The 57,671-nt window shown below is 46.5% G+C and carries 52 protein-coding genes, 1 other RNA gene and 3 pseudogenes (2 of these 56 only partly in view); 29 read left to right on the top strand and 27 right to left on the bottom strand.

Translation table 11 applies throughout. The features are described 5' to 3' along the window. The 5 genes in view from fliF to KO518_RS15015 are tightly spaced (at most 3 nt apart) and all read left to right on the top strand, a layout consistent with a single transcriptional unit that may run on beyond the window. A protein-coding gene (gene fliF, locus KO518_RS15035; RefSeq protein ID WP_216026605.1) for a flagellar basal-body MS-ring/collar protein FliF crosses the window boundary here: on the top strand, nucleotides 1-313 show its end. Its footprint begins 1,439 nt before the window's first position; the window shows 313 of its 1,752 coding nt (coding positions 1,440-1,752); its start codon lies beyond the left edge, outside the window; its stop codon occupies nucleotides 311-313. Next, the gene (locus KO518_RS15030) at nucleotides 294-1,313 is read left to right on the top strand and encodes a FliG C-terminal domain-containing protein (protein ID WP_216026604.1); all 1,020 of its coding nucleotides are present in this window, start codon (nucleotides 294-296) and stop codon (nucleotides 1,311-1,313) included. The genes fliF and KO518_RS15030 overlap by 20 nt, the downstream gene beginning before the upstream one ends. Nucleotides 1,314-1,316: 3 nt before the next feature. Continuing rightward, entirely contained in the window at nucleotides 1,317-1,949 is a 633-nt protein-coding gene (locus KO518_RS15025; protein ID WP_216026603.1) for a FliH/SctL family protein, read from the top strand. After that, on the top strand, nucleotides 1,939-3,273 hold the full coding sequence (locus KO518_RS15020; RefSeq protein WP_216026602.1) for a FliI/YscN family ATPase: 1,335 nt from the start codon (nucleotides 1,939-1,941) through the stop codon (nucleotides 3,271-3,273). Before KO518_RS15025 ends, KO518_RS15020 begins: the two co-directional genes overlap by 11 nt. After that, nucleotides 3,260-3,688, top strand: a complete 429-nt coding sequence (locus tag KO518_RS15015; RefSeq protein ID WP_216026601.1) for a flagellar FliJ family protein — start codon at nucleotides 3,260-3,262, stop codon at nucleotides 3,686-3,688. The genes KO518_RS15020 and KO518_RS15015 overlap by 14 nt, the downstream gene beginning before the upstream one ends. 93 nt (nucleotides 3,689-3,781) lie before the next feature. Here KO518_RS15015 and KO518_RS15010 read toward each other — a convergent pair whose 3' ends face one another. Further along, complete coding sequence (locus KO518_RS15010) at nucleotides 3,782-4,003, bottom strand: topoisomerase DNA-binding C4 zinc finger domain-containing protein (RefSeq protein ID WP_252736138.1); 222 nt, start codon at nucleotides 4,001-4,003, stop codon at nucleotides 3,782-3,784. A 128-nt stretch (nucleotides 4,004-4,131) separates the two neighbouring features. Between KO518_RS15010 and KO518_RS15005 the strand changes: the two are divergent. The 3 genes and pseudogenes from KO518_RS15005 to KO518_RS14995 form a co-directional block, all read left to right on the top strand. Then, nucleotides 4,132-4,431: pseudogene (locus KO518_RS15005) on the top strand (TraI domain-containing protein); the annotation flags it as partial. A 29-nt stretch (nucleotides 4,432-4,460) separates the two neighbouring features. After that, nucleotides 4,461-4,565 (top strand): annotated as a pseudogene (locus KO518_RS15000) (conjugal transfer protein); the annotation flags it as partial. Between the two features lie 152 nt (nucleotides 4,566-4,717). Then, complete coding sequence (locus KO518_RS14995) at nucleotides 4,718-5,839, top strand: Fic family protein (RefSeq protein ID WP_216026600.1); 1,122 nt, start codon at nucleotides 4,718-4,720, stop codon at nucleotides 5,837-5,839. A gap of 114 nt (nucleotides 5,840-5,953) precedes the next feature. On the opposite strand, the gene KO518_RS14990 is transcribed toward KO518_RS14995, so the two are convergent. The 5 genes and pseudogenes from KO518_RS14990 to ssrA form a co-directional block, all read right to left on the bottom strand. After that, nucleotides 5,954-7,474 carry an ISNCY family transposase gene (locus KO518_RS14990; RefSeq protein WP_216026599.1) on the bottom strand — a complete coding sequence of 507 codons (1,521 nt, stop codon included), beginning with the start codon at nucleotides 7,472-7,474 and terminating at the stop codon, nucleotides 5,954-5,956. Nucleotides 7,475-8,054: 580 nt separating this feature from the next. Beyond that, entirely contained in the window at nucleotides 8,055-8,654 is a 600-nt protein-coding gene (locus tag KO518_RS14985; RefSeq protein ID WP_216026598.1) for a hypothetical protein, read from the bottom strand. A 13-nt stretch (nucleotides 8,655-8,667) separates the two neighbouring features. Beyond that, nucleotides 8,668-9,636, bottom strand: coding sequence for a tyrosine-type recombinase/integrase (locus tag KO518_RS14980; protein ID WP_216026597.1), 969 nt, complete (start codon nucleotides 9,634-9,636; stop codon nucleotides 8,668-8,670). 171 nt (nucleotides 9,637-9,807) lie between these two features. Next, nucleotides 9,808-9,957 (bottom strand): annotated as a pseudogene (locus KO518_RS20270) (DUF6538 domain-containing protein); the annotation flags it as partial. Nucleotides 9,958-10,159: 202 nt separating this feature from the next. Beyond that, nucleotides 10,160-10,518: a transfer-messenger RNA gene (ssrA, locus tag KO518_RS14975) on the bottom strand. Between the two features lie 245 nt (nucleotides 10,519-10,763). Between ssrA and KO518_RS14970 the strand changes: the two genes are divergently transcribed. Further along, nucleotides 10,764-12,092: an NADH:flavin oxidoreductase/NADH oxidase family protein gene (locus tag KO518_RS14970; protein ID WP_216026596.1), complete on the top strand. Its 1,329-nt coding sequence runs from the start codon at nucleotides 10,764-10,766 to the stop codon at nucleotides 12,090-12,092. Here KO518_RS14970 and smpB read toward each other — a convergent pair. Next, nucleotides 12,037-12,516: an SsrA-binding protein SmpB gene (gene smpB / locus KO518_RS14965; protein WP_216026595.1), complete on the bottom strand. Its 480-nt coding sequence runs from the start codon at nucleotides 12,514-12,516 to the stop codon at nucleotides 12,037-12,039. The two genes, KO518_RS14970 and smpB, sit on opposite strands and share 56 nt — an antisense overlap. 179 nt (nucleotides 12,517-12,695) lie before the next feature. Here smpB and KO518_RS14960 point away from each other — a divergent pair, with 179 nt between their 5' ends. After that, nucleotides 12,696-13,124: a type II toxin-antitoxin system RatA family toxin gene (locus tag KO518_RS14960; RefSeq protein WP_216026594.1), complete on the top strand. Its 429-nt coding sequence runs from the start codon at nucleotides 12,696-12,698 to the stop codon at nucleotides 13,122-13,124. Further along, entirely contained in the window at nucleotides 13,124-13,474 is a 351-nt protein-coding gene (locus KO518_RS14955; protein ID WP_216026593.1) for an RnfH family protein, read from the top strand. Before KO518_RS14960 ends, KO518_RS14955 begins: the two co-directional genes overlap by 1 nt. Here the strand turns inward: KO518_RS14955 and KO518_RS14950 are convergent. Both KO518_RS14950 and KO518_RS14945 read right to left on the bottom strand, forming a co-directional pair. Further along, the gene (locus KO518_RS14950; protein WP_216026592.1) at nucleotides 13,471-13,944 is read right to left on the bottom strand and encodes a MarR family winged helix-turn-helix transcriptional regulator; all 474 of its coding nucleotides are present in this window, start codon (nucleotides 13,942-13,944) and stop codon (nucleotides 13,471-13,473) included. The two genes, KO518_RS14955 and KO518_RS14950, sit on opposite strands and share 4 nt — an antisense overlap. A gap of 24 nt (nucleotides 13,945-13,968) precedes the next feature. After that, entirely contained in the window at nucleotides 13,969-15,930 is a 1,962-nt protein-coding gene (locus tag KO518_RS14945; RefSeq protein ID WP_216026591.1) for a choline BCCT transporter BetT, read from the bottom strand. 295 nt (nucleotides 15,931-16,225) lie between these two features. Here KO518_RS14945 and KO518_RS14940 point away from each other — a divergent pair, with 295 nt between their 5' ends. Both KO518_RS14940 and KO518_RS14935 read left to right on the top strand, forming a co-directional pair. Further along, complete coding sequence (locus KO518_RS14940; protein ID WP_216026590.1) at nucleotides 16,226-18,913, top strand: TonB-dependent receptor; 2,688 nt, start codon at nucleotides 16,226-16,228, stop codon at nucleotides 18,911-18,913. Between the two features lie 87 nt (nucleotides 18,914-19,000). After that, complete coding sequence (locus KO518_RS14935; protein WP_216026589.1) at nucleotides 19,001-20,962, top strand: tetratricopeptide repeat-containing sulfotransferase family protein; 1,962 nt, start codon at nucleotides 19,001-19,003, stop codon at nucleotides 20,960-20,962. Here KO518_RS14935 and KO518_RS14930 read toward each other — a convergent pair. After that, nucleotides 20,959-21,771 carry a pyruvate, water dikinase regulatory protein gene (locus KO518_RS14930; protein ID WP_216026588.1) on the bottom strand — a complete coding sequence of 271 codons (813 nt, stop codon included), beginning with the start codon at nucleotides 21,769-21,771 and terminating at the stop codon, nucleotides 20,959-20,961. The genes KO518_RS14935 and KO518_RS14930 overlap by 4 nt on opposite strands. 190 nt (nucleotides 21,772-21,961) lie before the next feature. Here KO518_RS14930 and ppsA point away from each other — a divergent pair, with 190 nt between their 5' ends. Beyond that, nucleotides 21,962-24,334, top strand: coding sequence for a phosphoenolpyruvate synthase (gene ppsA / locus KO518_RS14925; protein ID WP_216026587.1), 2,373 nt, complete (start codon nucleotides 21,962-21,964; stop codon nucleotides 24,332-24,334). 89 nt (nucleotides 24,335-24,423) lie between these two features. On the opposite strand, the gene KO518_RS14920 is transcribed toward ppsA, so the two are convergent. Beyond that, nucleotides 24,424-24,642 carry a PGPGW domain-containing protein gene (locus KO518_RS14920; protein ID WP_216026586.1) on the bottom strand — a complete coding sequence of 73 codons (219 nt, stop codon included), beginning with the start codon at nucleotides 24,640-24,642 and terminating at the stop codon, nucleotides 24,424-24,426. 190 nt (nucleotides 24,643-24,832) lie between these two features. Here KO518_RS14920 and KO518_RS14915 point away from each other — a divergent pair, with 190 nt between their 5' ends. After that, a complete protein-coding gene (locus tag KO518_RS14915; RefSeq protein WP_216026585.1) occupies nucleotides 24,833-25,249 on the top strand; it encodes a DUF4826 family protein in 417 nt (138 codons plus the stop codon). A 19-nt stretch (nucleotides 25,250-25,268) separates the two neighbouring features. Here KO518_RS14915 and KO518_RS14910 read toward each other — a convergent pair whose 3' ends face one another. The 7 genes from KO518_RS14910 to KO518_RS14880 form a co-directional block, all read right to left on the bottom strand. After that, the gene (locus KO518_RS14910) at nucleotides 25,269-25,727 is read right to left on the bottom strand and encodes a GNAT family N-acetyltransferase (protein ID WP_216026584.1); all 459 of its coding nucleotides are present in this window, start codon (nucleotides 25,725-25,727) and stop codon (nucleotides 25,269-25,271) included. 74 nt (nucleotides 25,728-25,801) lie between these two features. Further along, on the bottom strand, nucleotides 25,802-26,950 hold the full coding sequence (locus KO518_RS14905) for a cupin domain-containing protein (protein WP_216026583.1): 1,149 nt from the start codon (nucleotides 26,948-26,950) through the stop codon (nucleotides 25,802-25,804). 11 nt (nucleotides 26,951-26,961) lie between these two features. Beyond that, a complete protein-coding gene (locus KO518_RS20265; protein WP_216026582.1) occupies nucleotides 26,962-28,161 on the bottom strand; it encodes an adenylate/guanylate cyclase domain-containing protein in 1,200 nt (399 codons plus the stop codon). A gap of 81 nt (nucleotides 28,162-28,242) precedes the next feature. Continuing rightward, a complete protein-coding gene (gene purB, locus KO518_RS14895) occupies nucleotides 28,243-29,616 on the bottom strand; it encodes an adenylosuccinate lyase (RefSeq protein ID WP_216026581.1) in 1,374 nt (457 codons plus the stop codon). Between the two features lie 14 nt (nucleotides 29,617-29,630). Next, complete coding sequence (gene hflD / locus KO518_RS14890) at nucleotides 29,631-30,257, bottom strand: high frequency lysogenization protein HflD (protein ID WP_216026580.1); 627 nt, start codon at nucleotides 30,255-30,257, stop codon at nucleotides 29,631-29,633. Beyond that, a complete protein-coding gene (gene mnmA, locus KO518_RS14885; protein WP_216026579.1) occupies nucleotides 30,257-31,372 on the bottom strand; it encodes a tRNA 2-thiouridine(34) synthase MnmA in 1,116 nt (371 codons plus the stop codon). Before mnmA ends, hflD begins: the two co-directional genes overlap by 1 nt. 167 nt (nucleotides 31,373-31,539) lie before the next feature. Then, on the bottom strand, nucleotides 31,540-32,082 hold the full coding sequence (locus KO518_RS14880) for a pseudouridine synthase (protein ID WP_216026578.1): 543 nt from the start codon (nucleotides 32,080-32,082) through the stop codon (nucleotides 31,540-31,542). 431 nt (nucleotides 32,083-32,513) lie between these two features. On the opposite strand from KO518_RS14880, the gene KO518_RS14875 reads away from it, so the two are divergent. Beyond that, the gene (locus KO518_RS14875; RefSeq protein WP_216026577.1) at nucleotides 32,514-34,739 is read left to right on the top strand and encodes an NADP-dependent isocitrate dehydrogenase; all 2,226 of its coding nucleotides are present in this window, start codon (nucleotides 32,514-32,516) and stop codon (nucleotides 34,737-34,739) included. 151 nt (nucleotides 34,740-34,890) lie between these two features. Here KO518_RS14875 and cspD read toward each other — a convergent pair whose 3' ends face one another. After that, on the bottom strand, nucleotides 34,891-35,109 hold the full coding sequence (cspD, locus tag KO518_RS14870; protein ID WP_216026576.1) for a cold shock domain-containing protein CspD: 219 nt from the start codon (nucleotides 35,107-35,109) through the stop codon (nucleotides 34,891-34,893). Nucleotides 35,110-35,311: 202 nt separating this feature from the next. Between cspD and clpS the strand changes: the two genes are divergently transcribed. Both clpS and clpA read left to right on the top strand, forming a co-directional pair. After that, complete coding sequence (gene clpS, locus KO518_RS14865) at nucleotides 35,312-35,632, top strand: ATP-dependent Clp protease adapter ClpS (protein ID WP_216026575.1); 321 nt, start codon at nucleotides 35,312-35,314, stop codon at nucleotides 35,630-35,632. A gap of 24 nt (nucleotides 35,633-35,656) precedes the next feature. Beyond that, nucleotides 35,657-37,933, top strand: coding sequence for an ATP-dependent Clp protease ATP-binding subunit ClpA (clpA, locus tag KO518_RS14860; protein ID WP_216026574.1), 2,277 nt, complete (start codon nucleotides 35,657-35,659; stop codon nucleotides 37,931-37,933). 80 nt (nucleotides 37,934-38,013) lie between these two features. Here clpA and infA read toward each other — a convergent pair whose 3' ends face one another. From infA to trxB, 4 genes are all read right to left on the bottom strand, one after another. After that, complete coding sequence (infA, locus tag KO518_RS14855) at nucleotides 38,014-38,232, bottom strand: translation initiation factor IF-1 (RefSeq protein WP_070124261.1); 219 nt, start codon at nucleotides 38,230-38,232, stop codon at nucleotides 38,014-38,016. An 80-nt stretch (nucleotides 38,233-38,312) separates the two neighbouring features. Next, on the bottom strand, nucleotides 38,313-39,020 hold the full coding sequence (locus KO518_RS14850) for an arginyltransferase (RefSeq protein WP_216026573.1): 708 nt from the start codon (nucleotides 39,018-39,020) through the stop codon (nucleotides 38,313-38,315). Further along, the gene (gene aat / locus KO518_RS14845) at nucleotides 39,017-39,766 is read right to left on the bottom strand and encodes a leucyl/phenylalanyl-tRNA--protein transferase (protein ID WP_216026926.1); all 750 of its coding nucleotides are present in this window, start codon (nucleotides 39,764-39,766) and stop codon (nucleotides 39,017-39,019) included. The genes KO518_RS14850 and aat overlap by 4 nt, the downstream gene beginning before the upstream one ends. 41 nt (nucleotides 39,767-39,807) lie before the next feature. After that, nucleotides 39,808-40,773, bottom strand: coding sequence for a thioredoxin-disulfide reductase (gene trxB / locus KO518_RS14840; RefSeq protein WP_216026572.1), 966 nt, complete (start codon nucleotides 40,771-40,773; stop codon nucleotides 39,808-39,810). Nucleotides 40,774-41,021: 248 nt separating this feature from the next. On the opposite strand from trxB, the gene yfbV reads away from it, so the two are divergent. After that, on the top strand, nucleotides 41,022-41,471 hold the full coding sequence (yfbV, locus tag KO518_RS14835; RefSeq protein ID WP_216026571.1) for a terminus macrodomain insulation protein YfbV: 450 nt from the start codon (nucleotides 41,022-41,024) through the stop codon (nucleotides 41,469-41,471). A gap of 82 nt (nucleotides 41,472-41,553) precedes the next feature. Here yfbV and KO518_RS14830 read toward each other — a convergent pair whose 3' ends face one another. Next, nucleotides 41,554-41,967 carry a hypothetical protein gene (locus KO518_RS14830; RefSeq protein WP_216026570.1) on the bottom strand — a complete coding sequence of 138 codons (414 nt, stop codon included), beginning with the start codon at nucleotides 41,965-41,967 and terminating at the stop codon, nucleotides 41,554-41,556. A 176-nt stretch (nucleotides 41,968-42,143) separates the two neighbouring features. Here KO518_RS14830 and KO518_RS14825 point away from each other — a divergent pair, with 176 nt between their 5' ends. From KO518_RS14825 to KO518_RS14790, 8 genes are all read left to right on the top strand, one after another. Then, nucleotides 42,144-44,483 carry a TonB-dependent siderophore receptor gene (locus KO518_RS14825; protein ID WP_216026569.1) on the top strand — a complete coding sequence of 780 codons (2,340 nt, stop codon included), beginning with the start codon at nucleotides 42,144-42,146 and terminating at the stop codon, nucleotides 44,481-44,483. Between the two features lie 15 nt (nucleotides 44,484-44,498). Beyond that, a complete protein-coding gene (locus KO518_RS14820; RefSeq protein ID WP_216026568.1) occupies nucleotides 44,499-46,652 on the top strand; it encodes an FAD-dependent oxidoreductase in 2,154 nt (717 codons plus the stop codon). Between the two features lie 122 nt (nucleotides 46,653-46,774). After that, the gene (locus KO518_RS14815; protein WP_252736222.1) at nucleotides 46,775-47,581 is read left to right on the top strand and encodes a DUF547 domain-containing protein; all 807 of its coding nucleotides are present in this window, start codon (nucleotides 46,775-46,777) and stop codon (nucleotides 47,579-47,581) included. Then, a complete protein-coding gene (locus KO518_RS14810) occupies nucleotides 47,568-48,896 on the top strand; it encodes an ABC transporter substrate-binding protein (protein ID WP_252736136.1) in 1,329 nt (442 codons plus the stop codon). The genes KO518_RS14815 and KO518_RS14810 overlap by 14 nt, the downstream gene beginning before the upstream one ends. Then, nucleotides 48,896-50,647, top strand: a complete 1,752-nt coding sequence (locus KO518_RS14805) for an ABC transporter permease (RefSeq protein ID WP_216026567.1) — start codon at nucleotides 48,896-48,898, stop codon at nucleotides 50,645-50,647. The genes KO518_RS14810 and KO518_RS14805 overlap by 1 nt, the downstream gene beginning before the upstream one ends. Beyond that, entirely contained in the window at nucleotides 50,637-51,275 is a 639-nt protein-coding gene (locus tag KO518_RS14800; protein ID WP_216026566.1) for an ATP-binding cassette domain-containing protein, read from the top strand. The genes KO518_RS14805 and KO518_RS14800 overlap by 11 nt, the downstream gene beginning before the upstream one ends. Beyond that, on the top strand, nucleotides 51,269-51,994 hold the full coding sequence (locus KO518_RS14795; RefSeq protein WP_216026565.1) for a CDP-alcohol phosphatidyltransferase family protein: 726 nt from the start codon (nucleotides 51,269-51,271) through the stop codon (nucleotides 51,992-51,994). Before KO518_RS14800 ends, KO518_RS14795 begins: the two co-directional genes overlap by 7 nt. Then, nucleotides 51,994-52,824 (top strand): sterol desaturase family protein, encoded by an 831-nt coding sequence (locus KO518_RS14790; RefSeq protein ID WP_216026564.1) that lies wholly within the window; start codon nucleotides 51,994-51,996, stop codon nucleotides 52,822-52,824. Before KO518_RS14795 ends, KO518_RS14790 begins: the two co-directional genes overlap by 1 nt. 52 nt (nucleotides 52,825-52,876) lie before the next feature. Here the strand turns inward: KO518_RS14790 and KO518_RS14785 are convergent, their stop codons facing one another. Together KO518_RS14785 and sppA are read right to left on the bottom strand one after the other, a co-directional pair. Next, nucleotides 52,877-53,356, bottom strand: a complete 480-nt coding sequence (locus tag KO518_RS14785) for a SprT family zinc-dependent metalloprotease (RefSeq protein ID WP_216026563.1) — start codon at nucleotides 53,354-53,356, stop codon at nucleotides 52,877-52,879. An 8-nt stretch (nucleotides 53,357-53,364) separates the two neighbouring features. Next, entirely contained in the window at nucleotides 53,365-55,224 is a 1,860-nt protein-coding gene (gene sppA, locus KO518_RS14780) for a signal peptide peptidase SppA (protein WP_216026562.1), read from the bottom strand. Nucleotides 55,225-55,409: 185 nt separating this feature from the next. Between sppA and KO518_RS14775 the strand changes: the two genes are divergently transcribed. Both KO518_RS14775 and KO518_RS14770 read left to right on the top strand, forming a co-directional pair. After that, nucleotides 55,410-56,018 carry a DoxX family protein gene (locus KO518_RS14775; RefSeq protein ID WP_216026561.1) on the top strand — a complete coding sequence of 203 codons (609 nt, stop codon included), beginning with the start codon at nucleotides 55,410-55,412 and terminating at the stop codon, nucleotides 56,016-56,018. A gap of 106 nt (nucleotides 56,019-56,124) precedes the next feature. After that, nucleotides 56,125-56,676, top strand: a complete 552-nt coding sequence (locus KO518_RS14770; RefSeq protein WP_216026560.1) for an NAD(P)H nitroreductase — start codon at nucleotides 56,125-56,127, stop codon at nucleotides 56,674-56,676. Between the two features lie 110 nt (nucleotides 56,677-56,786). Here the strand turns inward: KO518_RS14770 and pyk are convergent, their stop codons facing one another. Further along, nucleotides 56,787-57,671 carry the 3' portion of a pyruvate kinase gene (gene pyk, locus KO518_RS14765; RefSeq protein WP_216026559.1) on the bottom strand. Its footprint extends 552 nt past the window's final position, so 885 of the gene's 1,437 nt are visible here — the last part of the coding sequence; the start codon falls outside the window, past its right edge; its stop codon occupies nucleotides 56,787-56,789.

The raw sequence follows: 57,671 nt of genomic DNA, 5'->3' as shown, positions 1-57,671 counted from the left end.
AAAGCGCCCGCACTCACCTGCAGAGGAGAGCAGTAATGTTGAGAACAGTGCGTCACAAGGTATGGTCAGAGAGCTGTTGAAAACGGAGCACGTCTCTGCAGAAGAAAATAAAGGCACTTTGTTATCGGGAAGTGACACCCCTGAAGAGGGACACAATAAATCATCTGACATGGCATTGCCCAGTGCTGGAAGCCAGTTTGAGGAACAAATTGCACATATGCAATATTTGGCAGAACGAGAGTCGGGACGAGTGACGACGGTTATTAAACAGTGGGTTCAACAGGGGGTGCAATTTGAATCAAGTAAACCTTGAAACAGGAACACAACTTTCAGATTTGGATCGCGCTGCAATCTTGTTGTTGAGTATGGGGGAAGACAATGCAGCTAATGTTATTCGCCAACTGAACATCAATGAAGTTCGAGCCTTATCCCAAAGAATGGCCAAGATATCTAATATTAGTCAAGAAGACATGAGTCATACCCTAGTAAATTTTTTTGACTGCTATCGACAAGAAAGTGGCGTAAGTGGGGCGTCTCGACGTTATTTGGAAAAAGCCTTGGACAAGGCTGTAGGTCGCAAACTGGCACGTAATATGTTGGATGAAATCTACGGTGGCAGTATGGCGGATGAGTTGCGACGCCTGGAATGGATACCGCCTGAGCTTATCGCGCGTTTTCTGGAACAGGAACATGCTCAAATGCAAGCGCTATTGCTTGCATTACTGCCAGCCGATCAGGCCTCGAGCATTATTGCGCTGCTGCCCAAAGAAAAACACGAAGATTTGTTGTACCGCATCGCAAATTTAAGAGAAGTGAGTGAGCATGTCATCGACGATTTACGTTACACCCTTGAAGCCTGTATCGAATATGTAAGTGAACAGGTCGGCGCCAAATTGAATGGTGTTGAAAAGGTGGCAGAAATAGTGAATCGCTATAACGGTAATAAAGGTGAAATCATCGGCATGCTTAAACAGCACAGCCAAGAAACTGCTGCAGCGGTTGAAGCACGTATGTTTGATTTTGTCACACTCAAAAATCAAACTGATGAGGTGTTGGCTTTCCTTGTTAACGAAATACCGGATGAACTTTGGATTGTGGCGCTTAAAGGGACAGATCAGAGCTTGATCGATAGCATTATGGGGGCGTTACCTAAACGACTTTCACAGGTGTACCAACAGCAAATTGATAATTTAGGGCCACAGCCTGTTAGCAAAGTTGAAGCCGCTCGTGCTGATATTATGAGTATGATTAAAGAAATGATGGATCAAAACACCGTTGAGTATCGACTCTATCAGGAAGAAGTACTGGAGTGATGTATGTCTGAACTTTTTCGCTTCCCCGAATTAAGCCGTGATGATCCCCACAGCACGCTGGCACAGCGTTTGAGTAATAGCTATGAAAAAGGGGTTGCGCAAGGGTATGAGCAGGGATTGGCAGAGGGGAAACAGCACGCTAAAGAAGAAGTAGAAAAGCAGCTGCGCGAAGAGTTTGAAGGACGCGCCCAGCAGCACTCACAACAAGTTCAGCAACAAACTCAGCAGCATTTAGATGCGTTAATAATCAGATTTCAACAACGTTTACAGTTGGAAGAAAAACGTCTGAGTAGCGAAATTGCTGAGTTAGTTAACGCGATCAGTAAAGCGGTATTAGATGCGGAATTAAGCTTAAATCCACAACATTATCTGCGTGCGGTTGAACAGGTATTGGAAAATTTGCATGGCCGAGACCAAATTGAGTGTATTCAGGTATCAGAGGCCGATGGTCAATGGTTGCAGACTCAAAATATCAGTCAGATAGGTGGGGTGGAAATTTCTATTGATGAATCTTTACCTGCCGGTCAGGTGCAGTTTTCAGGTCAATCGAAGCTGCACTTATGGTCTTTTAGTCAGCGACTAGAAGATGTGTTGACTCAAATAAAACCTATTTTGACAGGCGAACATGCAGACTGAAATTAGCCAGCGTCTAAAGGCGGCCGCCAAAGCCATTCATCCGCCCGCGTATTTTAAAAGTTACGGGCGTTTATCCCGAGTCAGTGGCATGACACTGACCGTTACGGGTGGGCGTTATCACATTGGTCAGCGTTGCCAGGTAGAAGCCAGAAATGGTCGATGGATAGATGCAGAAGTGGTGGGCTTCGATAACCAACAGGCTTATTTAATGCCTTTGATGCCGGCGACCGAATTGTATGCTGGTGGTCGAGTGAGAAGTTGTTCGCAACCCGATCAGTTGATCATAGGTAATGGTTTATTAGGCAGAGTTGTCGATGGTTTATTACGGCCAATTGACGGTTTGCCAATGAGTAGAGACAAGCAGTCTAACTTGGTTGCTCAAAATATTCTCAGCCCCATGCAACGCAAAGGCGTAGAAGAGCCTCTTGATGTAGGAATACGAACGCTGAACAGTTTATTCACTGTTGGGAAAGGACAGCGAATGGGATTGTTTGCCGGTTCCGGGGTAGGTAAAAGTAAATTGCTGGGCATGATGACGCGGTTTACCTCGGCCGATGTTGTTATCGTTGGTTTAATTGGTGAGCGTGGCTGGGAAGTGCGAGATTTTATTGAGCACAGCCTTGGAGAGGAAGGGCTTAAAAAAGCGGTAGTCGTAGCCGCACCAGCAGATCAATCGCCTTTACTGCGCCTGAGAGCAGCTGAGCTTTGCCATCAGTTAGCGGCGCACTTTAGAGATAATGGCAAAAATGTCTTGTTGTTAATGGATTCACTGACTCGTTATGCGCAGGCTCAACGTGAAATTGCATTGTCAGTAGGAGAGCCACCGGCAACTAAAGGGTATCCTCCGTCGGTTTTCAGCAAGTTGACTCAATTGGTCGAAGGTTCCGGTAACAGCGCGGCTAGCAGTGGCACCATGACTGCAATCTATACCGTTCTCGCGGAAGGTGATGACCAGCAGGATCCAATAGTTGACAGTACCCGTGCGATTCTCGATGGGCATATTGTACTAAGCCGTGAGCTGGCAGAGCGAGGACATTACCCAGCGATAGATATTGGTGCATCAATCAGCCGGGTAATGCCCAACATTGTTGATGAAGAGCACATTAAGGCCTGTTATCAGTTAAAGCGTTTGTACAGTCGCTACTGCCAAGTGCAGGAACTGATCCCTTTAGGTGCATATCAGTCGGGTCAGGATCCTGAGCTTGATAGAGCTGTTAAGTTATATCCGGCCATAGAAGCGTTTTTATGTCAGAGCTTGAATGAACAAGCAGATTTTAGTCAAAGCCAACACCAGTTACTGGAGTTATTAAATGAAGATGCTTAGTCGTTATCTTGATACTCAAAAAAATAAACTCGATAGTATGCAAAAACGTCAGGAGCAGCTGCTCAAGCGACAAGACAAAGAAAAAGACCGTTTTAATCAACTGCTGTCTCACATCGATTCATTACCTGCAAGTAAACAAATGACCTCAACGTTGGCATTACAAAATTTGAGTGCTGTACGTCAGCAAGTAAGTCATTTGTGTTATGAGCAAAACCAGAAAATTGCACAGGTAGAACAGGAGAGGAAACAGCAACAGCAGGCATGCCTTAGCCAAGCACGATACAATATAGGTATTAGAACACTGCTTGATAAGCAAGTTGCCCGCGAAAATTATCGCCAACAATGCATTGAACAGAAAAAACAGGATGAATTTGTAAGTCAGCTCTATGCGAGAAGAGGTGCGCTTAAAAGTTGAGTTCAATTGAATTCATATTAGCGTTATCCGCATTAATGAGTACGAGTACGGCCACCTTTTTATGAACATCCAGGTCTTTCATTTCTATCCTACTTATTCGGTATAACGGCATTTCGGAAAACAACCCAAAAACGTATTACCAGCTTTAGGGCCGCGTTTGGCCGTTCTTTCCACTAACTCACCAGAACATTTTGGGCATGCCTTGGTTTTTTCAATAGTTACCTGAGGTGAAACCTGCACATCATTTACCAATGCCAATAGTTTTGGACTATCAATAAACTCTATGGGTTTGTCGAACTCGATTGTTGAAAGCATGCTGCCAGTATAGGCGGAAGTTGCCAGGCGTATTCGGGAGAGTGAGCAACGAGCCCTGATGTCTATAGAGACGGACAAAGGGGGATTTCATCGCGGTAACATCGTGGTGCCACTGGTTCGGGTAGCGCATTGATCATCTGGCTGCTTATGTTCATTTGTTGCCAGTTTCTGAGCATCATCATCACAGTGGTGCTGGTGGTTTATTACGTCATTCTTTGGAAGTTGCTTTCTGGGCGGCACAAGCAGCGGAAGGGATCATCTTTGTTGCCAGTGGCACACCGGTTGAGAAAAAAGAGCTAGAGCCAAGGTGGCGTGTTGCAGCCGCTCTTGGCGGTTTGTTCCATGATATTGGTAAGCCCGTTTCAGACTTGTCCATTACAGACGAAGATGGACGCTATCAGAGGACCCCTTTTTTAGAAACCTTATCCTAGTGGACCACTAAAAACAGCATTGAACGCTATTTCATTCGCTGGCTATTCCACCGGTGGTGCTACCATCGCTGATCATCGGCTTGGTATTAATGGCGGGGTTGGCGTTAAGCCACTTGCAGAAGAAGATATGAGGCCTAGGTAATGGCTACTAAGACAGGATGATAACATCTAATTATGATATGAATATCTGTATTATTCACATCATTAATAGATGTGAATGTGCACTTCATTCGAATCATGATATGATTTGAATAGGCTGTTATTTAAATCAAAAGGCGACAAGATGTGGATCTGGCAACAAGCTGACTGGCCGAACTTTATCTGGGATGAAAAAGTCATTGAACCCAAGTTACGAGACATTCGCTTTCACCAAGGAATGTTGTTGGGCAAGATGTCGAGCCAACCCAAAGACCAAAAGCAAAGTATGTTAGATACGCTATTGGCGAACATTATTCATTCCAGTGCCATTGAAGGTGAGAAGCTCAATGCTTTTTCTGTTCGCTCGTCCTTGGCTAATAAGCTCGGTCTTTCTGAAGAAAAAACATTTCCAACCACTGAACGCACTGATGGCTTAGCAGAAATAATGTTAGATGCGGTGGAGAATTTAGACTCGCCGCTCTCACTTGAGAGAATATTACAATGGCATAAACGACTGTTTCCTGAAGGTTACACCATGTTTAATCCTGTGATAGGGGGGCAATTGCGCGGCGAAGAGCCTATGCAGGTTGTGTCGGGTAGGATTGATAAACCCATGGTACATTTTGAAGCGCCAGGCCGAAATGTGCTTGAGTACGAACTAGGCGTGTTTATCCGCTGGTTTAATGATTCTCGTGAGGACCCAGCTTTAGATCCATTGCTTAGAGCTGCGATAACACACCTATGGTTTGTGACTCTCCATCCTGTGGATGACGGCAATGGCAGGATCACCCGCTTACTCACTGATTTGGCGCTGGCCCAGGCTGAGCGTCAATCTGTCCGTTTTTATGCAATGTCAGTGGCGATTTTAGCCAACCGTAAAAGCTACTACGAAATATTAGAGCAATCCCAGAAAGGTGAACTTGATATTACCGCTTGGCTTATGTGGTTTTTAAACACCTTAGGTGAAACATTCACTAATGTGCTCGAAGAAATCGACCAAACGGTTTTTAAAACAAACTTCTGGCGAAATGTCGATCAAACGCGACTGTCTTCGGAACAAGTAAAAGTGCTCAATCGAATGCTTGATGGAGATTTTGACCAAGGCATTAATACGTCGCAATACCATAAAGTGGCGAAAGTGAGTAAGCCAACCGCATCTCGTCATTTAGCGGCTTTGGTCGAGATTGGTTGCTTGGTAAAAAGTGAAGCCGGGGGCAGGAGCACTCGTTATAAGCTCGCGCACTTGAGTGAAAAACACGCACATTAAGAGAATACGCCAATAGAACTAGCGACAGTTTTCAACTAGCTTAAGGTGTACTAGTGTGATTACCAAGGGATACTGACGGTATAAGTACCAAGCGATTTTGACGTAATCACACTATCAATGTTGCCGCGCTTCGGCAAGCTTTGCCAGCCGTAACGCAGTGGTATTCATGTTTTCCCTTAGCCAAATGTTTCGAACGCCGCTAGCGTGTATGTCGACGTTTCTTTCAGATTTGAGAAGCCGCGAAACCTTGGATTGTCCCAGGTGTGGGTTAGCCAGGGAGAATTCGATGACGACTTCTTCAATGGCTCTGTCAGTACGGTTTTTGTGATGCAGATCCGGCGTTTCCTGACGTTTTAACGATTCGATTCCACCTTGTTTTATCAATTTACGATGACGGTAAATCGTGTCTCGGGAAACGCCACTAAGTCGGGAAGCTTCTGCCACATTTCCAAGCCTGTCAGCCAGTGCTAATACTTCTAACTTCTTCTGGATCTCATTGTCTTCCGAGGACAATTTTTCAGGCTCAGAGACTTCTGTTACCTGTAGCTTTCGTCCGGCGAAGTAAGCTTCAAACCGCTTATATTTACCAGTACGAATTTCAATTTTCTGGTTTGCGATTGAGTGCTTAAGCGGTGAGTCGATGAAGTAGAGTTTTCCCCTATAGCTAAACGTATGGTCGTTACGGATCTTCCGGTAAACCTTAGTGATACAGATATCATCAAGGTTGGTGTAGCGTGGTACAGGCGTATATTCGTTGTCTGATATTCTTGATTTTACAACCAGATTTTTACGCCAGAACTGGGGAATGAAGACGTGTTGGAGGTAGCTGTTTGCGCCCGCCATGTCAGTAATCTTGTTGAGTCGTAACTCCGGTATCAACCTGTCTTGCAAGGTATCGAAGGCGCGTTCAATCCTGCCTTTACCCTGAGGAGAACTGGCGAAGATGATTTCAATCCCCAACTCCTCACAGGCCCGTTGCATCTGGGAGAAATTGCAGCGTTTTGGGCCACCGAATATTCCGGCACGATCAACATACAGGGTTTTAAATACACCGTATTTCTCAACGACTGAGCGCATTACTTTCATACAGCCTTCAGTCGTTTCTGACGGAAAGAACTCAGCATGAATATCGCTGTTGGCATCATCAATCATCGCGATTAAACACGACTTCCTATCGCCGAACCAGCGATGTGTGCTGCCGTCCATTTGCAGCATTAACCCTGGCGCTTCCATTCGCTCTCTGCGTTTGTGAACACGGCTGCGCCTACGCTTCGCCCGTTTTACATGATGGATATCATGTGCCCATTTACGCAGTGTCTCGCGCTTAACAACAATGTGTTCATGAGTCTCAAGCATCTCGGCGAGGTGCAACAGGTTCAGATCATAGTATTTCTCGCGGATTAGCAACTGAACTTGCTGCTTAAGCCGGTCAGGCGTTTTATTAACTGGCTCGCTGCCTGTATTTCCGTGAACAACGAACTGTAACCCTTGGCTTCGGTAACGCTGTAAATAACGTTCAACAGTACGTCTGGATTTATTGAGGAGCTTAGCGGCATTGGCTATCGTAATTTTACGCTCAGCCACTTTCGCGATGACATCAACTGTCAATTGAGCTTTGGAATTCAACACAATCATCCTTAGCGTTCCTCAAATGCACAAACAAAGCATTTAAAGAACACGGTTAAAGATAACCGTCAATTTCCCTTGGTAATTAGCGACTACGACAGAATCGCGTGGTAATTAAAGTACGACAAAGTCGCTTGGTGTTAACAGCTTAAGGTGTACTAGCTCAGACCTGATCTGACAGTTACCCAGTTTTTCTGGTGCCAGCGTCAGATTAGATTTGAGCTAAATTCTTCTCAGCTGTTCACATTACCGGATAATTACTTTTCTCGCTTGTCGTTGGACGTAAGCAAGCTCGCCGCACTCATCGACACCATTAATAACATCAATACCGTGGCTAATGAATGCCCTGTTCATGATAAAAAGCCGAGCGAGGAAGACTTAGTAGGTCGAGTTTATGAATACTTCCTTAGTACTCACTCGGATGTACGCGATGTCTGTCATATTTTCCTCATGTGGACATTAAGATCTAGAGTCTGCGGATTATTCCGAAAATCGCCCAAACGTCAACGTTAATGTCCGCAAAAAAGGTAGACATTCTGACTGGACGTTTAGGTGTACCTTGGTGTCCAGTGAAATGCAGCGCATTGCATTACCTGAACCTACCGTCTGCTTTGAAATGTTTCGAATTAACATTGATGTAGCTTCCAGCGACAGGAGCCTCGCCAAACTTTTTTCTGCATACACGTTTAATCTCTTTTATAAGATGGACCGCAACGAACCCAATAGTTGGGTACTTTTCCTGATCGAGCTCATAAGTGTATGAACAGCCTTCGGTTTCACAATCAACGCCGTGTAGCCACTCGTCACCTTTGGGTATGGCAGTTACGGTAACTTCACCATGGCACTTTGGGCATGTTGCCTCGAAATCGTAAATACTCCCGTCCTGTTCGTAGGCCCAGTCCCAAACAATTCCATTAAACTTCGCCTTGTTGTAACTTTCAAAACTGAACCATTGGAAGTTCTCATTCTGTTTCCGCCATCTATAGATGAGTAAAACGAGCGCTGAAATAGTCGCAAAGAGTGAAAAAACCAACAAAAAGAGAAACCAACGCGGCACAGTTGCTACTTCTAAATACCACGAAAAGAACTGCCCAGTAGTAGCGAAGTACGCACTGATGAGTCCAATGATCGCTAACACGCCGTATTTAATAATGTCGTAAAGTGCTGCCTCTCTGATTGCCTTTAGCATCAAATGTCCCTTTTCAATATTGAAGATTTTCTATGATTTTTAGCTTTTGTGTCATTGCCATTCCAGCAGAATAGAGCGAATAAGTCATCCCGGTTTTTTCGTGGCCGACAATCTCTGCGGCCTCGTTGTGACTTACACCCGCTCGTTCAAACAACGTAGACACCGTTTTGCGAATCGAGTGGAACACGTAACGACCGTCAAAGCCGAGTCCATCACGCAGAGTCTTGAATCTCTTCCCAATAGCGTCTCCTCGCTCCCCGTTCTTAGTGACGGACTCACCAGGCAAAAGATAACCGTCGGTACTCTTCTCGACTAGCTCATCCACCAGCGCTGTCAGTTCGCTGTGTACGGGAACCTCGCGAAGTCCGGCTTTCGTTTTGGCGTCTATTATGTCGAAGAACCGAATACCGTCTCGTTCTTTAACGTGTTCGACCTTGAGACGTGCAATCTCCTCTCGTCTCATCCCTGTGTATGCTGCGATGGTAATGGCGGCGACAAGGTTTGGGTCTTTACGAGGTTTATTTTTGGCCGCTTCAATGAGCCGTGGCACGTCGGAAACCTCGAAGGCTTGTCGAAGGTCTTGTTTCGAAGCTTTTCGCTTGCTGGTGAACCTGTGGCCTTCGAACGGGTTCGCCTCGTCGGGGTTCAAATAGTCGAGCCGTTGCAGGAACTCAAAGTAACCTCGACAGGTTCCAACTCGGGCCTTGATCGTGTTCTCGGCGAGGTTCTGTTGTTCCATTTCCATGATCCACTTTGTCACATCGGAGCGCTTAACGGGGAGGGCAGGGAACCGTTTGGTTAATAAGTCGAGATGATGCTCCCTTTGCTGCTTCGTTCGAGCTTCAACCGAAAGGCTTGATAAATACTCCTCGGCGTGGGTTGGAGTCGGCAGAAGGTTTCCTTCGACTATATCTGCAAAGTGACTCATCGCGTCCGGGCCCTCTTCGTGATAGATCCGCTTGAGTTCGTCTGTGCAGACCATCTGTTGCGTGCCTAGCCCAAGTTCATTGACCTCATGAGCGTATGACGGTTTTCTTCCATTCTGACGTTTGAATTTCTCAATAAGAACTGCGTCTTTTCGGCGCTCATCTTCGAGTATTTTGCGCCACTCCAGCGCTCGATGGGCTACACCGACGTTCCCTCTGTACGTTTCGATCTGAGCTTTCCATTCGGTGACGATTCGACTCGCCCTGTACTCAGCGTCCTTTAGGTTTCTTGTTTTCAGCGTCTGCCAAAGCTCTGTCTTACCGAAGAACTCCCGGACGTCTTCGGGGACGGTTAAACGTGCGTAATAAGTGTGGCCGCGTAGCGCAAGGAACGGCCTTCCGACGGGCTTGCCATGCCCTTTGGGTTACCTCATTTAGTTTTGCTCTGAGACGCTGATTTTAGCGATATTTCATGTTGGGTCAATGCTGATGGGTTCCCCGAAAAAGGTCCCCGAAGGTGTGGGCAATAAAAAACCCCGAAGGCTTATTTTACGCAGCCTAGCGGGGTTCTTCGGTTGTTGGTGGAGCTGGCGGGATTTGAACCCGCGTCCAGAAAATGTCTACTTTTGGTACTACATGCTTAGTTTGTCTTTTATTTAACTACTTTAGACCCCGACAAACAGGGTTCCTGGTAGCTGTCCTGATACTATTTCGCGGTTCAACCTCAGGAGAGTTTCCCTCGCTAGTTTGCTTTAATGACCTTCCAAAATCCTGGCTAGCAGACAGAGCTTAGGTGGAAGGGCCTATACCGGTTATTAAGCGGCTAGTGCGTAGTTTTCGTCGTTTGCGACTATTTAAATGCGGCTTTTTAAAGAGGCAAACCGCACCTCTGCATGCACCTCCAGCTTCCTAGATCCTGTCGAATCCTAATCAGCCCCGGGCGATCGCCCTGTTTCCAGGACATTCACTGTGTTGTAACAGTATCAGTGAATATGCGGTCGATTCTATCGCATTCAAGGCATAGGAACAAATTAATTCAACAGTGAAAGGCACTTTAAGTATTTGAACGGACAAAAAATTACCACCTTGTTATCGTTTGTGAATAATAATTAATCAGAAGAAACGGTGGCGATTCTGAAAAATTTCATTAAAGTATACGCGCTTACTTAACTGACTCGGATATATGCAGCACACAGATACCGGAATTTATTCGCCTTTTACCTTTCCCTGCGGCACAACTGTGAAAAATCGCTTGGTAAAAGCGGCGATGGAGGAGAACATGGCAGATGCAAACTTGCAGCCTGACCACAGCTTGTTGTCTCTTTATCGTTATTGGGCTCATGGCGGAGTGGGCATGATAATCACCGGCAATGTGATGGTTGATTACCACGCCATGACAGGCCCTGGTAGCGTTGTAATTCCGGCCAACGGCAATCTTCAGGCCTTTGAAAAATGGGCTGGTGTCATTAAATCAGGTGGTGCAAAAGCCATCATGCAGTTGAATCATCCGGGCAGGCAGATGCCACGGGAAATAGCAGATAGAGCGTGGGCGCCGTCCGCAGTACCTCTTAACTTAGGTCGTTATAGCAAACGGTTTGCAGAGCCGGTAGCCATGTCGTGTGACCAAATTCATCAGGTGACTCACCGTTTCGCCCACGCTGCAAAGCGAGCTAAAATGGCCGGTTTTGACGGCGTGCAAATTCACGCTGCCCACGGTTATTTACTCAGTCAGTTCTTATCGCCTTTATCTAACCAACGTCAGGATGAATGGGGCGGTTCGTTAATTAATCGCGCCCGTTTGTTATTGAATGTGGCTTGTCAGGTCCGGGCAACTTGTGGCAACGACTTTGTGGTGATGATAAAGCTCAATAGCGGTGACTTTCAGCGTGGCGGTTTTACCCCGCAGGATGCCGCTGAAGTAGTGACAGCCCTTGAACGTCTCAATATTGATGCGATAGAGTTATCCGGTGGTAACTATGAATCGCCGGCAATGCAGGGGCGGGGAGAGCACAAAGCCGAATTGAGTGACGATGCGTATTTCCTCAGCTTTGCCAAAGCCATTAGCGAAACCAGCCGAATTCCCGTTATGACCACGGGCGGTATTAGCTTAAAGACAACAGCTGAGAAGGTTGTGCAAGACGGATGTGCTCTGGTGGGAATGGCCAGCGCATTAGCATTTACGCCTTATCTTCCTCTGAAGTGGCAACAAAAGCCCGATTATAAAGGGGTACGACCAAGCTGCAACTGGTCAGATAAAACCTTGGCCGCACTGGTTATCATGGCAAAGGTGCGAAGACAATTGCGTCGGTTAGGCAACGACCTGACGACCATGAGACACCCCACAAGTATTTGGAGTTTGGTTCTGGATACCTTGCACCGGCGCAAAATGACCCGCCTCTACCACCGTTTCATGCACAGTCACGCTGATGATAACCTGATGGGAATGAAGCACGTAACTACACGCTGTGCTTCATCACACGCTGTTTCTGACGCTCCCAGTCGCGATCTTTAACTGTGTCGCGCTTGTCGTGGGCCTGTTTCCCCTTGGCGAGGTAAATTTCCAGTTTTACCCAGCACTTTTTCCAATACATAGCCGTCGCGACAATTGAGAAACCTTGTCGTTCGCGGGCCCCGATGAGTTTGTCAATTTCTCTTTTGTTTAGCAGTAACTTTCTGGCTCGCTCGGGTTCACACACCACATGGGTTGAGGCCTGATTCAACGGCGTTATTCTGCTGCCAACCACATAAGCTTCACCATTTTGTAAAATGACGTACGCGTCTGTGATGTTAACTTTTCCTTCACGGATACTTTTTAGCTCCCAGCCTTGTAGCGATACACCTGCTTCGAATTTTTCCTGCAGGTGGTAGTCGTGCCGCGCTTTTTTATTCAGCGCGATAGTGCCGGTAGCGTTTTGATTTGATTTCTTCTTTTTCATGCCCGCCATTATACTGATTGTGCCTTGAATGTCTTTTGATTTTACTACTGATAAACACCCAAGCAAATTCGTCTTTAACTAAGCATAATGGGGGAAATTGCTGAAATTTAAAGGGTAGGTGGGAATAAAGTCTCATGGTAAACTTAGAGGAAAATAAGTGAAAAGCGAAAGTGAATATCATGCCCAGTATCCAACGCAGCGCGTTAGTGGCATACAGTGCTCAGGCCATGTATGACCTGGTTAACGACGTGTCGTCTTATCCCGAATTTTTACCTGGTTGCAGTGACAGCAAAGTCCTCGAACAAAACGATGACAAAATGAAGGCCTCTTTGCTGGTAGCAAAGGCAGGTGTTAAGCAGTGGTTTACCACGCAAAATACGCTTACACAAGCCAAAAGTATAGAAATGGAATTGGTGGATGGTCCATTCAAGCACCTCACCGGAGGGTGGACATTTTCCGCTCTCTCTGACTCAGCGTGTAAAATTGAATTGCGACTTGATTTTGAATTCAGCAATAAGTTGACAGAATTCGCTTTTGGTAAAATTTTCAGTAGTCTGGCAGCCAGTATGGTGAATGCCTTCACCGAACGAGCGAGGAAAGTATACTGATGGAAAAAGATATGTCTGTGGAAGTGGCTTATGCCTTACCGGGTAAGCAATCGCTGCTGTCGGTATCGGTTTCTGAGTGCGCCACGGTTGAGGAGGCTATTGTGCAATCCGGTATTCTCACGTTACATCCAGACATTGACCTTGCGAAAAACAAAGTGGGGGTGTGGAGCCGGGTAGTAAAACTAAAAGATAAGTTGAGCGAAGGCGATCGCATTGAAATTTACCGACCTTTAATTGCTGATCCGAAAGAAATTCGTAAACGGCGAGCCGAAAAGGCCATTGAAGAGGGTAGAGCCGACAAAGTTACGGGTGGGCGCCCAAACCCACTCAAGGCCAAGGGCGCGCCTTAGCGCTCTCTGAGCTCACCGACTTCCAGAAACGGTGATGCATCAATATCTTCTGCATCCATCATTGAGGCGATACGTTGCATGGTCGCCACCATTTGGCTTTGCTCCCAGTCTTTCATGTTGTTAAATCGGTCAATGAAGTGCTCCTGTAGTGGGCGAGGGGCATTTTCCAACGAAGCTTCACCCTTTTCAGTGAGATAAACGCCCACTTTTCGCTTGTCCGTGGTACTTCTTATCCGCGTAACCAGTTCTCGGGCTTCAATGCGGTCAAGGATATTGGTAATTGTGGCCGGGCTTAGGTTTATGCTGTCGGCAATTTCACGCACCATAATACCAGGACGCTCCTGGATATTTTGCATAACAAGCAATTGGGGGCCGGTAAGCCCCACATCTCTGCTCAATTGCTTGCTGCGCAAATCTACCGCGCGAATGACTTTTCTTAAGGCAACTAATAATTCTTCTTCTTTTCTCATAGCGTTGTCCGTCGTAAACCTGATCTACACCAACTGGTGTAAAAAATGCTGATGCTTGTGATAATGATCGATAACGTCATTGATCACAGCAAGTTTTGACCATCCCATAATGTCATAGCCCTGTCCGCCCTCACTGAGATGGACCTCGGCGCGATAGTACGTTTCATCTGGGCTCGTGTCCAGTTTACCGTTTAAATCAGGCTGATGGGTAGAGGTAAGATGAACAGAGTAAATAAAATCGGGTTGATCGATTATGCCAACCGTCAGCTTAATGAAGTTATCATTGCGTTCAATCGTTACTTGAAATAGTAAGTGTTCAAATTCGTCTTTTACGTCGTTAAATGCAGGAAGTACAGTTTTTTCTAAGAAGCGGGTAACGGCTTTTTTATTGGGAAATGAAACAATGTTTTCTAGCCTTGAACGCCAGTTTTTATCGTCGTCGCCGGCTGAAGCCTGCAGGGCGTTAAATTGCAGGCTTTCTCGTTTAAAGGATTCCACTCGCAAAGCTTTCCACAGCCCGTACATGGCTATTAACAGAATGATCGAAAACGGTAGTGCCGCAACAATGGTCATGGTTTGCAGTGCTCCCAATCCGCCGGCAAATAGCAACACGGATGCTACCACGCCAACGCTGGCAGCCCAATAAATACGCTGCCAAACCGGGGTATCATTGCGGCCGTTAGAGCACAGCATGTCGACAACCATAGCGCCGGAATCACATGATGTGACAAAAAATATGATCACCATCACCACGGCCAGCAGGGTTAATACACTGCTATAAGGAAAGTATTCGAGAAATACAAATAACGCCACGGAGGTATCTTCGTTCACCATATTAGCCAGTGCGTCTTTGCCCTGAACAAGTACTAAGTCGATTGCTGCGTTACCAAAGACCGTCATCCACAGTAACGTAAATGCGGTGGGTATAAGTAATACTCCCATGACGAATTCGCGAATAGTACGGCCAAACGAAATTCGGGCAATGAACAAACCTACAAAGGGGGCCCAGGCTAACCACCATCCCCAGTAAAAAATGGTCCAGCCGCCAATCCAATCGGTTTTTTCATAAGCAAATAAATTGAGGGTGTTCCTGACGATATCTGATGCGTAGGCGCCTATATTTTGGATGTAGGCCTGGAGCAGAAACACAGTGGGGCCAAGTATGAGAATGAACAGCACAAGGGCGACGGCCAAAATCATGTTGGCTTCTGAAAGACGGCGGATCCCTTTGTCGAGACCAGTAGTCACTGACACGATCGCAATGGCCACTATTGCCAACATAAGTAGTATTTGCACTGTGGTATTGGCCGGAATGCCAAAGGCATAAGAAAGCCCCGCGTTAATTTGCGCGGCACCGAATCCCAGTGAAGTCGACACACCAAAAATGGTGGATGTGACAGCAAATATATCTACCACGTGTCCTGGCCAGCCGTAAATTCGCTCGCCAATAATGGGGTATAGGGCAGAGCGCAAGGTTAAAGGAAGGTGATGGCGGTAGGCAAAGTAACCCAATACAAGTGCTACAGCAGCATAAATAGCCCAAGGATGGACGCCCCAATGAAAGAAAGTGGTTTTCATGGCTTCCCTTACTGCTGCCACGCTAGCTGGGTCGGCTGTGGGGGGAGCCAAAAAGTGCATGACTGGTTCTGCCACGCCAAAAAACATGAGCCCAATGCCCATGCCTGCGGCAAAAAGCATAGACAACCAAGTGAGTTTACTAAATTCCGGTGTGGCGTGGTCGGGTCCCAGTCGTATATCACCGTATCGGGAGAAACCTAAAATGACAACAAAAAGAACGATGATGGCAACGGTAAGAATATAAAACCAACCGCCGTTATCGGTGACTACTGCTTGTAGTGATTTGAAAAAGGCATTGGCTGCGTCCGGTGCAATGGCCGTGCAGATCATCAGAATGAGAATAGCCACAGATGAGGGGATAAAGACAAATAGGTTCAATTTGCCTTGGGATGCTTTGGGTGTTGCCACGCTGTCTTCCTTCAATGTGCAAAAAACTACATAAGAGCCCGATGTAATGAGACCACTTTACGAGCTCTTCAATGATTGCTTTTCATTGTGCTATAATTATTTGAGTTCTACGTATAATAATGCTGTTTTTTTCGGTACAAGATTTTACGTGCCGTAAAACAACTGTCTAAATAGAACATAATAGTTTGAAGTAAAGTATAACTTTTTGCTATTCGGAAATAAATCTTACCGAATGCCTCCAGTTAAAATAGTTAACCTTAGAATTAAAACACTAACTCAACATTGAGGAACACACATGCAAAAGACTCGTCTAAGCTGTGCGATTGTTGCCGCATTGGCATCAACGCCATTATTAGCACAAGAGGCTGAAAGCAGAGCGAAGATTGAAACCATCGAAGTTACCGCTACTAAGCGAACTGAATCTATTCAGGACGTACCGGTAGCCGTAAGTGCACTTGATGGAAAAGCATTAGAAAATCTGGGGATAGATAGCTTTCAGGATTATGTAGAGTTTCTGCCTAACGTGGTATTTCAGGGTACCGGGCCTGGCCAAAACGAAATTTACATACGCGGGGCCGCGACTACTCAATCCAACATCATGTTGTCATCAGTTCAGGCGCTGCAGCCTTCCGTGGCGTTTTATTTAGATGAACAACCCGTGTCTATGGCGGGACGCAACCTCGATATTTACGCCACCGACATTCAACGGGTAGAAGTCCTCCCAGGGCCGCAAGGCACCTTGTTTGGGGCGAGTTCACAGGCCGGTACGGTGAGAATGATAACGGCAAAGCCCGATCACTCTGCATTCTCCGCAGGGGTGGATACGAACGTGAGTTTCACCAAAGGTGGTGAAATGAGCAACGCGGTTGAAGCTTATTTTAATATGCCCGTTACCGACGATTTTGCGGTTCGCGTTGCGGCATATAACGATAAGCAGGGCGGTTGGATTGACAATGTGTTAAACGTGCCCGGTGAAGGTGGGTACATTGGCAGCGCACAGGTTATTAGTCGTATATCTGGTGGTGTATTACAAGATCCGGCAGCAATGGATGCAAATAGAATCACTAACCCAGACATTGCCACGAATGATGAAGCCGCTGTTGTCTCACCGAAAAACGACAACCTGGTAGAAGAAGACTTTAATGATGCTGTTTATGCCGGTGCGCGAATCGGGTTGTCCTATCGCATCAGCGAAGACTGGGATTTACTTGTTCAGCACACCCAGCAAACCCTCGAGACAGAGGGGGTGTTTGCCTATGATCCTAACCTTGAAGGCGAAAGCAGTACGAATCGCTTCCAACCTGAAGAAAACAAGGATGAATTTGGTTTAACCACCTGGACACTGGAAGGTCGTTTGTCGAAGCTTGATGTGGTTTACACCGGTGGTTATCTCGACCGTGAAATTGATACGCTGGCAGACTACACGGGTTATACGAATGGTGGTTTGTTTTCTGCCTACTACGTTTGTAATTATTCAGCGGCTGGTGATGCAGCAGATGAACGTTGTCTCGATCCTACTAAATTTTACCGGGAAGATACTACATCAACCCGCGCCACCCACGAACTGCGTTTCAACACCACAATGGATGCACCATGGCGTATTACCGCAGGGCTGTTTTACGATGATCAGGAAGTGGCGACAATCGGTCAGTTCAATATTGCCAGTACCACGAAATTTAATGCGCTGGAAACTACATTGGTTGGTAGTGAAGGTATAAATAGCAACGGTGGTCCTTTCCCGTCTGACATCAGTTTTGTCAACGATATTACCCATACTATTGAGCAAATAGCGGTATTTGGCCAGTTTGAATATGATATTACGGATACAGTGACAGCCAGTATTGGCGCACGATGGTATCAAATTGATGACGAGTATAAAGGCTCTACGAGCACAGTTGACGTATCTCGCCGGGTACGTGCATTTGGTACCATGGATGCAGACGAATTAAGCGCGGTCGGTGAAGATCCTGCCCTGGTTGCTCAGGCCATTGAAAGCGGACAGTTAGAAGTGGATTTATTAGATTCAAATGGCGTGCTTACTGTTGATGACACCATCTGGAAATTCGCCATCGACTGGAAAGTCTCAGAAGATGTTCTGTTGTTTGCTAACTATTCCGAAGGCTTCCGTCCGCCGGTGACTAATCGCGTAGGTGGCGGTTTGGCGTCAAATCAGTCAGGAAAGTTTGAGAACTTCCGTATACCCGTATATTCCACTACCGATACTTTAGACAACTATGAAATTGGTTTGAAGGGCGATTTTTTCGATGGCATCGTGCGCGTAAACGCTACGGCCTATTACTCAGAAATTACAGATTTACAAACCTCGCGTTTCGACCCAACGAACATTTCGTTTTTAGTGTTCACTGACAACGTGGGAGACGCGGAAATCCGCGGTCTGGATGCTGATATTACGTGGCTTGCAACTGATGATCTGGTCATTAGCAGCGCTATTAGCTGGCTCGACACCGAACTGACTCGCGTGAACAGTGAACTGGTTGGCATTTCAGCTGGCGTTGGATCTGAATTACCCTATTCTGCGAATTTTTCCGGGAACATCAATGCGCGCTACTTCTTTGAAGTAAGTGGTGGCAAGCAAGGTTACGTCAATGCCTCTGTCAGTTATACCGGTGATCGCCTGGCGGGTATGGTAATGGATGCATATGTGATGGAAGACGCTACACAGTTGATTTACGGCACAGGCTCAGGTCTGGAAATTCAGGATGAAACAGCTGTATACGATGGTGTCACCTACGATGATCGCAATGGCGAAACATTCCGTGGCGGTCGCTACGTGCAGGAAGCATACATGCTGGCAAATCTCGCTGTAGGTGTGACTAACGACGAATGGAAAGCAGAATTGTATATAGACAATGTGTTTGACGAAAATGCTATCTTAAATATTGATACTCAGCAATTTACACCTAAAGTGGTGACTAACCGTCCCCGCACTATTGGTGTGCGTTTGTCTTACGATTACTATTGATTTCTTTGTTTACGACGTAAATACGTTACCATTGCAACGGCAAACCAGAGGGTTTGCCGTTTTTTTTCACAGCAAAGCAGGACAAGTATGACTCATTCCGTGCAATCTCGTCTCAAAGCAGCTAAGCAAGCGCTAATGCAATCTCAATTTTCGCAGGCAATTGCATTGTGTCAGCAAAGTTTATCTCCCAATGAAGACGAAGCGTCTGACAAAGAGGGCTTGTATTTGATGGCGGTTGCTCAGCGCATGACAAAAAAGCCACTCGCGGCCTTGGAGACATTGAACAGGTTACTCACGCGCTTTCCCGACTACGGCAGAGGATATCAAGAGCAGGGATATTGTTTAAAACTGCTCGGCGACGAACGCAATATGGCAGTGGCGTTCTATCGAGCTACCAGCTTTAACCCGGCGCTAATTCCTGCTTGGCGTGAATTGGTAAACGTCTACCAGCGCACGGGCAATGCGCCGGCACTTAAGCTGGCCAATGAGCATGTTGAGACCTTGTCAGCCTTACCCAAGCCTTTATTAGGTGCCATGGATTTACTCCACGAAGGCCAGCTCGCCAAAGCCGAAGACGTATGCCGGAAATTTTTACAGCAACATAAGCACCATCCTGAAGCCATGATGTTACTAGCAGAAATAGGTATGCAATTTAAGGTATACCACGAAGCTGAATTCTTATTGGAGAGTTGTGTTGCGCTGTATCCTGACAATGTAGCTGCTGTAACCGCCTATCAAAGTGTACTTAGCAAACTAGGCAAATTTCCCCAAGCGATAACCTTGGCCAGGAAAAGGTTGAATAAGGATCCCCAACACTATCAGGCAAAGGTGGCGTTAGCTCATGGGTTGGTTGGTGTGGGTGAGCTTGATGAGGCAATAAACATATATCAGGCGTTGTTGAAAGAGAATGCTGATAAGCCCGCTCTATGGGTCCAATACGGTCATGCGCTTAAAGCAAACGGGGCAACGAGTGAGGCGGTGCATGCCTATGAACAGGCGGCTCGAGTTAGCGACGATTTTGGGGATGCTTACTGGAGTCTTGCAAATACGAAAACCTATCGTTTTACAGGTGACTGGATTGAGAAAATGGCTCGTGTTGCCGACGGCGAGCACGTATCTTTAGACGATAAGATTCACGGATGTTTTGCCATGGGTAAAGCACTGGAAGACAACGGGGATTTTCAGCAGGCATTCCACTATTATGCGAAGGGTAACCGCCTTAAACACCAAACCCTGCGGTTTGATATTCGCAGAACCGAACAGGCGCTAAAAGCACAGGCCAAGGCATGTGACGCAAGCCTCTTTGCCACAGGGAAAGGGTGTGGTGCAAAAGATCCGATATTCATTGTTGGGTTACCCAGAGCCGGTTCAACGTTGCTGGAGCAAATTCTTGCATCCCATTCCCTGGTCGACGGTACCATGGAACTACACGATATTTTAAGTATAGCTTCGGGCTTGAGTCATCAGCAAAAACCGTATCCATTTAACCTTGCAGATCTAACAGATGAAAAGTGTAGCGATCTTGGTGAGCAATATCTGGCGCAAACCCAGGCATACCGACAACAGGCGCCATTTTTTATTGACAAAATGCCGAATAATTTTATTCATATTGGCTTAATTAAACGCATTTTGCCTAATGCCAAAATTATTGACGCCCGCAGGAACCCGCTTGCCTGTTGTTTCAGCGGGTTCAAGCAGCTTTTCGCAGACGGCCAGGAGTTTACTTATTCGTTGACCGACATTGGTCGTTACTACAATGCTTACGTAACCTTGATGGATCATTGGAATTCAGTACTGCCCGGTGAAATCCTCACCGTTCAACACGAGAATCTTATCGACGATTTGGAAGGGCAGGTAAGACGAATTCTCGATTATTGTGGTTTGCCGTTTGAAGAAGCATGTTTGCATTTTCACCAAACCCAGCGGGTAATCAAAACACCCAGCTCTGAGCAGGTACGCCAACCTTTGTATCGGTCGGGTATGACGCAATGGAAAAAATTTGAACCCTACCTTACGCCCTTGTTTGAGGTGTTACATTCAACGCGTTAGTACTTCTTACGTTGTAAGCCCGTTTCAGCCAGAATTTTGGCTGAAATTTCTTCTATTGAATACCGTGTGGAATTGAGGAATGGGATTTTTTCACGACGATAAAGGTTTTCCACCTCACGTAATTCCATTCGGCATTGTTGCAACGAAGCATAACGACTATTTGCACGTCGTTCTGAGCGGATCTGGCTTAAACGCTCGGGTTGGATTGTCAAACCAAACAACTTATTTTTGAATCTTCGCAAGGGAGGAGGCATCTTCAGCATGTCTCCCATATCTTCCTCGGTAAAGGGATAATTTGCGGCTTTTATCCCGTATTGGAGTGCGAGATAGAGGCTGGTGGGGGTTTTCCCTGAACGGGATACGCCTACAAGAATAATGTCTGCTTCGTCGTAGTTTTTGAGATTTGACCCATCGTCATTAGCCAGCGCGTAATTCACTGCTTCTATACGAATATCATAGGTCTTTTCATGGATACTGTGGGTGCGATGTTTTTCCGGTTTAGACGGTACACCGAGTACTTTTTCAACAGGGGCAACGAACTGATCGAGAAAATTGTAGTTAATTCCCACTGAGCGGGAAATGATTTTCCGCACATCGGCATTCACAATTGTATAAAAAACGAGCGGCCTCTCACCAGTATCTTGAAAACTTTCAGAAATTTTATCCAACACACGGTGCGCCTCTTCCTCTGTTTCAACGAATGGAATTGTCGTGTGGTTAAACTTTATGGGGAATAGAGACAGCAGGGCGTGCCCGAATACTTCGGATGTAATGGCGGTACCGTCGGAGATATAGTAAGCAGTGCGCAAAACATTTCCTTAACATTGTTGTAATATTCTTTCAGGGTTCAGAAAGATTTTACTTTCATTTTTTCTACATTCTATGATGAAACCGTCGAAAAGCCAGCCTGCTTTTATCAGCTGGCAACATCCTCGGCACGCAATGAACGCCCGCTATAGAGTTTGGGTAAAAAATTTTGAAAAGCTGGAGGCTTTGGCCGTGCAAGAATACGTACTTTGGTATCAAGAGTTGGGGATGCATGATGTGGGTCGCGTTGGCGGCAAAAATGCATCATTGGGTGAAATGATTTCAAACCTGGCAAATGCCGGTGTTCAGGTACCGGGCGGATTTGCCACAACAGCGGCAGCTTTTAACGAGTTTTTGGATCAGAGCGGTCTGGAAGCAAAAATTCACGATGTTCTTGACTCTCTTGATGTTGAAGACGTGACTGCCCTGTCTGAAGCCGGTAAAAACATCCGTCAATGGATCATCGATACACCATTTCAGCCGGCCCTGGAAAATGCAATTCGCGATGCATTTGACACACTGCAGGCAGAGGCGGGTGGTGAAGCTTCCTTTGCCGTACGTTCATCAGCTACTGCTGAAGATATGCCTGATGCGTCATTTGCTGGTCAGCAAGAAACCTTCCTGAACGTAAAAGGCTATGATGCCGTTATGGTGGCCATTAAACACGTGTTTGCCTCCTTGTTCAACGATCGCGCGATCTCATACCGTGTACATCAGGGATACGATCACAAGGGCGTCGCCTTGTCGGCCGGTATTCAGCGTATGGTGAGAAGTGACATTGCTTCATCCGGAGTTATGTTCACCATTGATACTGAATCAGGTTTTGAAGACGTGGTATTTATTACCAGTTCATACGGCTTGGGCGAGATGGTAGTGCAAGGTGCAGTTAACCCGGACGAATTCTATGTTCATAAGCCGACGTTGAATGCAGGAAACCCGGCAATTCTTCGCCGCAATCTGGGCAGCAAGCTCACCAAGATGATTTACTCTAGTGATGAAGCCCACGGCAAGCAAGTGGAAATCGTTGATATTGAGCGGTCTGCCAGTTTGAACTTTTCTTTGTCTGATGAAGAAGTACAAGAGTTGGCTAAGCAAGCGGTTATTATCGAAGATCACTACCAACGCCCAATGGATATTGAATGGGCTAAAGACGGTATAGACGGCAAGTTATATATAGTGCAGGCTCGTCCTGAAACGGTAAGGAGCCGTGAAGATAGCCAGTCTATTGAGCGCTTTCAGTTGAAAGACAAAGGTAGCATCGTATGCGAAGGTCGCGCAATCGGTCACAAAATTGGATCAGGTGAAGCCAAGGTGTTGGGCTCGATAGAAGAAATGGATAAGATCCAAGCTGGTGATGTATTGGTTACAGACATGACCGATCCGGATTGGGAACCTATTATGAAAAAAGCCTCAGCCATTGTAACCAACAGGGGCGGCCGCACTTGTCATGCAGCTATTATAGCCAGAGAATTAGGTATCCCCGCAGTAGTGGGTTGTGGTAATGCCACCGATGCTATCAAGGCCGGTGACAAAATAACGGTGTCATGTGCCGAAGGTGACACCGGCTATATCTACAGTTCAGAGCTGGAATTTGATGTAGTTACATCCCGCATTGACGCCATGCCCGATTTACCGTTAAAAGTCATGATGAACGTGGGTAACCCCGACCGCGCATTTGACTTTGCGCGCTTGCCCAGTGCCGGAGTAGGGCTTGCGCGTTTAGAGTTTATTATTAACCGCATGATTGGCGTGCACCCAAAGGCACTGTTGAATTTCGATACCCAGCCTGAAGAGTTACAAGAAGAAATCAGTGATATGATTGCTGGTTATGCGTCACCAAAGGAGTTCTACATACAAAAGTTGGTTGAAGGCATTGCTAGTATTGGGGCTGCCTTTTCGCCGAAAAAAGTGATCGTTAGAATGTCAGATTTTAAATCCAACGAGTACTTCAATTTGGTGGGTGGGTATCAGTATGAGCCCGATGAAGAAAACCCGATGCTGGGCTTTCGCGGTGCAAGCCGCTATATCTCGGAAGACTTTAGAGATTGTTTCGCGTTGGAATGTGAAGCCATTAAACGGGTTCGCAATGATATGGGCCTCACTAATGTTGAAATTATGATCCCTTTCGTTCGCACCTTGGAAGAAGGCCGAAAGGTTATTGCGCTTCTGAAAGAAGAAGGGCTTGTGCAGGGAGAAAATGGACTGAGGGTAATTATGATGTGCGAACTGCCTTCAAATGCTTTGCTGGCAGATGAGTTCCTCGATATCTTTGACGGTTTCTCTATTGGTTCAAATGACTTAACACAGCTTACATTGGGGCTGGACCGTGATTCAGGTGTTATTGCCCATCTGTTTGACGAGCGTGATCCGGCCGTAAAAGCCCTGTTATCTATGGCCATACGCACGGCGAAAAAACGTGGAAAGTATGTGGGAATTTGCGGGCAAGGGCCCTCTGATCACGAAGATTTTGCTGCCTGGTTAGTAGAAGAAGGGATTGATTCAGTCTCATTAAACCCCGACACAGTAGTAGAAACCTGGCTGTATCTCGCTGAAAAACACAGATAATGTTCTGTCGGAGCTAATATTTTTGTTTGTACTGAAAAAAAGCGGTTTGTTGGCTGAGCCAACAAACCGCTTTTTTAATGGAGATTGGTCTAGCGCAATTTCCGTGACAACAGAAAAGTATCCAGTTTTTTGGCACCGCGACTCATACTCGTTTGCACCAGCTTTAGCCAGACTCTGGCGCGAGGTACGTCATAGCTTAGTACTACCAGCCCAGCCAGAATCAATAACGTAGACCCTGGGATAATGGTGAAAACAACACCTGCTACAGCCAGTAAAGCACCCACTGTCATTCTGACGGCTTTTAACATGAATAAACCTTCTGTTTAATTTTCTTCCCGTTACTACCATAATGGTTTTAGAACTAATGCCAAGCGTTGAAGTGTAACCAGTTGTGTGGATCCGCGATTGGCAGGCGGGTGATAGTGGCGGTGTTTTGTGATAAGTTACATTGAAACAACAGCCTTTACACAGGCATGATAGCAAACAAGACAGTGAAATATGACAGATCAAACCGTACCAGAAATATCTGAACAAGAGCGCAAAGAATGGATCAATCAGCAACTACAGAAGGCTAATAAACACTTGGCTGAAAACGGTATTGTGGTGAGTACTGTTGATGAAAAAGTGAGTCGCTACTTATTGCCGTTTTTTGCCGTGTGGAAAGTTAAGGCCAGCGATAACAAGTTCTATTGGGCTTTAAGCGGTGATTTGCCTGCAGACTTCATTGCCGGTGACAATGCTAAAAACGCCCGGGAAGCGCTTCGTCATTTTGCCCTGAGTTGGCAAATAAAAGCGGAGAATCTCGTTCGTTCCGGCATTGCAGATCAAACGCAAATGCAGTTTGCAGGTATTTTGCAAAACCGAGCTGAAAAACTTCACGACTTCGCTGAAGAAGATGCCATTTGGCGTAACTAACAAGCGCACCGGTATTCTTTTAATGCAAATCGCGAACATCAGGCTGACAAAACTGCTGGATCGGACATCGCATGCGTTGACGTGGTATCCCGGCTTCCATAAAAACCCGGCCGTCGGGCTCATAGCCCATAAGCCGGTGCTTTTCCACGCTGTCTAAGCGACACAAAACTTTGATATATGGAACTTTAATACATTTCCCTGCTGTTACTAAAGTGTTGAACAGCGCACGGTAGAGGGTGGGAGAGCGATAGTATTTTTTTACCGCAATGCGTCCGATTTCACCATCTGCAGTAAGCCGGGCTGTGGCAATGGGAGTACTTTCTTTATCGTACACCAGTACGTGAATGGCGTCCTTGTCTCTTTCATCAAATTCTATGTGATCGGGAAGATGCCATTCAAGCACAAACACTTGTTGTCGTAATGCTGTTAGTCGATTCTTACCGCTTTGCCAATCGACGTTTTCTATTGTAAACGTCATGGGGGCTACTCTTTGGTGCTAATATACGTTGTACCAGCCTTAGCGCAACGTTGTCATGTTAAGTGTGTGGCTGGCTAATCCATCATTTGCCAATACCCTTTTTTTACAAGTATAGACAATAGTTCAATGAACGCAAAATCGTCGAGCACCTTTGCTTGAACAAGGGTTTCGTGGAATAGGGGAACACCGCGAAACAGCTCGTTCAATAAAGGTTGGTGTTCAGCAGATGTATGAAATTGTTCGCCGTTTATGAAAAACTCAAACTGCTGTGTAGACTGAATTTCTCTAAAGAGCGGCTTGCATCCATTGACACGGTGTAGACTAGCGCCATTTTCTAAAGCTGTTATTAGAGCCTTGGGGGTTATGGCAGTATCAACGTAGTATTCAGGTAAGTGCTGGTCGCTAAGCATGGTTAACAGCGCTGAAGTACTCTGTTCGCTGTTGAGATAATCCATCAGCATCGATTTTAGTGCAGATATTTCAGTTTGCTTGATCATTGCCGGGTGTGACGGTGATGTCAGTTGCGGGTCAGTATAGCGGGTGGCAGTTTTGTTTTGTGTACTCACAAGCTCTGCGACTTGCTGCAAAATATCGTTTTGATCCGGAGCCCGAAATCCTATTGAGTAAGTCAGGCTGTTCTCGATTGTCACACCATCATGAGGCCAGCCTGGCGGAATATAAAGTATGTCTCCGGGGTTAAGTTCTACGTCAATGACGGGATGAAATGGGGCGATTTGCTGTAAATCTTTGTGGGGCGCATGGGTATGATGCTTGCCAGGTCGACCTACTCGCCAGCGTCTTTTCCCTTTACCTTGGATCAAAAATACATCGTACTGATCGGTGTGGGCACCCACACCCGCACCGGGTACAGCAAAGCTCACCATGACATCGTCCATTCGCCAGTAGGGAATAAAATCAAACGCAGACATGAGGCGGTCAACATCCTCGACATAGCGCTCTACACCTTGAACCAGCAACGTCCATTTCCCGATGCAAAAAGGTGTAAAATCGGTAAAAGGACCGTGTTCGACATGCCAGTTGGCACCTTGGTCTTGTCGCACAATACGGCTGTCGACCTCGTCTTCCATGGCAAGGCCTGCCAGGTCGTGTTCGTCCAAAGGGTCGACAAAATCAACTAAAGCCTGCCTAATAACAACGGGTTGCTTTTGCCAGTACTGAGCTAAGAAGTCTGACGGGGAGAACGTTGATGCAAGGTTAAACACAGACGGCAATCTCAGACACTGTACAGGGTGTGTGCGACCAGGTTGTCGCCTACAACAAAGTGATCTGAAAACGTCATATCCTCAACATGATTGTCGAGTAAATGGCCTCGGGTTCGGGCACACACTGTTATCGTACCCGGTTTACTGGCCTGTTCGAGACGGGATGCTCGGTTTACCGTCTTGCCCCAAATATCAAAATGGGGCTTGTGAGCACCGATAATGCCTCCGGTGACTGCGCCGGTAGCAATGCCAATTCGAATGTTGCAGTCTAGGCCTTTTTCTTCGGTAAGCATCTGAAAGCTCGATAAGATTGCCTGCGCAAACAAGCAGATAGTGTGCGTGGGATTACTGCCTTCTTCAGGGTCATGAATATACGTTAGGGGGATGCCGATAGCTGCCATGTATTCATCGCCATTGGTTTTTACTTTCTCTACACCAAGACGCAGTGCGTGAGCATCAAATAATCGATAAAAGTCATCCAAAATATTTACAATATCAGCGTCGTCGTATTGCTCGCTTAGCTTGGTATAACCTTGTAAATCGGCAAATAGCACTGAGACATCATTAATTTTTTGTGTGTGTCCTAATGGCCAGTGCTTTGCAGGATTATCCGGAGAAGCGGGTAACATGCTTTTTAACAACGCGCGATTGCGCTTTTCTGAAATTGACAAGGCTTCAGCCTGATTTTCAAATCTGGTTCGCAGCAGGCGCAGCATAATGATACCGCCTACTACCAGGATAATGGCGTTTGACACTCTCAACGTGGCCCAGGTATGGGTTTCGCTAAAAACGATGACGCCTTCAACTATTACGTAAAGCGCACCATAAGTAAACTCCGCAAACCGCCTGTTGCGCACTTCCCGACGAGGGAATATAAAACCACTGGTAATCATACCTACTAATAGAAACTGTTGCAGACCTGTGTCTTGTTCCCACATGAGCGAAAGCAAAGTAATGAGCGTCATGCAGCTCAACACAAAGATGAACCTGGCTTGTTCCGCGGCGCCTTTAGTATTGCGGTACGTGAGCGCTAGCGTGCTTGTGAATAATAACCCGTGAGTGGCGATGAGGGTAAGTATGGATGTGGAGAAATCTTTTAATATAAAAACAACCACAAGGGTGTAAATGGCAAGCCCTAAAAGTACAGTTAACGACAGTGTCCTTACCATCTTAACCACAGCCTGATTTTTTGTGATACGTGCCTTTTCCACGGTTTCCCTGTAGTTCGATAAGAAAGGGCTGCAAAGCAGCCCAAATTTTAATGACTTACACCAAATAGTATACCTAGACTGCTATTCGGGCAACTGATCTACAAGTCTGATGGCGTCACCGATGTAATTAGCGGGGGAAAGCGCTTTGAGTTCGGCTTTAGCAGCATCAGGTAATGCGAGGTCGTCAATAAAATCCGCGATAACCGCCGCGTTGACTTTCTTGCCTCTGGTGAGTTCTTTCAGTTTTTCATACGGCTTTTCGATACCGTAGCGACGCATTACGGTTTGAATAGGCTCTGCCAACAACTCCCAGTTGTTATCTAACTCTGCCAGTAAACTCGCTTCGTTAACCTGTAATTTGCTTATTCCCTTCAACGTTGCCTGATAGGCAATAACGGCATAGCCCACACCTACACCTAAATTTCTAAGTACGGTGGAGTCGGTTAAATCACGTTGCCAGCGAGAAACCGGTAATTTGGCTGCAAGGTGGTCAAAAATAGCATTGGCTAAACCGAGGTTACCTTCAGAGTTTTCAAAATCAATGGGGTTGACTTTGTGGGGCATGGTAGATGAACCGATTTCACCTGCGATGGTTCTCTGCTTGAAGTGTCCAAGCGCGATGTATCCCCACACATCGCGGTCGAAATCTATCAATATGGTGTTAAATCGCGCAACGGCATCAAATAATTCGGCGATGTAATCATGAGGTTCAATTTGTGTGGTGTAGGGGTTCCAGGTCAGGCCCAAGCTGCTGACAAACTGTTCAGAAATATGATGCCAGTCGGTGTCTTGATATGCCGATAAGTGTGCGTTGTAGTTACCTACAGCGCCATTGAGTTTACCCAGTATTTCAACCTTGGCAATTTGCTCGCGTTGACGGCGCAGACGCATCGCGACATTAGCCATTTCCTTACCCATGGTGGTGGGTGAGGCCGGTTGGCCGTGTGTTCTGGCCATCATGGGAACCGTTTTGTATTCTTTGGCAAGGCGAGTTAATTCTGCGATGAGTTTGTCGCAGTACGGCAGCAATACCTGTTCTCGCGCTTCGGTTAGCATCAGGCCGTGGGAAAGGTTATTGATGTCTTCGGAAGTACAGGCAAAGTGAATAAACTCATTGATAGCATGTAGCTCGCTGTTGTTTGCAACCCGTTCTTTCAGAAAGTATTCAACGGCTTTAACATCGTGGTTGGTGGTGCGCTCAATGTCTTTAATTCGCATTGCATCTTCAACGGAAAAATTTTCCACAATGTCGTTAAGCAATGCATGGGATTGTTCGCTAAAAGCGGGCACTTCTGCAATTGAATCCTGCTCTGACAAACGCTGTAGCCAACGCACTTCTACCTGAACGCGGTATTTCAGTAAGCCATATTCGCTAAATATGCTACGCAGTTCAGTACTCTTGCTTGCGTAACGGCCATCTACAGGGGAAATCGCGGTCAACTGAGTCAGTTCCACCTTTAGCTCCTCAATTAATTTATTAACCTCAGCGCCGAACTGGCACTGTCTACAATTTGTTTACGCGCAAACAGAATTTGCCTGCGTCTGCCTCCCATTTGACGCCACATCACCGCTGCGCGCACGCCTGCCAGTAGCAGTGCTCTCACGCGTTGTTGATTAATGGGTCTACTGAGAAATTCTGTACTACCTGCCACCTGAATTTTTGGGGCTAAGGGACTTATCACGTCACTGTAAATACTGGCCAAAGAGCCAATAATCTGACTGTTATCAAATTCGATGTGCGCCAACTGACGCTGTACATGGGAAATGCGGTCCGACAATTCGCTAAGTGCTTTGGGACGATGGCTTAACTTTCGCTCCAGGCTCAAAATGCTGGCGACATAACGGGTAAGCTCGGCGTTTTTGCTGGTACTTTTGCCAGACAATTGCGACACAATGCTGCGATATCCAACGGTCAGATTACTCAGGCTGCCAAATACGTGTTGGGGCGATTCAGGGTCTGTCACCAGAATACTCGACAAGCTGGCTTCACATGCGGCTTTGTCTACCTGGCCGGTTCGGGCTACCTGCTGAACGAGGGTCGCGGCTTGGGCGACGCCGGCCAGTGCAAGGTGTTGTTCTATTTTTGGATCTAACATTAGCGAATATAGCTCTCAATAATGCCGCCACCCAAACACACGTCACCGTGATAGAACACGGCAGACTGGCCTGGTGTTACGGCTTTTTGTGGCTTGTCAAAACAAACTTCGACCAAATCTTCTCCCACCGCTGTGAGTGAGCAGGGGATGTCTGTCTGGCGATAGCGGGTTTTAACAACAGCGCGCAACGTGCCGTTAAGGGGCACACGGTCAACCCAGTGTAGCTGTTTTGCCAACAGACCTTTTGAATACAAACGAGGGTGATCTGCACCTTGTCCTACAATTAATACATTGCGCTCTACGTCTTTGTCGACTACGTACCAAGGTTCGTCACCGTATTGTGCCAGGCCGCCAATATGAAGGCCCTTTCGTTGGCCGAGAGTGTGATACATCAGGCCCTCATGCTCGCCAATTTCAACGCCTTCTGCAGTTTCAATTTTACCGGGTTGTGCTGGCAAATAGCGGGCGAGAAAATCTTTAAACTTCCGTTCGCCGATAAAACAGATGCCAGTGGAATCTTTTTTATTTGCAGTAACCAAACCTTGTTCTTCAGCTATCTCCCTCACTCTGGGTTTTTCGAGTTCTCCCACTGGGAAAAGCGTCTTGGCAATGTGCTCTTCTGCCAAAGTATAGAGGAAGTAGCTTTGATCTTTATTGTTGTCTAGACCGCGTAACATTTGCCAATGACCATGCTGGAAGCGGCGACGGACATAATGTCCGGTGGCGATATAGTCAGCCCCGAGATCTTCTGCGGCGAATTCTAAAAACGCTTTAAATTTAATCTCTTTGTTGCACATGATGTCTGGATTGGGGGTACGTCCGGCTTTGTATTCTTCCAGAAAATACTCAAAGACGTTGTCCCAGTATTCCGCTGCAAAATTAATGGTGTGCAATTCTATGCCAAGCTTATCAGCCACCGCCTGCGCATCGGCGAGATCCTCGGCCGCAAGACAATATTCGTTGTCGTCATCTTCTTCCCAGTTTTTCATGAACAGGCCTTCTACCTGATACCCTTGCTGTAGCAGCAGATAAGCAGATACCGACGAATCCACACCGCCGGACATGCCGACAATGACTTTTTGTGTTGAAGGTGATGGCTGGGTGGTTGATGTCATAGAAGCTCTTTGCAATGTTCCAATTTAATCGAAATTGACAGGGCGCGGATTCTAACAGAATTTCAATCCTATGGCACTGCGCAAGCCGGGTTTTTTGTACTAACTTATTCCTCTGACAATCACAACCCACGTTTGTTGGGAAACACCCGTATTGCTGCGTAGATGTCTTAACGAATGCGCAGATACTGGCCGTTTTCAATGCCGTCAATTGTCCAGTTGCCAATGCGGTAGCGGATGAGTCGCAGGGTGGGGTAACCCACCTGTGCTGTCATACGGCGTACCTGCCTGTTTCTACCTTCGGTTAAGGTAATCGACAACCAGGAAGTGGGAATGTGTTTGCGAAAGCGCACTGGGGGCTCACGCTGCCAGATGTCGGGTTCTGTCATGGATTTGACTTTGGCCGGCTTGGTGAGCCCGTCTTTTAATTGTACGCCGTTTTCAAGTTGTTTGATGGCGTCGTCAGAGGGGATACCCTCTACCTGAACCCAATACGTTTTACTTGTTTTTGCTTTGGGGTTCGCCAGTCGGTGCTGCAGTTTACCGTCGTTTGTAAGTACCAGCAGGCCTTCTGAATCCCTGTCCAGTCGCCCGGCTGCGTAAACGTTGGGGACGGGGATAAAATCCTTTAGGGTTTGTCTGCCTTCCTGATCGGTGAACTGGGTGAGTACGTTAAAAGGCTTGTTGAATAAGATCACAATTTGATCGGACATTGAAATAACTCTGTTTTAATCATGCGCTCACTAAGCGGGAGAACAAGGCTTATTTTGCTAAGGATACTATATCCCATGTTTTCGTGAACCTTTCTTTCGAATAAATGCAGTCGTGCTACAAATTGAAGGAAAAATACGTTTTTTTACGTTTCTTGATGATTAAGACAATGGTATGACTTGTAACTGGTCCTTTCGACCCTATATTATTTAGCGCGGTAATTTTGCAGGCACAGGTGTGCCTGTTGATTGTGATTAGTTCAGGCAGGGGCTGTAATGGTCACTGGCGAGGAACGTTACAATCCGTGCCAAGCTGAAATTTACTTTCAGTTTTACGTCTGAACACACGCGATTATCGAGACGCTCTTCGTGTTCACTGATGAGCGAAATGGATTAATTCTGGTAGCTCTTTACCGACAACTTTGAGGTATATAATGACCAAAGCTAAGTCGACTATCATCTATACCAAAACAGATGAAGCGCCAATGCTGGCGACCTATTCACTCCTGCCGATCATTCAAAAATTTGCTGGTGCGGCAGACATCGAGATTGAGTTGAGTGATATTTCTCTGGCCGGGCGTATCCTCGCCACTTTCCCAGAGTATTTAAACGACGATCAAAAAGTGCCCGATGCATTGTCGCAACTTGGCGAATTGACACAAGATCCCAACGTTAACATCATTAAACTTCCCAACATTAGCGCATCAATCCCTCAGCTCCGTGCAACGATCAAGGAGCTGAACGCTAAAGGCTTTAATGTACCCCCTTTCCCGGAAAATCCGAAAACAGACGAAGAAGCAGAAATTCGCGAGCGTTACGGAAAAGTACTGGGGTCTGCGGTAAACCCTGTACTGCGTGAAGGTAACTCAGATCGTCGTGCGCCAACAGCGGTGAAAAACTTCGCTAAAAAACACCCTCACAGTATGGGGGAGTGGAGTCAGGCGTCCCGCTCTCACGTTGCCCACATGCGCGGCGGAGATTTTTACTCTAGCGAAAAATCAACCACTGTTGAAAAAGACGGCTATGTCAGTATTGAATTCACTGCTAAAGACGGCAGTAAGAAAACACTGAAACCTCGCGTAGACTTACTCGCCGGCGAAGTGATTGACGGCATGTACATGAGTAAAAAAGCGCTGTGCAAATTCTTCGAAGAGCAAATCGAAGATGCCAAGCAAACCGGTGTTCTGTTTTCACTGCACGTGAAAGCCACCATGATGAAGGTGTCGCATCCTATCGTTTTCGGTCACTGCGTAAAAGTGTTCTATAAAGAACTGTTTGATAAGTACGGTGATTTATTTAAAGAGTTGGGAGTTAATCCTAACAATGGTCTTGGCAGTGTTTACGATAAAATTGCCAGCTTGCCAGAATCTCAGCGTTCTGAAATTGAGCGCGATATTAATGCGTGTTACGCCGATCGTCCACCAATGGCAATGGTAAATTCAGACAAAGGAATTTCTAACCTGCACGTGCCTTCAGACGTCATTGTCGATGCATCTATGCCAGCTATGATCCGCAACAGTGGTCAAATGTGGGGCCCGGATGGCAAGGCACATGATACAAAAGCGGTAATTCCCGAGTCGACTTATGCGACAATTTACCAGGAAGTGATTAATTTCTGTAAAACCCATGGTGCATTCGACCCAACAACTATGGGTACAGTGCCTAATGTTGGTTTGATGGCACAGAAAGCCGAAGAGTACGGCTCCCACGATAAGACCTTTGAAATTGAAGCCGACGGTACGGTTCAAATTGTCGATCAGGACGGTACTGTACTCATCGAGCACGATGTGGAAGAGGGCGATATCTGGCGTATGTGTCAGGCCAAAGACGCGCCAATTCAGGATTGGGTGAAGCTGGCTGTGACCCGCGCACGTCAATCTGGTATGCCAGCCGTATTCTGGTTGGATGATGAACGAGCGCACGACGCGCAGTTGATTCAAAAAGTTGAGAAGTACCTCAAAGATCACGACACTAATGGTCTTGAAATTCACATTATGCCGCCGGTACGTGCGATTCGTTTCTCTATGGAGCGTGCTATTCGCGGTTTAGACACCATTTCTGTCACTGGGAACGTATTGCGAGACTACCTGACTGACCTATTTCCAATTTTGGAACTTGGCACTAGTGCGAAGATGTTGTCAATCGTACCTCTGATGGCCGGTGGTGGCCTGTACGAAACTGGTGCTGGTGGTTCTGCGCCGAAGCACGTTCAACAGTTCTTAGAAGAAGGTCATTTGCGGTGGGATTCTTTAGGTGAGTTCCTGGCGCTTGCTGTTTCGCTCGAAGACGTTGCAATTAAGCACGATAATCCAAAAGCGAAAGTAATTGCCCAAGCGCTGGACAGAGCGACTGAGAAATTGCTTAACACCGGCAAATCACCAGCCCGTAAAGCCGGTCAGCTGGACAACCGTGGCAGCCATGTGTGGCTGGCGCTGTACTGGGCGGAAGAAATGGTTAATCAAACTGAAGACGCCGGCTTGGCTGCTCAGTTTAAGCCGACTTTCGACGCATTGACTGCCAACATCGATACGATTTTGGCGGAAATTGATGCCACTCAAGGAAAGCCTCAGGAAATTGGTGGTTATTACTTCCCTGATGAAAACAAACTTGCTGCGGCGATGTCGCCGAGTAAAACGTTGCACGATGTACTTGCGAAATAATTAAAGTAGGCAATAAAAAACCCGGATTATCCGGGTTTTTTTATGCGAAGATGTACGATTGTGTACATGAATGCGGCGCGTTAAAAGCCATAAAAAAGGCCCTTTACTGAAAAGAGAACAGTAAAAAGCCTTTTGGGAAACAGATATTTGACTAACGCTCGGCTTCGTCTACCACTCCGATATTTTCAGCGTGCAATCCTTTCGGACCTTGCTGAACGTCAAATCTCACTTCCTGGCCTGCTTTTAAAGACCTGTACCCTTCCATTTGAATGGTTGAGTAGTGAGCAAAGATATCTTCTCCGCCGTCCTCAGGAACGATAAATCCAAATCCTTTAGCATTGTTAAACCATTTAACTTTACCAACCGCCATACTTCGACTTCCTCTTAATCCTTGAACTCATAAGATTATGCCCCCACAATACAGTAATAAGGGGCACAATGGCTATGTGCGTCACTCACATGGCCATAGTAAAACTGTAGATATTTTAACCATTGCATGTCAAGCGTAATTTGCAGATTATTTATAATTGAAAAAAATCGGCTAATTAGCGTTAAGGCACTATTATTGTACTATGAGTAAAGACAACGCGATCAGTATTGAGAAAGAGAAACAACGCAACGCGGAGCGCTACAAGGCGCAACCGCCTCCAATGTATAAAGTGTTGTTGAATAATGACGATTACACGCCAATGGATTTCGTGGTCGAAGTACTCATGCATTTTTTTAATATGGATGCTGAGAAGGCCAACCAACTTATGCTCACTGTTCATTATCAGGGAAGGGCGGTTTGTGGCATATTTACCGCTGAGATAGCAGAAACAAAAGTGATGCAGGTTAATCAGTACGCACGTAAGCATCAACACCCACTTATGTGCACCATGGAACAGGCATAAGGTTTTTAACAGAGGGCGAGCAATATGTTGAATAAAGAATTAGAGCAGACGCTTAATGAAGCTTTCGTGTTTGCCAGAGAGCATCGTCACGAATTTATGACGGTAGAGCACTTGTTGCTGGCGCTGATGGATAACTCTGCTGCCCGTGAAGCGCTCACCGCCTGTGGCGCCAACGTTGAGTTAATCAAAAGTGAGCTATTTGAGTTTGTAAAAGACACTACGCCCCTGATTATGGATGACCAGGCAAACGAAAGAGAAACTCAGCCTACACTTGGTTTTCAACGCGTCCTTCAGCGGGCGGTATTTCACGTTCAATCTTCCGGAAAGGAAGAAGTGTCCGGCGCCAATGTGCTGGTTGCCATTTTTTCCGAGCAGGAATCTCAGGCTGTTTATATACTGAAGAAAGCTGATGTGACCCGGTTAGACGTGGTGAACTTTATCAGTCATGGCGTGAGCAAGAATGAAGACGAAAGTCCTGCCGGCGCCGAAAGCAGCGAAGAAGGCAGTGAGGGCGAAGAGGCTGGATCGGCGTTGAGCAAATACTCTACGGATCTCAACCGACAAGCGAAAGAGGGTAAGATTGATCCGCTCATCGGTCGCGATTCCGAAGTTGAGAGAACCATTCAAATCCTCTGCCGCCGACGCAAGAACAATCCGTTATTGGTGGGTGAAGCCGGAGTGGGTAAAACGGCCATAGCGGAAGGTCTGGCGTATCGTATTGTTAACGATGACGTGCCAGAGGTGATTGCCGAGAGTACCGTGTATTCCCTCGATTTGGGAGGTCTGCTCGCGGGCACGAAATACCGGGGCGACTTCGAGAAGCGTTTAAAAGCAATTCTCAAAGAGCTTAGCAAGGACGAAAACGCTATTTTATTTATTGACGAAATTCACACGATTATTGGTGCGGGTGCGGCCTCAGGTGGTGTGATGGATGCGTCTAATCTGTTGAAGCCCAAACTCAGTTCCGGTGAATTGCGCTGCATTGGCTCAACGACCTATCAGGAATATCAGGGCATTTTCGAAAAAGATCGCGCGCTGGCCCGTCGTTTCCAGAAGGTGGATGTGGTTGAACCGTCTGTGAGCGATACCACCAAAATATTGCTGGGTTTGAAATCGCGCTACGAAGCTCATCACAGTGTGCGTTTTACGCAAAAAGCGTTGCAGGCAGCTGCAGAGTTGTCAGCCAAATATATTAATGAACGTCATTTGCCAGATAAAGCGATTGATGTCATGGACGAAGCTGGTGCCAGTCAGCGACTGCTACCCGTATCAAAACGGAAGAAAACTATCAATGTTGCTGATATAGAGCAAATTATTGCAAAAATGGCGCGTATCCCCGAGAAATCCGTTTCGGCTTCTGATAGAGAAGCACTGAAACATTTGGGCAGAGATCTCAAAATGGTGGTATTCGGGCAGGACAAGGCCATAGAAACACTTACTGATGCGATTCATCTCTCACGTGCGGGTCTGGGAACTGAAGAAAAGCCTATCGGCAGCTTCCTGTTTGCAGGGCCTACCGGTGTTGGTAAAACGGAAGTCACACAGCAACTGGCGAAAATTATGGGCGTTGAACTGATCCGCTTTGATATGTCCGAGTACATGGAGCGTCACGCTGTGAGTCGTTTGATTGGCGCGCCTCCCGGCTATGTGGGTTTCGACCAGGGTGGGCTGCTGACGGATGCAGTTATTAAGAACCCCTACTCAGTAGTGTTACTGGATGAAATCGAAAAGGCACACAGCGATATCTACAATATATTGTTACAGGTAATGGATCACGGTACCTTAACTGATAACAATGGTAGAAAAGTAGATTTTCGCAATGTCGTCGTGGTAATGACAACAAATGCGGGCGTCCAGGAAACGGTACGCAAGTCCATTGGTTTCAAACAGCAGGACCACAGTCACGATGCCCTGTCTGAAATCAACAAGGTATTCTCTCCGGAGTTTCGTAACCGTTTGGATGGTATTATCTGGTTTAATCACCTTGATACCGACATCATTTTACAAGTTGTGGATAAATTTATTATCGAACTTCAAGCGCAACTCGATACCAAGGGCGTGTCTTTGGACGTTACCGCAGCAGCGAGGGCTTACCTGGCTGAAAAAGGATATGACAAAGCCATGGGGGCACGACCAATGGCAAGGCTCATTAAGGAAGAGATCAAAAAAGTGCTGGCTAATGAGTTGCTATTTGGTGAATTAAATAAAGGTGGTGATGTCAAAGTAGATCTTGGCGAAGACAAGCTTACGTTTGCGTTTTCTGGCGTAGCTGCACCTAATGCAGAATCGCAGGCAAATTAAGTTTAACCTTGTTTTAATTAACACAATAAAAAAGCCCGATTTAATCGGGCTTTTTTTAAAGTTCTACAGACTACTGAGTACTATCTTGCACGATAAACGATGCGACCTTTAGTCAGGTCGTAGGGCGTCATCTCTACGGTTACTTTGTCACCAGTAAGAATACGAATATAGTTCTTACGCATTTTCCCAGAAATATGCGCGGTTACCACGTGACCATTTTCAAGTTCAACGCGGAATTGTGTGCTTGGAAGGGTATCAACAACCGTTCCTTCCATTTCGATAGAATCTTCTTTTGCCATGTAAAGCAGTTACCTCAGTGAGTCAAAATTTTGCCGCGCAGACATTAACCAATAAATCGCCGTCTGTAAAGAGAAACAGATTATTTACTGACTATTTTTTGCCATTTTGTGTCTAAAAGCCGTTCGTGAGGAAAAAATTTTCGTTTGTAGTTCATTTTGTTGCAATCGTCGATTTGATAACCCAGATACAAATAAAGGCGCTTTTGTTCAGCGGCGAAAGCGATTTGTTGCAAGATCATCCACGTTCCCATAGAAGACGTGGCCAACTCTGGCTCGAAAAAGGTGTAAAGCGCTGAAAAGGAACGGGAGCCATCGCTGTGAAAGATATCATCTGTTACAGCAACTGCTACTAAATCGCTGCCTTGATATGCTTCTATAAACACAGGTTGGCTCCAAGAACACGCAATAAAGCTAAGGTACTGGTCACGGCTCGGCGGGTACATACTACCGTCGCTATGCCGGGCGGTGATATATCGCTCGTACAGCGGGTAATAGCTGTTTTTTGGGGATGTACTGAATCCCGTTATCAAGGTGGCATTCTTTTTCAGTACCCTGCGTTGGCTTCTACTGGGCGTAAACTCAGCCACTGGAATACGGATAGACTGACAAGCGTTACAGCTGGGGCAGTGTGGTCTGTAAATTTGCTCACCACTACGCCTAAAGCCCGCTTGAATAAGCTGGCCGTAGCAGTCGCGTAAATTGTGATCTGTTTCAGCAAATACCAATAGTTGTTCGTTTTGATCAGGAAGATAACTACAGGTAAAAGTCTGTGTAAGCCCAAACTTCATGGCGTTAAATTTCCACTTTGCCAACATCTTTTATAGGCCGAGAGTAAATGGCCTTGTGAATCAATTGTAGCGTTGTGTTTCTGTAACCGTGATATAAATGTGTCTCGTGGAAGGGTTATTGCTCCCAGAGAGCTAAGATGCTCGGTGGGCAATTGGCAATCGATAAAACCAAGGTTATTTTTTCTCATATGATTGACCAACGCACACATCGCAAGCTTTGACGTATTTGGCCGTTTGTGAAACATGGATTCACCGCAAAAAACACCGCCCACAGCTACGCCGTATAAACCGCCTGCCAGGGTATTGTCTTCGTCCCATACTTCTACAGAATGGGCAATACCGGCAATGTGAAGCTGAGTGTAAGCCTCTATCATGTCTTTAGTTATCCAGGTCTCGGAAGATGGCTCCTCCCCGTGAGGGTGACAACGGGGAATCGTGGCACAGGCCGCAATCACATCGGTAAAGGCGTTGTTGAGCGTGACGGTATAGCGAGCTTGGCGAATGAGCTTTTGTAGGCTTTTCGATACGTGGAAATTATCAAGCTCGATAATAGCCCGCGGATTTGGCGACCACCACAATATGGGTTCGTCATCGCTAAACCAGGGAAAGATACCGTTGGAATAGGCCTCAAACAATCTAAAAGGATCGAGTGTAGCGCCATATGCTAATAACCCATTTGGATCATTCAGAGCTTCAGAAACAGGGGGGAAAGGGGTGCGAATATCCAGGTAAGGTAATTCAATCATAATTGAGTAGAGAGGGGCGAACATGTCGCCCCTGAGCATTTTTAGCCTTGTTCCGGCATGTAGCCGTCGAGGAACTTTTCTGCGTCCAGTGCTGCCATACAGCCCGTACCGGCAGATGTGATGGCTTGACGGTATACGTGATCGCTCACATCACCTGCGGCATAAATGCCTTCAACAGACGTTTGTGTGGCGTTGCCGTTTAAGCCGCTTTGGACAACAATATAACCATCTTTCATTTCAAGCTGACCTTCAAAGATATCGGTATTTGGCTTGTGGCCAATGGCGATAAAAAGTCCCATCACGTCAATTTCTTCCTTAGCATCCGACTGAGTATCGGCAATACGGACTTTAGTTACACCCATTTCATCGCCGAGTACTTCGTCAAGCGTGCGATTTAAGTGAAGCACCACATTGCCATTTTCCGCTTTATCCAACAGGCGTTGTTCGAGAATTTTCTCACTGCGGAAACTGTCACGACGGTGAATTACATGTACCTCAGACGCAATATTTGACAAATACAGCGCTTCTTCAACGGCGGTATTGCCGCCACCAACAACCGCAACTTTTTGATTGCGGTAGAAGAAACCGTCACAGGTAGCACACGCAGACACACCTTTACCTTTGAATGCTTCTTCTGACTCAAGACCAAGGTATTTGGCTGACGCACCTGTAGCAATGATAAGTGCATCGCAGGTATAGGTTCCTGAATCGCCGTACAGCGTAAATGGACGCTTGCTGAAGTCAGTTTTGTTAATATGATCAAAGATGATTTCAGTATTAAATTTTTCGGCGTGCTTTTGCATGCGAACCATGAGATCCGGCCCCGTTAATCCTTCGGGATCTCCTGGCCAGTTCTCTACTTCTGTGGTAGTAGTCAACTGGCCGCCCTGTTGAATTCCAGTCAGAAGTACAGGCTCCAAATTTGCCCTTGCGGCATAAACTGCTGCCGAGTAGCCCGCAGGGCCAGAGCCAAGAATGAGAAGACGTACATGTCTGCTTTCTGCCATTATTTTCTCCAATCACAAGTCGGCCGAGCTGACCGAGTTTCAACAAATCTAAGATAAGGGTCAATATCGCATATTCAACCATTTTTGAGTATGACTTTTATGACAATTTACATCATTGCTGTTACTTGTGCAGATTAGTGAGCTATACTTTATTTTAGTTAGTGTATATCAGGCAGGCTAGGTACTCTAATCAGGGTGTCGCTTTCGTTCTTTTTTCGCATTCCAGCTAACGGCAAGGAGTACTAAAAATGGCACAATCGGTTTTCTCGCTTTTTAAAGACGGGCAGGAGTACATGAATACCTGGCCGGTCAAGCGTGAACTATATTCGTTTTTTCCGGAATGTCGCGTAATTAGCGCTACTCGTTTTGCCATAAAAGTAATGCCTCCAGCGGCTTTACTTGCCTGCACGATGATGTTTAACACCCTGGGCAATGATTTTTTACCCCAGGTTCTGGCTGTTGGACTGTTTTTTTTGAGTTTGCCCCTGCAGGGACTTTTGTGGCTTGGTCACCGTTCAAATCAGTTATTGCCTCCACAGATAAAGATTTGGTATCAGGACGTTCACAGGAAAATGGCTGCAGAAGGTTGCCAGCTCCATGCTATGCGTAGTCAGCCCAAATACATAGAGTTGGCCAAAACACTGAAAACTGCATTTGCAGAACTAGATAGTGTGTTTACGAAAAAGTGGTTCGACTAAATACACAAGTGTACGGTAGGTGTAAAGAAGGCGGAAAATACTGAATTTACCGCCTTCTTTGTAGCTAGACGAAAATTGTGACTTATTTTCCAATGACGAACCTGGTGTCAGCACTGCGTAGCAGGAAAAGTGCAAAACACGCCCCCCACATGGGCCATGCTGCAAAAAACAGTAAATGATTGAACGCATCAGCATACTGAGGGAATGACGACAGCGTTGAACCGCCGTGCAGTAAAAAAACTAAACCGTAAGTGTAGCGCTTTGCAATGCCGCCTAGAAAGGCAAGTACAAGGGCTAATTGCAACGTGCCGAGAATATAAACAGCGGTTTCAGGTACTCCACCTATTCCGTAAAACTTTTCAAAAATGGCCATGCCGTGGGCAGGGTTTACGAATTTGTCGAGTGTCCAGACAAACATAACGATAAATACCGTGACCCGTAATGAAAATAACGACCAGGTTAAGCGATGTTGTATATCTGTGAGTGTATTTTTCATGAATGCTCCAAAAGTATAATGGTTTAGCCATATTAGAACGGTCGTTCAAGACAAAAATTTCACTCTTTTAAACCTTTTTTATTGGTTTGCAAAATGTGCTGAAAGAGAAATGAGATGAAATTTTTTTGAATACACAACGGTCTTGTGGAGCAAGAAGTCATAATACGGAAACGTGAATGAAAACAGTTACAGGTATTGCCATGGGCGCTCTTGCGATGGCCATAAGTCAATCACTAATGGCGCAACAGGTGTCAGATATTGAAGTGGTAGAAGTGAAAGGGACTCAGCAAGCGCTAGATACGTTAAATCCTGGCGGCAACACGTTAAAAGGAATTTTCGGCGACGGTCTCTCAGTGGCCGATACGCCTCGGGCAGTTACGTCGCTTTCCGCAGAAGCAATAGCTGCGCTAAATATCAACGATTTACACGATATCGTAAAAGCCGCACCCAACGCCTATGCCTCCAGCGGATTCGGTACGCCAAGTTTGCCAAGTATTCGCGGTCAGTTAGGTGAATTATTTCAAGATGGCATTCGTCGCCAAGGAGGAAACAATGGCTTTGGATTGCCCTTGTCATTTAACAGTGTAGAGCAGATAGACGTTGTAAAAGGGCCGTCACCGGTGTTGTTTGGCAGTACCCAGCGAAATGGCGGCTTTGTAAATCTGCAAACTAAGCTCGCTCCCCTGTCTGATAGCCGTGGAAAGGTAACGCTTCGTGCCGGGCGGTGGGATCAGTATTCAGCACAATTGGATTACGGTACAGCATTGCAAGAGGGAAAAAGCGGTATTCGCTTAAGCGCAGAATATTTAGATCACGGCAGTTTTTACGATTTTGCCGAGCGTGAAAGTACCAACTTGTTTGTTGCCTATCGGTATGCACCGAGTGACGTATTAACGTGGAGTATAAGTGCTGAATACTATGATACGGACTATCCTGATAACGCGGGAATAAATCGTCCAACTCAGGATCTTATCGATAACGGCATATATATTACCGGTCAAGGTGTACAAGCCAACGGAAGCACTGTACCCGGCGCTGGAGCGATTGTTTCTCCTATGGGCGAAGTGGTTATTCCCCGAAACCGTGTGTTTACGCATCCGGACGATGTTAACGGGGCTGAGACTACGGTTATCCGCAGCAATCTCGAGTATCAATTGGCGGACAACGTGGCGATTCGCAATATCACTTATTACCAATACCTGGAACGCGAGGAAATAGCGCAAAATAGCTTCGTGGAAATTATTGACGGTGCTGATACGTTTGAAAACCGCACCGAACTGGATTATCAATGGAGTGATAAGCAACTTACCACTGTGGGGTTCGCGCTGCGTTACAACGACGTTTTGGGCTATAGTCAGTTTACCACCGAAGCAGATAACCCCATTGATTTGACGGGCCCAATTTCCAATCGAGTCATTTCTCTCACTGATGCGCAAAAAGCACGTTTGGTTGAATTGCGCCCAGGTGTATTTGTATCACCCGGCGCACAATATGATGTAGATGGCGACGGAAAAGGTGATTTTAACTTGTCTGACACTACTGATTCCGCTTCATGGCAAACCGGTTTGGTTTTTCAGCAGCGCTCCACCTGGACCGAAAAATTTTCAACTATCGGGGGTATTAGAATCGATTACTACGATGTGGCAGCGCGCGACCCATTGGCCCCTGAAGGTGTTGAGGCAGCGTCTGATAACTACAGTGACACGTTAACCAGTTACCAGCTAAGTGCAGTGTATAAGCTGACTGAAGACGTCAATTTTTATGCCGCGTTTTCAGAAAGTGATGCCACGTCAAACAGTATGGCCGGCGGTACGGTATTGGGGGGAGACAATGAGATTGATCCGCTTAACTTCGCCACTGAAAATACGTTATATGAGATAGGTGTTAAATACGCGCCACAAAGCTATTGGTATGCAGAAGCTGCTTTGTTTGATCAAACCCGCAGCTTGCGCAACCGCGATGGCAGCAACAGTGGTGTGAAGACTCAAGGCTTTGAACTGCAAGTGTTCTACCAAGCGGATGACGTATGGATAAACGCTGCTTATAGTTATCTGGATGCCCGTTTCGATGACGCTGCCGCTTTTCAGGATACCGCCCAAGTAACAGATGTCTTTGATAGCAGTCGTCCAGATATTATCCAAGGCTCGGGCGTCGGGTCTCCATCGTTTGCCGCATTTCCAGCTTCAGATAGCCGGGTTCAAGGAATTCCACCACAAATTGTGTCCATCAACGTTGGATGGAAAGCTGCTGATGATTTCCAGGTTGGGGCCAGCGCGCTATACACCAAGTCATTCCCGCTGGATTTTTTACAAACCGTGCATATTCGCGACCAGTACACCATAGATTTAAATGCCGACTATGAGGTCACTGATGATTTGCGCGTACGTTTAGATGTGATTAACGTCACAGATGAAGAAAATTGGCAGCCGGTTTTTGAGGGCGGATACTTTGGCGCAACCTTGGTTATGCCAAACGTACCGCGTCACGCCCAACTTACTATGCAATACGCGTTTTGAGCGCTAAGGATTTTTATGTTTAAGAAGATAGCGCTATTAGCCGTTATTGCTACCGCCATATTTGGCTTTTTTTATTTTGATTTAAATAGTTACTTAACCCTTCAGGGCATGAAAGATTCCCTTGATACGTTTCAGGCACAGATAGCAGAAAATCCTGTCCTGAGTATTGGGGTATTTTTTGCCATTTATGTCGCGGTGACTGCACTGTCATTACCGGGCGCCGCTATTTTAACCTTGGCCGCTGGCGCATTGTTCGGCCTTGTTCAGGGGTTAATTATTGTGTCGTTTGCGTCAAGTGTAGGTGCTACATTGGCGTTTTTGGTGTCGCGCTTTATTCTGCGAGATACCGTGCGAAACAAGTTTAAAGAAAAGCTCAAGAAGATTGATGAGGGCGTGGAAAAACAGGGGGCATTTTACCTGTTTACATTGCGGTTAGTGCCCGTTTTCCCGTTTTTTTTAATTAACCTACTTATGGGCCTTACATCACTTAAAACCTGGACATTTTACTGGGTAAGTCAAGTGGGTATGTTGGTGGGCACGGCAGTGTACGTTAATGCAGGCACCCAGCTTGCGCAAATTGATAGCTTATCCGGCATTGTTTCGCCAGGGCTTATTTTCTCGTTCGTGCTCCTTGGTATATTTCCCTGGATTGCCAAGGGCATAGTGGCGATGGTCAATCGCAGCCGCGTTTACAAAGGGTATACCAAACCGAAGAAATTCGACCGTAATTTAGTGGTCATTGGTGCTGGCGCAGGTGGTTTAGTCACCAGTTATATTGCTGCAGCGGTGAAAGCAAAAGTCACTTTGGTAGAAGCGGGTGAAATGGGTGGAGACTGCCTTAATTATGGCTGTGTACCCAGTAAGGCTATCATTAAATCGGCTAAAGTGGCCAATCAAATGCGCAATGCCGAAAACTACGGTTTAGAATCGGTAACACCTACGATGTCATTCAAAAAGGTAATGGCACGGGTACACAAGGTTATTGCTGCTATCGCCCCCAACGACAGCGTAGAGCGTTATACCAGTTTGGGCGTAGATGTGGTTAAAGGCTACGCCAAAATTATCGACCCATGGACCGTCGAAATTAAGAAAAATGACGGCGGCACGCAAACACTGAGCACCAAAAATATTGTCGTTGCAACTGGTGCTGCGCCATTTGTACCTGAATTACCAGGCATAGAGCAAAGCGGTTATGTTACGTCTGATACCTTATGGACTAAGTTTGCAGAACTTGAACAGGCTCCGAAGCGTTTAATTGTGCTTGGTGGCGGCCCTATCGGTTGTGAACTCGCTCAGGCATTTTCGCGTTTGGGTAGCGAGGTTACCCAGGTAGAGCGAGCGCCTCGTCTAATGGGGCGTGAAGATGTTGATGTGGCCGAATATGCTGAAATTGTACTTCGGGAAAGTGGGGTTAACGTACTGACTTCTCATGACGCCCTCCGCTTTGAGCAGCAAAACGGTGAAAAAGTGTTGGTGGTGGCAAAAAAAGGTGTCGAGACCGCCATTGCCTATGACGAAGTGATTGTGGCCGTAGGTCGTAAAGCGCGCTTACATGGTTTCGGCCTTGAAGATTTAGGTATTCAGTTCGATAGAACCATTGACACTGACGAATACCTGCAAACTCTTATGCCGAATATTTTTGCCGCAGGCGATGTGGTTGGCCCTTATCAATTTACCCACGTAGCAGCGCATCAAGCTTGGTACGCCGCTGTTAATGCACTATTCGGTACGTTTAAGAAGTTCAAAGTTGACTACCGGGTTATCCCATGGACAACCTTCATCGACCCGGAAGTAGCGAGAGTGGGCATTAACGAGCGTGAAGCTGCTGAACAGGGGCTGGACGTTGAAATCACACGCTATGAGTTTGCGGAGCTCGACCGCGCTGTTGCTGAAAGTGCGCAAAAAGGGTTCATTAAAGTGCTCACGCCACCTGGTAAAGACAAAATATTGGGTGTAACTATTGTATCTGAGCACGCAGGTGATCTGCTAGCTGAGTTTGTTATAGCCATGAAGCACAACTTAGGGCTTAACAAAATTCTTGGAACTATTCACGCATACCCTACGTGGGCAGAGGGCGCTAAGTACGCTGCAGGAAATTGGAAGCGCGCCAATGCACCCGAAAAATTGCTTGGCTATGTTGAGAAATTCCACACGTGGCGAAGAGGATAGGTAGTATGGCAATGGTACAACGAGTAGTGCAGCAATTTAAAAAAGTCGTAATCAAAACATCATCACCGTTGCCTGGAGTAAAGAACTACGTAACAGGAATAATAAGAGTCGGGCGCGTGGAGATGGGGAGCCTGTTGCTCGTGGCAGCAAGCTTACATTTTTCGGTATTGGCAGAAGATTCGTTGCATACTGGCTTTAATCAATTGTTAGTTGAACATGTAAAGCCCATTGCCAATGGCGCAAGTACGCAAGTTGATTACAGTGGTTTTAAAAGGGACAGCGCGCGTTTAACAACGTATCTTGAGAGCTTGGCGAAGGTTCCAAAAGCGACTTTTGATAGCTGGGAAAATGACGACCAGTTGGCGTTTCTTATCAATGCCTACAATGCTTATACCATCGAACTGATCCTTACAAAATATCCGGGTATTAATTCTATTCGCGATTTAGGTGGCTTTTTTTCCTCTCCGTGGAAAAAAGAAATTGCGCCTCTTCTTGGTAAGAAGCGCACGCTAGATGAAATTGAGCACGAGCTTATCCGCGGAGGGAATAAGTACAATGAGCCTCGCATTCATTTTGCCGTTAACTGTGCCAGCATTGGTTGCCCGGCGCTTCGTGAAGAAGCCTATATTGGCGCAAGGTTAGATTTGCAGTTAGAAGCGCAAACTAAGCGATTTTTAAGCGATACCTCACGCAATAGAATGGACGGAGATATATTGAAACTGTCGAAAATTTTCGATTGGTATGGCGACGATTTTGAAAGTGCTGGAAAAACACGTCAAAGCTGGCGTGGCACATCAACTCTTAACGAGTTTATTTTGCTTTACAAGGATGCATTAAAATTATCGCCACAACAGGTCTCTGCGTTAGTGCAAGGGAATGCAAATATCGAGTTTTTAGAATACGACTGGGCACTCAATGATACGCAATAGCCTGGCAGGTTTTTTGTTGCCAACTACCGCGTTGTCGTTATCGACGAACACCTTACCGCTGCCAGTGAGCGCTTTTCTGGGGCCGTGGTTGTTGTTGGCTTTGCTCGTTGTGGCACCGTTGTCATTAGCCGCAGTTTCAAACTCAGCGGGACAAAGCACTTCTCAATCAACAACAGCGGATGGCGGTACTCGAAAGGTGCCAATAGTCCGTTTTCACGCTTGGGGTGGCAGTGCTCAAGTTAATGGGTATCTTCAGTGGGTCGCTGAGCAAGTGAAGCAACGCTTTAACATTGAACTCCAGCATATAAAACTTGCAGATACTAGTGACGCAGTATCCCGCGTGCTTGCTGAGAAAGCAGCGGGCAACCACCATAACGGCAGCGTCGATCTCATTTGGATAAACGGTGAAAATTTTGCGGCGATGAAAAAGCACAACTTGCTTTCTCGTGCCTGGGTTGAAGAACTTGAGAACTTTGCTTTGACTAACCCACGTTATAATACGGCTATGACAACCGATTTTGGCGAAGCGACGCTTGGGATGGAAGCTCCGTGGGGCAAGGCGTCAATGGTGTTTTATTATCGCAGTGCACATATGAAGTCGTTGGGCCTGATGCCTCCGAACACAATTCGAGACTTGCTGCGGTTCAGTCAAAAAGCACCGGGGCATTTTACTTACCCAGTGCCCAGCGATTATTTAGGCATCAGCTTTATTAAATTCGCTGTCATTGTGCTTAATAGAGAGCATCAATCGCTTTTTTATCAACCGGTTACTGCTGAATCCCTCCAAACTGTATTGCCAGCACTGTGGGCGTATTTGGATGCGTTACATCCAACCATGTGGCAAGCCGGAAATTATATGTTGCGTCAGGCTTCGCAGTTGCAGCGACTCGTGAGCACTGGGGAATTGACGTTGGCGTTTTCGTTTACAGCATCAGAGATCCCGTCTGCGGTCACTCGCTTTGATTTACCTGAAGACGTGCGCACTTATGTCATGCAGGATGGTAGTTTAGCCAACGTGCACTTTATCGGTTTAACCTATAATTCGAGTAATACAGAAGCGGCAAAAACGATAGTCAACTTTTTACTTTCACCAGAAGCGCAGGCTGAAAAACAAAAATTGGCGGTGTGGGGTGACGATACGGTATTGGATATGTCGATCCTTCCGAAAGGGCAACAAGCATTATTCGAAAACGATACTATACACGATTCGGCACTTGATAAGTCACAGCAGACCATGCTGTTGCCAGAGCCACATGCAAGCTGGACCGATGCTCTGCGCGATGCGTGGTATGCCCGCTATGGAGCGCGATACTAGTGTTTGCTCAAACCACGTTAATCACGCGGTGGTGCTTGTTACTGCTACTTTGTATTCCCGTATTGGCAGGGTTGGTTGGGGTAGTGTTTCCCGCGTTAGGGTATTTCCCTGCCATAGGCGCCAACACGTTTTCGACAGCGGTTTTTATTGCGCTTTTTTCTCTCGATGACGTATGGCAAATGATCTGGTTATCTCTATTTACAGGCTTAGGTTCAACGCTCGTGGCAATCGCGGGGGCATTTTTCATTCTCGCTACGTTTTATCAGTCGGCTATGCTTGGTAAAATACAGGGGATCCTTAGCCCGTTTTTGGTCTTCCCCCACGCTGCAGCAGCGATTGCTTTGTTATTCGCATTTAGTCCGTCTGGTCTTTTTGCGCGCATAGCTGCGTATGCCAGTGATGTTAGTTTACCTTCCTCAGGAGGTGGGGTTTTTCCATATGATGCGTTTGGAATAAGTGTCCTCTTTGCGCTTAGCCTTAAAGAGTTACCTTTCATTATATTAATGGCGCTTAGCGTGATGTCACAGCCGCTGATGCAAAAAAAGCTAACTGGCTTCGCAAAAGTAGGGACTACTTTAGGCTATTCTCCAGTGGCTTGCTTTTTTAAGCTTGTGGTTCCGGCCATTTTCGCACAAATAAAACTGCCCATTTTAGCTGTTTTGGTGTTTGCCACGTCTAACGTCGAAATTCCTCTCATTTTAGGGCCGAATAATCCAAGTACCTTGGCGGTGGCTATTATGCATTGGTTTAACCATATTGATTTGTCGATGCGCTTACTGGCTAGTAGTGCTGCAGTGGTGCAAATTGCCGTATCGGCCGTGGCACTACTCTTGTTTTTAGGCATCGAGTGCATCACAAAACACATTGGCAAACGCAGCCTTGTGAGCGGAAAGCGACAGTTTGTCGATGGTGCAGTTCAGATGTTTGGGGTTGCCATAATCGCCTTTTATGTGATTCTAATTAGTGCAGTGGTTTATATTGTGCTGACTTATTCTGTTGCGACCCAATGGCCCTTTCCAGCATTGTTTCCGGATGGTCTTACCTTACTTCATTGGGAAACGGCGGTGGGCGCACTGGCAGCGCCGCTAATGAACACTGTATTGCTTGGCGTAGGAGTGAGTACGTCATCGCTCATACTGGTGCTGTTTACCCTTGAAAGCGAACAATTAAGGCCGGCCAGTACATATGCCGCGAAAGCCTTTACTTTGTCTGTATTTTTTCCACTTTTAGTGCCTGGCGTTGCCTTTTTGTACGGATTGGTTTGGTTTCAACAACTCGTTTTACAAAGCGCAGTATGGTTTCACACATACATCGCTCATATGGTTTACGTGGTGCCTTATGTGTTCTTGTCAATGGCGGTGGCGTATCGCAAGTTCGACAATCGCTATGCCATGGTGGCCCAAAGTATGGGTAAGACACCCTGGCAGGTATTCTTCCAGGTCAAACTTCCGTCCATGTTGTATTCAATTGTGGTTGCATGGGCCCTGGGGCTGGCCATTAGCTTCAGCCAGTATCTACCTACCTTATTGGCATCGGGGGGCACTATACCCACCGTCACAACGGAAGCGGTGGCGTCGGCATCGGGCAGTAGTACCCGGTTGACCGCAGTGTTCGTCATCATTCAAGCCGTCTTGCCACTCATTGGTTTTGTCATAGCGTGGTGTGTACCCGCAATAGTGGTGAAAACTCGCGGCAAGAGTGCTCCCGCATTGAAAGATAAAAGTAGAAAAGGCGTATTACATGGTGCTTAGTTTAGAGAATATCGCGATATATCGTGATAAGCGACTGCTTCTTAAGGTTAACGCACGTGTGGAAAAAGGGCAGGTTCTAACAATAATGGGCCCAAGTGGCGCGGGAAAATCTACCTTACTTCAAGCCATAGCAGGTCAGTTGCAGTCGCCATTTAGCCTTACCGGTGACATTAAAATCAACGATGTCGCAATTACCGGTATAGATGCACATCTGCGCAAGGTCGGCATTATGTTTCAAGATGCGTTGTTGTTTGAACATATGACCGTGGGCGAAAATATCGCCTTTGCCATGCCTGCAAGTAGAAAAGAAACTAAGCAAGCAAGAAACAATGCTATCAATAAATTACTTGCAGCCGTCGAACTAGAGGGCGTTGCTCGTCGGGCAGTTAACACGCTATCAGGTGGTCAACAGGCAAGGGTAAGCTTGATAAGAACCTTGGCTTCTCAGCCTCAGGTGGTGCTGCTAGACGAACCTTTCAGTAAATTGGATCTTGCTCTTCGCAGTCAAATTCGCAGTTGGACGTTCGATCAACTTAAGTCGCGCGGTATACCAGCCGTCTTGGTCACTCACGACAAAGACGATGCGTTGGCAGCAGGCGGCGAAGTTATAGAGTTACTATTATGTTAGACGCAAAAGTTACCCCGTATATCAAACCACTGCTAAAGCCGTTAATAAAAACCCTTGATAAAAAGGGCATTACGCCAAATCAGATCACCCTTACTGGGTTTCTAATCGGTCTATTTGCTGTACCTTTTATTATTCTTAATTGGTGGAATTTGGCTCTGGGTTGCATCGTTTTAAACCGGGTATTTGACGGCATAGATGGAGAACTTGCGCGCTATCAACAAAGTCGCAGCAGCGCAGGTGGTTTTTTAGATATTTGTTTAGACTTTCTGTTCTACGCATCTATCCCTTTGGCGTTTGGTATTGCTAATTCTGCTGAGTGGGGCATGCCTGCGGCGGTGTTACTTGCTACGTTTATCGGCACAGGCAGTAGTTTTCTCGCCTTTGCGATTGCCGCTGAAAAATTTCATATAGACAGGCCTCAGTTTGCTAATAAAAGTTTCTACTACATGCAAGGGCTAACCGAGGGCACAGAAACCATTGTGGTGTTTCTGGCGTTCTGTATTTGGCCTGCGTATTTTCCTGTTTTGGCGTACATTTTTTCTGCAGCTTGCGCTATCACTGTGGTAACAAGGGTTGCAGGTGGGTTTTTCACACTACAACGCGTAGAAAGTGGCGACACAAATACGCATTCGAAAGACGCTGATTCAGGAATTCAAACCAAAAGTCGCCCTGGTGATAGTGCGCCAAAGAGACCGGAGACAGGAGAGACTGAAAACTAGTGGATAACACAATTTTAGTGCGTTTAACCGTTTTTCTAGGCGTATTTACTTGTATGGCCGTGCTGGAAGCATTAATGCCAGCCAGACATCCCTTGCTGAGTCGAAAAGATCGGTGGCCAGGAAATTTGTCAATGGTGATAATAGGCGCTTTGGTATCGCGGTCACTATTGCCGACAACTCTTGTGGGTGTTTCAATGTGGGCACAACGCGAAGGTGTGGGGCTTTTCAATGCAATAAAAATGGACGTGGTTGAGTCACCTGGATCCGGTCCAGAGCACATTGCAGTTATTGCATTGTGCATTTTATTACTCGATATGGTTATCTATTGGCAGCACAGATTCTTTCACACTATTCCGATATTGTGGCGTTTTCACAAAATGCATCATGCAGATAGCCATGTCGACACAACTACTGGTTTGCGCTTTCACCCGGTAGAAATAGCAATTAGTCTAGCTATAAAAGCGGCTGCTGTGGTGCTATTCGGTATACCGGCTGTAGCCATTGTGATTTTCGAAGTGGCCTTAAATGGGTTTGCCTTGTTCAACCACGCCAACATACGTTTGCCCCAAAAATGGGATGAAAAACTCAGTTGGTTGCTGATCACCCAAAGGGTGCATCGCATTCACCACAGCCAGGATAAAGCTGAATCAAACTCCAATTTTGGCTTTAGTGTATCTTGTTGGGACAGGTTGTTTAACAGTTTTACGCCCCGGGCACATTACAGCGATGAAACTTTGCCAGTGGGTCAAAAGGACGTGCCAGCGAGAAAAGAAAACACGGGAGTACTGGCCTTGCTACTACAGCCTTTCAACGAGCATTCCTCGAAGTAGATCTTGCCTGAAACACCCGGCATGTTGCTTGGCGAAAACACTGCGAAAACTGTTAACGCGTTAGGATTTGTTGGCATCGCTTACACCGGTATTGCATACCTTTAAGTACTTTATTATGCCTGCGAATGCTCAGCGGAATGTCACCGCAATTACAGCGATAGATCACGGTATTGAGTTGTAGTGTAGTCAGGTCGAAGTTATGTGTAGTGGACGGTTGTGCGTTAAACAGGCCTCGCATTAAGGATTGCCATTCTACACCGTGAGGTCTTACGCGACCGTGTAGCTGATAGGTAAGTAAATGACAGACTTCGTGTGGAATAACATTAGTTATAAAAGCGTCGGCATTGTGGGTAAATAAAACAGGGTTAAAATTAACCCTGTTTTGTTGTAAAAATGCGGTACCAGCGTTTCTGCCACTTTTTCTAAAAGTTACCGCGGGTAAAGGAAAAGGGCGTTGCAATTTGGTCTCGGCGATGTGATAAAGGCGGTAAACTTCGTCTTTTACCGCCTGCTTGTCTTCCTGCGTTATCATTTAACGGACTATATTACCTCACACTGCAGACACAGCGTGTAGACGCCGTTTGGATCGTTCAACTTAGTCATCTGGCTGGCTTCAGCCAACACATTTTTCACCATTTTTAGCAGATGGCTGTCGCTGTCAACGAATTGCATTTTCACGCCCCATATCAAAGCCTGGCCGAAGAATTCCTTCCAGAATTGTTCCTGAGGAGACAATGTGCGTTCAACGTAATAGGTATCGTAATCCTCTAAGCCGGCGATTTCAGCTGCGCCAGCAATAGCGTCGTTGATGTCTCCCAACTCGTCAACCAAACCTAATTTTAAAGCTTGTGAGCCCAGCCATACGCGACCTTGTGCAATCTTGTCTACAGCTTCTGGTGTCATGTTGCGGTGCTTAGCCACCATCGTAATAAATTGGGTATAAGCCGTTTCTACATTGCGTTGAAGGATGGCACCAAAACGCGGATCAAGTTCTCTGAACGGAGACAGACCTGCTACGTCCGTTGAGGCAACGCCGTCAGTATGAATACCGATGTAATCCATAGTATCTTCGAAGGTTAAGAACATTCCAAACACGCCAATGGAACCTGTGACAGTACTTGGTGATGCGTAGATTTTATCTGCCGGTGCGGAGAACCAGTAACCACCGGATGCTGCGTAAGTTCCCATGGATACAATTACCGGTTTGCCAGCTTTTTGAAGCTCTAGAACTTCTTGGCGAATAATTTCAGACGCAAAAGAGCTACCGCCGGGAGAGTCTACCTCAAGCACCACAGCTTTTACGGCTTTATCTTTTCTCGCTTTGCGCAGTAGTCGTGCAGTGCTTTCACCACCAATTGTTCCCTGAGGTTGATTGCCATCGAAAATTTCACCTTTAGCTACAATTATGGCGATTTTGTCTTTGTCGTTTTTCAATTTCGGTAGGGGGGGCGAAAGCACTTTCAAATACGTATTAAAAGTAGTTACGTTAACGCCCATTTCGTCGTCACTGCTGCCTACTAAGCCGACAAGTTCCTGTCTCACTTCTTCCCGGGTTTTCAACGCATCAACCCAACCGTTTTGCAGTGAATATTGGGCAAAGTCTGAGCCGGCTTCATCAAATTTAGTGAGCAGAGAATCCAGTGTTTCGTCAAAATTATCGACATCGACCCCACGTGCTGCGGCAACATCTGCTTTGTACTGTTCCCAATACTCATCCAGCCATAATTTGTTCGCTTCTTTTGCAGCATCAGACATGTCGTTGCGGATATAGGGCTCTACCGCAGATTTGTAAGTACCAACGCGAAAAATGTGCGTGGTAATGCGCAATTTGTCGAGCATGTCTTTAAAGTAAAGACCAAAATGTCCATAACCTTCAAACATCACGTTACCCATAGGGTTCAGATAGATGTGATCTGCATGTGCGGCCAGATAATACTGATTCTGGCTATAGTAGTCTCCTATGGCGTAAATGGGTTTTTCCTGTTTAAAATCGTCCAGAGCCTCGGCTACCCGTCTCAGCTTGTCCAGGCCTCCGCCTCGCAAGCCGGATAAATCCAGTATAAGAGCTTTAATTCGGCTGTCTTGTTTAGCGTTACTTAACACCTTTTCAACATCTCGTACCAGAACTTCCGGATTTTCAGGCTCATCGCCAAATGCTTCCTGCATAAATTGCGCAAAGGGATCGACTTGTTCTTTCTGAATGACAAGGTTTCCATTCAATTGCAGTAAAAGCGCGCTTCCAGGTTTAACGTTGACAGGATCGTCACTATTGCTGATCGCAATAATTAACGCGATAACAATTAACAGGAAAATAAAGTTAAAAAGCAGTTTTCTGGAAAAATTTAGGACACTCCATAGTCCGATAAAAAGCGACTTCGTCCAGCTTCTACTAGCCGTCATATAACTTACTACCTCGGGTTATGTATTTCTTGTATGGTAACTAAACCATGGCGGAACGCGAAATTAAATTGTAATGAATTGTAAGATACCGCGAACCGTGTCAGTGCGGAAGTAACAAGAACTAAAAAAATGAAAGGAAAGCTCTTTTGATAAGGTCTTAACACAAAACACTGCGGAGAATAAACATGTCGATGTGGCATTACTGGACGTCGTTTAAAAAGAAATTAGTACTGGCTGATGGGGTACCCCTGTTACTGATAAGGTTATATCTTGCACCTGTAATGGTGCAGGCGGGTTGGAACAAATATAGCGCCTTTGATAATACGGTGGCTTGGTTTGGTAATTCAGACTGGGGGTTGGGCCTTCCTTTTCCTGTATTACTCGCTTCCATGGCCATCGCTGCAGAGCTTGTGGGCGGTGTTTTTATCGGGTTGGGCTTTATTACCAGGCTAACCAGCATCCCTCTTATGCTAACCATGGCAGTGGCAGCTGTTACTGTACATTGGCAGCACGGTTGGCCTGCTATTGCTGATGCCAGTAGCTGGTTGGCCGACGGGACGATTTTGCTAAACGAAACTGTGATGTCGGCGCCAGAGAAACTCAATGCGGCGAATCAAATACTCGCTGAACACGGATACATAGAATGGCTTACAGCAAGTGGTAAGTTCGTTATTCTCAACAATGGCATCGAATTCGCGGCCACCTACTTTATTATGTTGTTCGTGTTGTGCTTGTATGGTGGAGGTCGGTTTGTAAGCGTCGACTATTGGTTCTCCCGTTTAATAGCAAAATAGGATGGTTTTTTTACGTCTTCGAAAGTAGGATAGTCTTAGTTACGCGAACGTGTATATGTTATACGCCCTCTAGGGCGACGCTAGTTGTGTTAACAGGAGAGTTGTCTTGGACGCATTGTCACTTTTACTTAATCGTCAGTCTCAGGCTCGTCTGCAGGCCCCAGCGCCCGACGGTATATCATTGGATAATATTATGCGTGCGGCACTGAGAGTCCCCGACCACGCGGGGCTTACGCCATGGCGCTTCGTAGTTTGTCAGGGAAAAGGGTTAACGGAACTAGGCGCGATTTTTGAACGGTCAGCGATTGAAAACGACAGGTCACAAAAAGAAATTGAACGGGCAATTCAGTTACCCCTAAGGGCGCCTATGGTGATTGTTGCTATCGCTTGTTATAGGGAACATGAAAAAGTGCCACGGGTTGAGCAAATCGCTTCGGCATCCTGTGCGGTTATGGCGATGCAAATGGCGGCTCAGGCCCAAGGGTTTAACGGCATTTGGCGAACGGGAGCATACGCTCATTGTGACGTGGTGCGGCGCGCATTTGAACTCGCGGAAGAAGATGAAATTATAGGTTTCCTTTACCTTGGTACACCGGCTATTCCCTCCATTGATAAACCGGCGCTGGCGCCTTCTGATTATTTTACCCGATGGGAATAGGTTGGGAGATATGCAGCCCATTACTGTCAGCAGTAAAATAGCTGGCTAACAATACAAAAAAGGGGCGTAAGCCCCTTTTCTAGAAAGACGTAACTGCCTGTAATGGGCGATTAATCAACCTGGACAATTTTTAGCGCGTTAGTGGCGCCAATTTTTTCCATTTCATCACCGTAAGTCATGATGACGTTGTCGCCTTCCTCAACCAAACCAATGGCCTTCAGAGCTTCCATCGTGTCGCGTTTTAGCTGACCTGGTTCACTGTCTCGCGAATCAAAGAATACGGGTTTAACACCGCGGTATAACGCCATGCTGTTAAGCGTGGAATCATGTCTTGACATGGCGATAATGGGCAGTGATGTGGTGATCCGCGACATAAGTTTCGGTGTGTTACCGCTTTCTGTCAGTGCGACGATGGCTTTAATGCTCGGCAGGTGATTTGCCGCATATACCGCTGACAAAGCAATAGTTTCGCTTACCGTGGAAAACATGTCATCCATACGGTGCTTAGACAACTTAATACTTGGGTGCGTTTCCGCGCCCTCACATACTCGCGCCATAGCTTTCACCGTTTCAACGGGGAAGCTACCTGCCGCAGTTTCGGCTGACAACATGACCGCATCAGTACCATCGAGTACGGCATTGGCAACATCCATGACTTCCGCACGGGTAGGCATGGGGCTATTAATCATGGACTCCATCATTTGCGTAGCGGTAATCACCACTTTATTCAATTGACGGGAGCGAGAAATGAGTTTCTTCTGCTTACCCACCAGCTCGGCATCGCCAATTTCTACTCCTAAGTCTCCGCGGGCAACCATAACGGCATCGGAAGCATTGATGATATCGTCGATAGCTTCATCTGTGGCTACCGCTTCTGCGCGTTCAACCTTTGCACAAATAAGGGCGTGACATCCCGCAGCTTGTGCAAGCTCGCGGGCGTAGTTTAAGTCCGCACCACTACGGGGGAAGGAAACGGCAAGGTAATCAACACCAAT

Origin of the sequence: Aestuariibacter sp. A3R04, from assembly GCF_018860805.1 — a bacterium.
Classification (GTDB): Bacteria; Pseudomonadota; Gammaproteobacteria; order Enterobacterales; family Alteromonadaceae; genus Alteromonas.
This window is presented reverse-complemented; position numbering and strand designations above follow the sequence as displayed.

Excerpts from the sequence above, each read along its gene's own strand:
- KO518_RS14960 (WP_216026594.1), top strand. The coding sequence starts at position 12,696 with ATGCCCAGTATCCAACGCAGCGCGTTAGTGGCATACAGTGCTCAGGCC.
- KO518_RS14875 (WP_216026577.1), top strand. The coding sequence starts at position 32,514 with ATGACCAAAGCTAAGTCGACTATCATCTATACCAAAACAGATGAAGCG.
- KO518_RS14815 (WP_252736222.1), top strand. The coding sequence starts at position 46,775 with ATGGGGAGCCTGTTGCTCGTGGCAGCAAGCTTACATTTTTCGGTATTG.
- KO518_RS14955 (WP_216026593.1), top strand. The coding sequence starts at position 13,124 with ATGGAAAAAGATATGTCTGTGGAAGTGGCTTATGCCTTACCGGGTAAG.
- smpB (WP_216026595.1), bottom strand. The coding sequence starts at position 12,516 with ATGAAAAAGAAGAAATCAAATCAAAACGCTACCGGCACTATCGCGCTG.
- hflD (WP_216026580.1), bottom strand. The coding sequence starts at position 30,257 with ATGTTAGATCCAAAAATAGAACAACACCTTGCACTGGCCGGCGTCGCC.
- KO518_RS14970 (WP_216026596.1), top strand. The coding sequence starts at position 10,764 with ATGCAGCACACAGATACCGGAATTTATTCGCCTTTTACCTTTCCCTGC.
- KO518_RS14910 (WP_216026584.1), bottom strand. The coding sequence starts at position 25,727 with ATGACGTTTACAATAGAAAACGTCGATTGGCAAAGCGGTAAGAATCGA.
- mnmA (WP_216026579.1), bottom strand. The coding sequence starts at position 31,372 with ATGACATCAACCACCCAGCCATCACCTTCAACACAAAAAGTCATTGTC.
- KO518_RS14880 (WP_216026578.1), bottom strand. The coding sequence starts at position 32,082 with ATGTCCGATCAAATTGTGATCTTATTCAACAAGCCTTTTAACGTACTC.
- aat (WP_216026926.1), bottom strand. The coding sequence starts at position 39,766 with ATGATTGAATTACCTTACCTGGATATTCGCACCCCTTTCCCCCCTGTT.
- KO518_RS15015 (WP_216026601.1), top strand. The coding sequence starts at position 3,260 with ATGAAGATGCTTAGTCGTTATCTTGATACTCAAAAAAATAAACTCGAT.
- KO518_RS14795 (WP_216026565.1), top strand. The coding sequence starts at position 51,269 with ATGTTAGACGCAAAAGTTACCCCGTATATCAAACCACTGCTAAAGCCG.
- KO518_RS14825 (WP_216026569.1), top strand. The coding sequence starts at position 42,144 with ATGAAAACAGTTACAGGTATTGCCATGGGCGCTCTTGCGATGGCCATA.
- KO518_RS14950 (WP_216026592.1), bottom strand. The coding sequence starts at position 13,944 with ATGAGAAAAGAAGAAGAATTATTAGTTGCCTTAAGAAAAGTCATTCGC.
- KO518_RS14775 (WP_216026561.1), top strand. The coding sequence starts at position 55,410 with ATGTCGATGTGGCATTACTGGACGTCGTTTAAAAAGAAATTAGTACTG.
- KO518_RS14980 (WP_216026597.1), bottom strand. The coding sequence starts at position 9,636 with ATGGTCTGCACAGACGAACTCAAGCGGATCTATCACGAAGAGGGCCCG.
- KO518_RS14995 (WP_216026600.1), top strand. The coding sequence starts at position 4,718 with ATGTGGATCTGGCAACAAGCTGACTGGCCGAACTTTATCTGGGATGAA.
- KO518_RS14920 (WP_216026586.1), bottom strand. The coding sequence starts at position 24,642 with ATGTTAAAAGCCGTCAGAATGACAGTGGGTGCTTTACTGGCTGTAGCA.
- KO518_RS14850 (WP_216026573.1), bottom strand. The coding sequence starts at position 39,020 with ATGAAGTTTGGGCTTACACAGACTTTTACCTGTAGTTATCTTCCTGAT.
- yfbV (WP_216026571.1), top strand. The coding sequence starts at position 41,022 with ATGGCACAATCGGTTTTCTCGCTTTTTAAAGACGGGCAGGAGTACATG.
- KO518_RS14990 (WP_216026599.1), bottom strand. The coding sequence starts at position 7,474 with ATGATTGTGTTGAATTCCAAAGCTCAATTGACAGTTGATGTCATCGCG.
- cspD (WP_216026576.1), bottom strand. The coding sequence starts at position 35,109 with ATGGCGGTTGGTAAAGTTAAATGGTTTAACAATGCTAAAGGATTTGGA.
- KO518_RS14785 (WP_216026563.1), bottom strand. The coding sequence starts at position 53,356 with ATGATAACGCAGGAAGACAAGCAGGCGGTAAAAGACGAAGTTTACCGC.
- KO518_RS14820 (WP_216026568.1), top strand. The coding sequence starts at position 44,499 with ATGTTTAAGAAGATAGCGCTATTAGCCGTTATTGCTACCGCCATATTT.
- KO518_RS14940 (WP_216026590.1), top strand. The coding sequence starts at position 16,226 with ATGCAAAAGACTCGTCTAAGCTGTGCGATTGTTGCCGCATTGGCATCA.
- KO518_RS14985 (WP_216026598.1), bottom strand. The coding sequence starts at position 8,654 with ATGCTAAAGGCAATCAGAGAGGCAGCACTTTACGACATTATTAAATAC.
- sppA (WP_216026562.1), bottom strand. The coding sequence starts at position 55,224 with ATGACGGCTAGTAGAAGCTGGACGAAGTCGCTTTTTATCGGACTATGG.
- KO518_RS14915 (WP_216026585.1), top strand. The coding sequence starts at position 24,833 with ATGACAGATCAAACCGTACCAGAAATATCTGAACAAGAGCGCAAAGAA.
- KO518_RS14800 (WP_216026566.1), top strand. The coding sequence starts at position 50,637 with ATGGTGCTTAGTTTAGAGAATATCGCGATATATCGTGATAAGCGACTG.
- KO518_RS14935 (WP_216026589.1), top strand. The coding sequence starts at position 19,001 with ATGACTCATTCCGTGCAATCTCGTCTCAAAGCAGCTAAGCAAGCGCTA.
- trxB (WP_216026572.1), bottom strand. The coding sequence starts at position 40,773 with ATGGCAGAAAGCAGACATGTACGTCTTCTCATTCTTGGCTCTGGCCCT.
- KO518_RS15020 (WP_216026602.1), top strand. The coding sequence starts at position 1,939 with ATGCAGACTGAAATTAGCCAGCGTCTAAAGGCGGCCGCCAAAGCCATT.
- KO518_RS15025 (WP_216026603.1), top strand. The coding sequence starts at position 1,317 with ATGTCTGAACTTTTTCGCTTCCCCGAATTAAGCCGTGATGATCCCCAC.
- KO518_RS15010 (WP_252736138.1), bottom strand. The coding sequence starts at position 4,003 with ATGCTTTCAACAATCGAGTTCGACAAACCCATAGAGTTTATTGATAGT.
- infA (WP_070124261.1), bottom strand. The coding sequence starts at position 38,232 with ATGGCAAAAGAAGATTCTATCGAAATGGAAGGAACGGTTGTTGATACC.
- KO518_RS14810 (WP_252736136.1), top strand. The coding sequence starts at position 47,568 with ATGATACGCAATAGCCTGGCAGGTTTTTTGTTGCCAACTACCGCGTTG.
- clpS (WP_216026575.1), top strand. The coding sequence starts at position 35,312 with ATGAGTAAAGACAACGCGATCAGTATTGAGAAAGAGAAACAACGCAAC.
- KO518_RS14830 (WP_216026570.1), bottom strand. The coding sequence starts at position 41,967 with ATGAAAAATACACTCACAGATATACAACATCGCTTAACCTGGTCGTTA.
- clpA (WP_216026574.1), top strand. The coding sequence starts at position 35,657 with ATGTTGAATAAAGAATTAGAGCAGACGCTTAATGAAGCTTTCGTGTTT.